The sequence below is a fragment of the Azospirillum brasilense genome (assembly GCF_005222205.1).
Taxonomy (GTDB): Bacteria; Pseudomonadota; Alphaproteobacteria; order Azospirillales; family Azospirillaceae; genus Azospirillum; species Azospirillum brasilense_G.
Genome location: NZ_CP032346.1, coordinates 1,417,501 through 1,474,168, shown reverse-complemented (window position 1 = coordinate 1,474,168; position 56,668 = coordinate 1,417,501). Strand labels below are relative to the sequence as shown.

52 protein-coding genes and 2 rRNA genes (2 of these 54 running past the window's edge) are annotated in these 56,668 nt (G+C 70.0%); 34 read left to right on the top strand and 20 right to left on the bottom strand.

Translation table 11 applies throughout. From position 1 onward, the window contains the following. The 17 genes from D3869_RS20730 to D3869_RS20660 all read left to right on the top strand — a co-directional run. Positions 1-678, top strand: partial view of an HlyD family type I secretion periplasmic adaptor subunit gene (locus D3869_RS20730; protein ID WP_137141708.1) — the 3' portion only. 687 nt of this gene lie to the left of the window's left edge; 678 of the gene's 1,365 nt are visible here — the last part of the coding sequence; its start codon lies off the left edge, out of view; the stop codon is at positions 676-678. A gap of 181 nt (positions 679-859) precedes the next feature. Continuing rightward, positions 860-3,946 carry an ABC transporter substrate-binding protein gene (locus tag D3869_RS20725; RefSeq protein ID WP_137141707.1) on the top strand — a complete coding sequence of 1,029 codons (3,087 nt, stop codon included), beginning with the start codon at positions 860-862 and terminating at the stop codon, positions 3,944-3,946. After that, positions 3,943-4,338, top strand: a complete 396-nt coding sequence (locus D3869_RS20720) for a hypothetical protein (RefSeq protein WP_137141706.1) — start codon at positions 3,943-3,945, stop codon at positions 4,336-4,338. The genes D3869_RS20725 and D3869_RS20720 overlap by 4 nt, the downstream gene beginning before the upstream one ends. A gap of 16 nt (positions 4,339-4,354) precedes the next feature. After that, entirely contained in the window at positions 4,355-4,804 is a 450-nt protein-coding gene (locus D3869_RS33175; RefSeq protein WP_175426538.1) for a hypothetical protein, read from the top strand. Beyond that, positions 4,801-5,526, top strand: coding sequence for a hypothetical protein (locus D3869_RS20715; protein WP_175426537.1), 726 nt, complete (start codon positions 4,801-4,803; stop codon positions 5,524-5,526). The genes D3869_RS33175 and D3869_RS20715 overlap by 4 nt, the downstream gene beginning before the upstream one ends. Next, positions 5,514-8,804, top strand: a complete 3,291-nt coding sequence (locus D3869_RS20710; protein WP_247895814.1) for a type VI secretion system protein — start codon at positions 5,514-5,516, stop codon at positions 8,802-8,804. Before D3869_RS20715 ends, D3869_RS20710 begins: the two co-directional genes overlap by 13 nt. Positions 8,805-9,184: 380 nt before the next feature. Next, positions 9,185-9,700: a YcjF family protein gene (locus tag D3869_RS20705; protein ID WP_137141704.1), complete on the top strand. Its 516-nt coding sequence runs from the start codon at positions 9,185-9,187 to the stop codon at positions 9,698-9,700. Between the two features lie 42 nt (positions 9,701-9,742). Beyond that, on the top strand, positions 9,743-9,913 hold the full coding sequence (locus tag D3869_RS33170) for a hypothetical protein (protein ID WP_172428501.1): 171 nt from the start codon (positions 9,743-9,745) through the stop codon (positions 9,911-9,913). Beyond that, positions 9,910-10,671, top strand: coding sequence for a substrate-binding periplasmic protein (locus D3869_RS20700; protein WP_137141703.1), 762 nt, complete (start codon positions 9,910-9,912; stop codon positions 10,669-10,671). The genes D3869_RS33170 and D3869_RS20700 overlap by 4 nt, the downstream gene beginning before the upstream one ends. Before the next feature lie 9 nt (positions 10,672-10,680). Then, positions 10,681-12,402 (top strand): ATP-binding cassette domain-containing protein, encoded by a 1,722-nt coding sequence (locus D3869_RS20695; RefSeq protein WP_137141702.1) that lies wholly within the window; start codon positions 10,681-10,683, stop codon positions 12,400-12,402. 1 nt (position 12,403) lies between these two features. Continuing rightward, complete coding sequence (locus D3869_RS20690) at positions 12,404-13,732, top strand: prohibitin family protein (RefSeq protein ID WP_137141701.1); 1,329 nt, start codon at positions 12,404-12,406, stop codon at positions 13,730-13,732. Between the two features lie 7 nt (positions 13,733-13,739). Next, positions 13,740-15,404, top strand: coding sequence for an ATP-binding cassette domain-containing protein (locus tag D3869_RS20685; protein WP_137141700.1), 1,665 nt, complete (start codon positions 13,740-13,742; stop codon positions 15,402-15,404). A gap of 82 nt (positions 15,405-15,486) precedes the next feature. Then, positions 15,487-16,653, top strand: a complete 1,167-nt coding sequence (locus tag D3869_RS20680; protein ID WP_137141699.1) for an SDR family oxidoreductase — start codon at positions 15,487-15,489, stop codon at positions 16,651-16,653. Positions 16,654-16,671: 18 nt separating this feature from the next. Beyond that, positions 16,672-17,091, top strand: coding sequence for an SET domain-containing protein (locus D3869_RS20675; RefSeq protein ID WP_137141698.1), 420 nt, complete (start codon positions 16,672-16,674; stop codon positions 17,089-17,091). Further along, positions 17,088-17,885, top strand: coding sequence for a hypothetical protein (locus D3869_RS20670; protein WP_137141697.1), 798 nt, complete (start codon positions 17,088-17,090; stop codon positions 17,883-17,885). The genes D3869_RS20675 and D3869_RS20670 overlap by 4 nt, the downstream gene beginning before the upstream one ends. Further along, complete coding sequence (locus D3869_RS20665; protein ID WP_247895813.1) at positions 17,882-19,066, top strand: porin; 1,185 nt, start codon at positions 17,882-17,884, stop codon at positions 19,064-19,066. The genes D3869_RS20670 and D3869_RS20665 overlap by 4 nt, the downstream gene beginning before the upstream one ends. Positions 19,067-19,204: 138 nt before the next feature. After that, positions 19,205-19,627: a VOC family protein gene (locus D3869_RS20660; RefSeq protein ID WP_137141696.1), complete on the top strand. Its 423-nt coding sequence runs from the start codon at positions 19,205-19,207 to the stop codon at positions 19,625-19,627. 16 nt (positions 19,628-19,643) lie between these two features. Here the strand turns inward: D3869_RS20660 and mnhG are convergent, their stop codons facing one another. From mnhG to D3869_RS20615, 9 genes are all read right to left on the bottom strand, one after another. After that, a complete protein-coding gene (gene mnhG, locus D3869_RS20655) occupies positions 19,644-20,045 on the bottom strand; it encodes a monovalent cation/H(+) antiporter subunit G (RefSeq protein WP_137141695.1) in 402 nt (133 codons plus the stop codon). Next, positions 20,042-20,323, bottom strand: coding sequence for a K+/H+ antiporter subunit F (locus D3869_RS20650; protein ID WP_137141694.1), 282 nt, complete (start codon positions 20,321-20,323; stop codon positions 20,042-20,044). The genes mnhG and D3869_RS20650 overlap by 4 nt, the downstream gene beginning before the upstream one ends. Further along, positions 20,320-20,808, bottom strand: a complete 489-nt coding sequence (locus D3869_RS20645) for a Na+/H+ antiporter subunit E (protein ID WP_137141693.1) — start codon at positions 20,806-20,808, stop codon at positions 20,320-20,322. Before D3869_RS20645 ends, D3869_RS20650 begins: the two co-directional genes overlap by 4 nt. Continuing rightward, entirely contained in the window at positions 20,805-22,424 is a 1,620-nt protein-coding gene (locus D3869_RS20640) for a monovalent cation/H+ antiporter subunit D (RefSeq protein WP_137141692.1), read from the bottom strand. Before D3869_RS20640 ends, D3869_RS20645 begins: the two co-directional genes overlap by 4 nt. Positions 22,425-22,447: 23 nt before the next feature. Next, entirely contained in the window at positions 22,448-22,792 is a 345-nt protein-coding gene (locus tag D3869_RS20635) for a Na+/H+ antiporter subunit C (RefSeq protein ID WP_014197933.1), read from the bottom strand. Continuing rightward, a complete protein-coding gene (locus D3869_RS20630) occupies positions 22,792-25,782 on the bottom strand; it encodes a monovalent cation/H+ antiporter subunit A (RefSeq protein ID WP_137142029.1) in 2,991 nt (996 codons plus the stop codon). The genes D3869_RS20635 and D3869_RS20630 overlap by 1 nt, the downstream gene beginning before the upstream one ends. A gap of 115 nt (positions 25,783-25,897) precedes the next feature. Then, entirely contained in the window at positions 25,898-26,386 is a 489-nt protein-coding gene (locus D3869_RS20625; RefSeq protein ID WP_137141691.1) for a PTS sugar transporter subunit IIA, read from the bottom strand. A 509-nt stretch (positions 26,387-26,895) separates the two neighbouring features. After that, complete coding sequence (locus tag D3869_RS20620) at positions 26,896-27,840, bottom strand: D-2-hydroxyacid dehydrogenase family protein (protein ID WP_137141690.1); 945 nt, start codon at positions 27,838-27,840, stop codon at positions 26,896-26,898. After that, positions 27,840-28,823, bottom strand: a complete 984-nt coding sequence (locus tag D3869_RS20615) for a phosphoribosylaminoimidazolesuccinocarboxamide synthase (protein WP_137141689.1) — start codon at positions 28,821-28,823, stop codon at positions 27,840-27,842. The genes D3869_RS20620 and D3869_RS20615 overlap by 1 nt, the downstream gene beginning before the upstream one ends. Before the next feature lie 96 nt (positions 28,824-28,919). Between D3869_RS20615 and D3869_RS20610 the strand changes: the two genes are divergently transcribed. After that, entirely contained in the window at positions 28,920-29,633 is a 714-nt protein-coding gene (locus D3869_RS20610; protein ID WP_137141688.1) for a 4'-phosphopantetheinyl transferase family protein, read from the top strand. On the opposite strand, the gene D3869_RS20605 is transcribed toward D3869_RS20610, so the two are convergent. Continuing rightward, a complete protein-coding gene (locus D3869_RS20605) occupies positions 29,623-31,341 on the bottom strand; it encodes an FHA domain-containing protein (RefSeq protein ID WP_247895812.1) in 1,719 nt (572 codons plus the stop codon). The genes D3869_RS20610 and D3869_RS20605 overlap by 11 nt on opposite strands. A 321-nt stretch (positions 31,342-31,662) precedes the next feature. Here D3869_RS20605 and dacB point away from each other — a divergent pair, with 321 nt between their 5' ends. The 4 genes from dacB (at position 31,663) to D3869_RS20585 (ending at position 35,840) form a co-directional block, all read left to right on the top strand. Next, on the top strand, positions 31,663-33,114 hold the full coding sequence (gene dacB / locus D3869_RS20600; protein WP_137141686.1) for a D-alanyl-D-alanine carboxypeptidase/D-alanyl-D-alanine endopeptidase: 1,452 nt from the start codon (positions 31,663-31,665) through the stop codon (positions 33,112-33,114). A gap of 236 nt (positions 33,115-33,350) precedes the next feature. Further along, the gene (locus D3869_RS20595) at positions 33,351-33,983 is read left to right on the top strand and encodes a chemotaxis protein (RefSeq protein WP_137141685.1); all 633 of its coding nucleotides are present in this window, start codon (positions 33,351-33,353) and stop codon (positions 33,981-33,983) included. Between the two features lie 5 nt (positions 33,984-33,988). Beyond that, positions 33,989-34,711 carry a class I SAM-dependent methyltransferase gene (locus D3869_RS20590; RefSeq protein WP_137141684.1) on the top strand — a complete coding sequence of 241 codons (723 nt, stop codon included), beginning with the start codon at positions 33,989-33,991 and terminating at the stop codon, positions 34,709-34,711. A gap of 94 nt (positions 34,712-34,805) precedes the next feature. Next, a complete protein-coding gene (locus tag D3869_RS20585; protein ID WP_137141683.1) occupies positions 34,806-35,840 on the top strand; it encodes an endonuclease/exonuclease/phosphatase family protein in 1,035 nt (344 codons plus the stop codon). On the opposite strand, the gene D3869_RS20580 is transcribed toward D3869_RS20585, so the two are convergent. From D3869_RS20580 to panD, 3 genes are all read right to left on the bottom strand, one after another. Next, positions 35,795-36,385: a hypothetical protein gene (locus D3869_RS20580; protein WP_137141682.1), complete on the bottom strand. Its 591-nt coding sequence runs from the start codon at positions 36,383-36,385 to the stop codon at positions 35,795-35,797. The genes D3869_RS20585 and D3869_RS20580 overlap by 46 nt on opposite strands. Positions 36,386-36,455: 70 nt before the next feature. Beyond that, positions 36,456-36,698 (bottom strand): hypothetical protein, encoded by a 243-nt coding sequence (locus tag D3869_RS33165; RefSeq protein WP_175426536.1) that lies wholly within the window; start codon positions 36,696-36,698, stop codon positions 36,456-36,458. A 182-nt stretch (positions 36,699-36,880) separates the two neighbouring features. Further along, complete coding sequence (gene panD, locus D3869_RS20570) at positions 36,881-37,315, bottom strand: aspartate 1-decarboxylase (RefSeq protein ID WP_137141681.1); 435 nt, start codon at positions 37,313-37,315, stop codon at positions 36,881-36,883. Positions 37,316-37,587: 272 nt separating this feature from the next. On the opposite strand from panD, the gene D3869_RS20565 reads away from it, so the two are divergent. The 8 genes from D3869_RS20565 (at position 37,588) to D3869_RS20530 (ending at position 47,777) form a co-directional block, all read left to right on the top strand. Beyond that, the gene (locus tag D3869_RS20565) at positions 37,588-38,124 is read left to right on the top strand and encodes a chemotaxis protein CheW (protein ID WP_137141680.1); all 537 of its coding nucleotides are present in this window, start codon (positions 37,588-37,590) and stop codon (positions 38,122-38,124) included. Continuing rightward, a complete protein-coding gene (locus tag D3869_RS20560; RefSeq protein WP_137141679.1) occupies positions 38,121-39,590 on the top strand; it encodes a CheR family methyltransferase in 1,470 nt (489 codons plus the stop codon). Before D3869_RS20565 ends, D3869_RS20560 begins: the two co-directional genes overlap by 4 nt. Then, a complete protein-coding gene (locus D3869_RS20555) occupies positions 39,590-40,228 on the top strand; it encodes a chemotaxis protein CheW (protein ID WP_137141678.1) in 639 nt (212 codons plus the stop codon). The genes D3869_RS20560 and D3869_RS20555 overlap by 1 nt, the downstream gene beginning before the upstream one ends. Further along, a complete protein-coding gene (locus tag D3869_RS20550) occupies positions 40,225-41,901 on the top strand; it encodes a methyl-accepting chemotaxis protein (protein ID WP_137141677.1) in 1,677 nt (558 codons plus the stop codon). Before D3869_RS20555 ends, D3869_RS20550 begins: the two co-directional genes overlap by 4 nt. Positions 41,902-41,962: 61 nt before the next feature. Further along, positions 41,963-44,209: a hybrid sensor histidine kinase/response regulator gene (locus D3869_RS20545; RefSeq protein WP_137141676.1), complete on the top strand. Its 2,247-nt coding sequence runs from the start codon at positions 41,963-41,965 to the stop codon at positions 44,207-44,209. After that, positions 44,206-45,318 carry a chemotaxis protein CheB gene (locus tag D3869_RS20540; RefSeq protein WP_137141675.1) on the top strand — a complete coding sequence of 371 codons (1,113 nt, stop codon included), beginning with the start codon at positions 44,206-44,208 and terminating at the stop codon, positions 45,316-45,318. The genes D3869_RS20545 and D3869_RS20540 overlap by 4 nt, the downstream gene beginning before the upstream one ends. Continuing rightward, positions 45,315-46,115, top strand: coding sequence for a response regulator (locus D3869_RS20535; RefSeq protein WP_137141674.1), 801 nt, complete (start codon positions 45,315-45,317; stop codon positions 46,113-46,115). The genes D3869_RS20540 and D3869_RS20535 overlap by 4 nt, the downstream gene beginning before the upstream one ends. Positions 46,116-46,235: 120 nt before the next feature. After that, the gene (locus D3869_RS20530; protein ID WP_247895811.1) at positions 46,236-47,777 is read left to right on the top strand and encodes a hybrid sensor histidine kinase/response regulator; all 1,542 of its coding nucleotides are present in this window, start codon (positions 46,236-46,238) and stop codon (positions 47,775-47,777) included. Positions 47,778-47,925: 148 nt separating this feature from the next. Here the strand turns inward: D3869_RS20530 and D3869_RS20525 are convergent, their stop codons facing one another. Further along, positions 47,926-48,765: a hypothetical protein gene (locus tag D3869_RS20525; protein WP_137141672.1), complete on the bottom strand. Its 840-nt coding sequence runs from the start codon at positions 48,763-48,765 to the stop codon at positions 47,926-47,928. Between the two features lie 299 nt (positions 48,766-49,064). Here D3869_RS20525 and D3869_RS20520 point away from each other — a divergent pair, with 299 nt between their 5' ends. Together D3869_RS20520 and D3869_RS20515 are read left to right on the top strand one after the other, a co-directional pair. Beyond that, on the top strand, positions 49,065-49,850 hold the full coding sequence (locus D3869_RS20520; RefSeq protein ID WP_137141671.1) for a class II aldolase/adducin family protein: 786 nt from the start codon (positions 49,065-49,067) through the stop codon (positions 49,848-49,850). A gap of 42 nt (positions 49,851-49,892) precedes the next feature. Next, positions 49,893-50,081, top strand: coding sequence for a 4-oxalocrotonate tautomerase (locus tag D3869_RS20515; protein ID WP_014197963.1), 189 nt, complete (start codon positions 49,893-49,895; stop codon positions 50,079-50,081). Between the two features lie 99 nt (positions 50,082-50,180). Here D3869_RS20515 and D3869_RS20510 read toward each other — a convergent pair whose 3' ends face one another. Beyond that, entirely contained in the window at positions 50,181-50,453 is a 273-nt protein-coding gene (locus D3869_RS20510) for a hypothetical protein (protein ID WP_247895810.1), read from the bottom strand. Between the two features lie 177 nt (positions 50,454-50,630). Between D3869_RS20510 and D3869_RS20505 the strand changes: the two genes are divergently transcribed. Together D3869_RS20505 and D3869_RS20500 are read left to right on the top strand one after the other, a co-directional pair. After that, the gene (locus tag D3869_RS20505; protein ID WP_137141669.1) at positions 50,631-50,867 is read left to right on the top strand and encodes a hypothetical protein; all 237 of its coding nucleotides are present in this window, start codon (positions 50,631-50,633) and stop codon (positions 50,865-50,867) included. Positions 50,868-50,970: 103 nt separating this feature from the next. Next, positions 50,971-52,047: an IS5 family transposase gene (locus tag D3869_RS20500; protein ID WP_137141668.1), complete on the top strand. Its 1,077-nt coding sequence runs from the start codon at positions 50,971-50,973 to the stop codon at positions 52,045-52,047. A gap of 707 nt (positions 52,048-52,754) precedes the next feature. On the opposite strand, the gene tnpC is transcribed toward D3869_RS20500, so the two are convergent. From tnpC to D3869_RS20475, 5 genes are all read right to left on the bottom strand, one after another. Next, a complete protein-coding gene (gene tnpC / locus D3869_RS20495; protein ID WP_137141667.1) occupies positions 52,755-54,362 on the bottom strand; it encodes an IS66 family transposase in 1,608 nt (535 codons plus the stop codon). Between the two features lie 79 nt (positions 54,363-54,441). Continuing rightward, positions 54,442-54,789 carry an IS66 family insertion sequence element accessory protein TnpB gene (gene tnpB / locus D3869_RS20490; protein ID WP_137138615.1) on the bottom strand — a complete coding sequence of 116 codons (348 nt, stop codon included), beginning with the start codon at positions 54,787-54,789 and terminating at the stop codon, positions 54,442-54,444. Beyond that, positions 54,786-55,196 (bottom strand): IS66-like element accessory protein TnpA, encoded by a 411-nt coding sequence (gene tnpA, locus D3869_RS20485; protein ID WP_137141666.1) that lies wholly within the window; start codon positions 55,194-55,196, stop codon positions 54,786-54,788. Before tnpA ends, tnpB begins: the two co-directional genes overlap by 4 nt. A gap of 260 nt (positions 55,197-55,456) precedes the next feature. After that, positions 55,457-55,572: ribosomal RNA gene (gene rrf, locus D3869_RS20480) — 5S ribosomal RNA — on the bottom strand. Between the two features lie 128 nt (positions 55,573-55,700). Further along, positions 55,701-56,668, bottom strand: a 23S ribosomal RNA gene (locus D3869_RS20475) (it continues 1,779 nt past the right edge of the window).

Genomic DNA, 56,668 nt, shown 5'->3' with positions numbered 1-56,668 from the left:
CACCTGGAGCTGCTGCGCGACGACGCCCGCGTCAGCAGCGCCATCGCCGAGGACCGCGCCACCCTGGCCCAGGCCGAGGCGGCGCTGGCCGAGGCACGCAGCAAGCTGGTGTGGATCAGCCGCAAATACGAAGAAGAGAGCCGCAACGCCCTCGACGAGGCCCGCCGCAACCACGACGAGCTGTCGCAGCGCCTGACCCGTTACCAGGACAGCCTGGACCGCAGCAGCCTGCGGGCACCCATGGATGGCATCGTCAAGACGCTGGCCGTCTCCACCAAGGGCGCCGTGGTCAAGGCCGGCGAGACGGTGGTGGAGCTGGTGCCGCGCGACGGCAAGCTGGTGGTGGATGCCCGCCTGCCGGTGCAGGACATCGGCTATGTCCGCCCCGACCAGCCGGTGGTGGTGACGCTGGCCGGCGGCGACGCCTCGCGCTTCGGCCACATCGAGGGGCGGGTGCGGACGATCAGCCCCGACACGCTGCTCGATGCCAACAAGCAGTCCTACTACAAGGTCCGCGTCGAGCTGCCGGTGACCCGTTTCGACTACGGCGGCAAGACCTACGAGCTGTTCCCCGGCGTGCGCGTGACCTGCAGCATCCTGACCGGGCGGCGCACCATCCTCGACTATGTGTTCTCGCCGGTCCTCAACGGCCTCCAGCACGCGATGCAGGAGCAATGAGGATGCGCGCGCCGATCGCTGTTTCCCCTCTCCCCCCTGGGGAGAGGGTCAGGGTGAGGGGGTTGCGCGTGTGCCGGATGCACCGCCACGCGCAACCCCCTCACCGGCCCTCCGGGCCACCCTCTCCCCAGGGGGGAGAGGGTTATTTCCACCCCGACACGGACCGCCCGAGGCCCACCCCATGCTGAGCTCGCTCCAGCCCCGCTCCCGGCCGCCGCTGCGCTGGTCGCACCTGACCAAGAAGGCGCGCTTCGCGCTGATCCTGGCGGCGGCGATGCTCGTCACCGTGCTGGTCTCCCTGGTCGTCCGCGCCGGCTTCCTCGGCGACAGCGCGCGCGAGCCGCTGACCGTCGCCGTCGTCGGGCCGCTCAGCGGGCCGGACGCGGCGCTGGGGCTGGCCCTGCGCAAGGGGGCGGCGCTGCGCGCCGACACCATCAACGCGGCGGGCGGCATCGCCGGACGCCCCGTGGTGATCAAGCCCTTCGATGACGAGGGCGACAAGGGCAAGTCGCTGGAGATCGCCCGGCGTGTCTCCAACGATCCCTCCGTCCTCGCGGTGATCGGCCACACGCCGGACGCCGCCGACAGCGCGACGGCGATCTACGCCCAGCGCCAGATCCCGCTGATCGCCCCGCGCCCGCTGATCCGCCCGGCCGACGCCGCGCCGAGCCCCTGGCTGTTCAGCATCACGCTGGACCGCACGCACGAGACGCGCTTCCTCGCCAACTACGTGCGCAACGTGGTGGGCGAGCCGACCGTCGCCATCGTCCGCGAGGACAGCGAGCAGGCGGCATCGCAGGCCGGGCAGTTCGACGCGATTCTCCAGCGCTTCGGCACTAAGCTGGTCGGCCAGTGGACCTTCGCGCCGGGCCGCGGCGGTGCCGGCGCCCTGCCGGCGCTGGCCCAGGCGGTGAAGGAGAAGATGCCGACCGGCGCCGTCGTCGTCATCGGATCGGCGGTGGACAGCGCGCGGGTGGTGGTGGCGCTGCGCGACGCCGGGGTGCGCAACCTGATCGCCGGCAGTTCGGAGATGGCCTCGTCGGCCTTCCGCACCGAGATCGTCGCCCAGGCCCAGGCCAACCCCAAGGCGCTGACCCCGGAAGCCTACGGCCACGGCCTGCTGGTGTCCTCGCCCGTGCTGTTCGACACGGCCAACGAGCGGGCGCAGCGCTTCTACGGTCAGTATGTGAAGCGCTTCAACGCGGTGCCCGACTGGGCGGCGGCGCTGGGCGCCGACGGCGTGGACCTGATCGCCGGCGCCATCGCGAAGACCAACGTTGCCACCGGCAAGCCGGACGGCGAAGCGCTCCGCCGCGCCATCGCCGACCACGACCGCGCCGAGACCGCCTTCCAGGGCACGGTCGGCACCTGGACCTTCGACAGTCGCGGCCAAGCCACACTGCCGGTGATGATGGCCTCCTACAACGGCCTGAACCCGGTGGCGGCGCTGACCCAGCTCCAGCCGATCCGCGAGGCCGGCGTCTCCAACTTCCTGGAGGAAGTCACCAAGGGCCGGGCGCTCTACGTCAACGACCGCTTCATGTACAAGACGGACGTCATCTACACCGGCGTCCAGCTCCACGAGATCCGCGACCTGAACCCGGACGCCAACGAGGCGACGCTGAACCTGACGATCTGGTTCCGCTACCGCGGCGCCTTCAACCCGGCGGACGTCGTCTTCACCAACGCGGTCAAGCCGGTCGAACTGGGCAAGCCCTACCGCGAGGAGCGCGGCGAGGTCACCACCTACGTCGCCTACCGGATCGAGGGGCGCTTCGCCCTGAACGTCTTCGACCAGCGCCCGCCTTACGGCAGCCAGACGGTCGGCGTCAGCTTCCGCCACCGGACGCAGAACCGCAACACGGTGATGTTCGTCACCGACGTTCTCGGCATGTCGCTGGTCGACACCAACGACTTCGTGGAGAAGCTGAAGGCGATGGCCGCGGCGGAGACCGCGTCGGCCGCCGATCCCGGCCTCGCCGACCGCTTCCGCCGCGCGCTGGAGGGCGAGAGCGAAAGCTCCACCCTGCTCGACCAGCTCCGCGCCAAGCGGGTGCTGGCCCCGTCGCCCGGCTGGCGCCTGTCGCGCGCCTGGATCTCGCAGGACGTCGCCTCGGTCGGCAGCGAGGGTGACCCGAACTATGTCGGCTTCGGGCGCCCGCAGCCGGACTTCTCGCGCGTCGACTTCGGCGTGGTCGCCACCCCGGACGCCCCGGCGGCGCGCGACTTCATCCACCGCGACTTCTTCGTCTACATCGCCATCTTCAGCGCCGTGCTGGCGGTCTTCGCCGCCTTCATGGACCGCCGCGACCGCGGCCAGTTCTGGAAGATCCAGACGCTGTTCATGCGCATCCTGTCCTGGCCGCTGCTGCTGATGTCCGTCGGCAACATCGTGCTGGACCAGGCGGTGGCGACGCTGCCGCCAAGCGGGATCGCCATGGTGGTGAACGGCGTCAACGTGCTGTGGTGGATCGTCCCGGCCATCCTGGTCGACCGCACGCTGGAGCGCTTCGTCTGGACCCCGCTGGAGATCCGCACCCAGCGCAAGATCCCCGGCATCGTCCGCCGCTTCTCCACCCTGATCGTCTTCGGCTTCGCCGGCTGCGGCATCATCGCCTTCGTGCTGAAGCAGCCGATCACCAGCCTGCTCGCCGCCTCCGGCCTCGTCGGCATGGTCATCGGCCTCGCCATCCAGGCCAACATCGCCAACGTCTTCTCCGGCATCGTCCTGAACATCGAGCGGCCGTTCCAGATCGGCGACAGCATCCAGATCACCGATCTGGTGCGCGGCGTCGTGGTGGACATGACATGGCGCACGGTGCGCATCCGCAACGTCGCCGGCTTCATCGTCGCCATGCCCAACGCCAAGGTGTCGGAGGCGACCGTCGTCAATTTCAGCGCGGTCGACCGGGTGTCGATGAAGCTGGAATATTACGCCGACGCCCGTCACGACCCCGGCCAGATGGGCGGCCTGCTGACCACCGCCCTGCAGAACGCCGACAAGGTGCTGCCCAGCGCCACCGGCGGCCCGCCCTTCGTCCGCTACGACGGCATCCGCGGCGTCAACGGCCAATGGCTGTGCAAGTACAACCTGTTCTTCTGGGTCGAGGACTACGACGCCAGCTTCGTCGTGCCGGAACTGGTCTGGCGGTCCGTCTACCGCACGCTGGCCGAGGCCGGCATCGAGCCGACCCCGCCCGACCTGATGGAGGCCGCCGGCCCCGCAGCGGTCGCCACCAACGCCCAGCGCAGAGCGATTCCGGCATGAGCAAGAACACCCCGATGATGCGAACCCTGATCGCCGCGACGGCGCTGCTGCCGGTCCTGCTCGCCGGGACGGGCTGCGCGCCGCTTGGCAGCGACCGCCCCGGCGCGATCCTGGAGAAGGTGGCCGACGGCGACTATGACGTCGGCATCCGCTACCCCGCCAAGCGCGCCCGCTACGTGATGATCGTGGAAGAGGATGAGGACGGCTTCGTCGTGACCAACCGCCCCGCCGGTGCCCGCGAGGTGGACACCGCCCCGGCTCCGGTGGTGGCGCAGCCGCAGCGCAACGACCGCGTGCTCGCCCCCTGCGCCGAGGCGACCGGCAACTGGTACCGCCATACCCCGGCGGGCTATGTCTGCGTCGGCCAGTCGGCGCCCGGCGGCGGTGGCTGATATGAAGCGCCTCGCCATGATCCTCGCTCTCACGATTGCCGGCTGTGCCGCGGGCGTCCCCGCGCCCGGTGCGGGGCGCGCCGACGCCCCCGTGCTGCGCATCGTCGCCGAGCCCGACGCCAACGGGCGCCGCCCGGTCGCGGTCGACGTGGTGCGGGTGGCCGACCCGGTGCTGGCCGGACGGCTGGCCGGGCTCGACGCCGCGGGCTGGTTCCGCGACCGCGAGGCGCTGAGCGCCGAGGCTGGCAACCGCATCGCCATCGCCTCCTGGGAGATGGTGCCGGGGCAGAGCGTGCTCCTGCACAGCCTGCCCCCCTTCGCCACTACCCCAACCCGAACCCTCGTCTACGCGCTGTACGGTGCGCCCGGCGCCCACCGGCAGACGCTGGACGGCGCCGGCGCCCTGGACGTGCGGCTGGGACGGGAGAGTTTCACCGTGGCCCCGTTGACGGAGGGAACGCCGTGACCGCCCAACCCGCCCTGGCGCAAGCCAACCCGGCGAAGGCGCCCCCCGTGGGGACCAAACCCGCCGGCACGCTGGCCCTGTTCCGCGCGTTCCAGGAGGATCTGCTCGCCGGCTGCGCCGACGCGCAGGCCCCGGCGGGGGCGGTGGCCGACCGCCTGACCGCCACGCTCCACGGGATGAGCGCCGCCGCCGTCTCGCAGGGGCCGGGCGCGCACGGCACGGTGGTCAAGGCGGTCTTCGCCATGGCCATGCTGGCCGACCGCGCGCTGGCCCAGACGCGGCCCGCCGACGCTGTTGTCTCCAGCCGCCTGTTCGGCGCGAACGCCACGCTGCAGACCCTGTTCGTGCAGGCTGACGACCTGATCCGCCAGGGCGCCAAGGCCGACCGCGCGCTGGCCGCCGTCTATCTCGCGGCGCTGGCGCTGGGCTTTCCCGACGACGCCCAGGCGACCGCCCGCCGCCCCGCCCTGCACCGCATCGTCGTCGGCGAGCGCGCCGCGGCCAGCCACCCGAGCCCACGCGCCTGCGAACCGCCGGACGGCGCCGTGCCCGGCTACCTCGCGCCGTCCGGGCGACGCTGGTGGTGGGCGGTCGGCGGGACCGCCGTGCTGTTCCTCGTAATCTCGCATCTGCTGTGGGCCGGCGCCGTCGGCGGCATCCAACGCGATCTGAGCGGCGCCCGCGCCGCGGTCGAGGACATGGGGCTGTCATGGTCCTACTGATGCTCACGCTGGAGCTGGTGCTTTCCACCATCGGCTCCGCCATCGTCTATCTGCTGTCCTTCGCCGTCACGCTGGCGCCCTACGCGCTGCTGGCGCTGCCGCTCTACATTTTCTACCGCCTCGGCCGGATGGTCTGGCCGAAGCTGCGCGGCTGGCGGCGCAAGCCCGCCGCCAAGGCTGCCGCCGGCCGGAAGGCGCCCGCGCGCCGGGCCGCCCCGCCGGCGCCGCTGCGCGTCCGCGCCGAGGCGCCACCGCCGAAGAAGGCCGCCGCCGACACGCCGCCCAACGCCCGCGTCTACGGCGAGGGGCTGGACATCCTGACGCGGCAGATGCGCGGTCCCCTGCGCCGGGGCGACATCCCTTGGTTCCTCGCCTTCGGCGTCGGCGGTCCGGCTCTGCTCGCCACCGACCCGACCCATGTCCGCTGGCCCGAGGACGGCAACGGCGAGAACGGCTGCTGGTGGTTCTGCGAAGGGGCGGCGATCCTGCACGCCGGCGCCGATTCCGCCGACGGTTCCCGACTGGGGGCGTCCTGGCCGGCGCTGGTCGCGGCGATGCGCAAGCGGCCGATGCGCCGCCCGCTGGACGGCGTCCTGCTGATGGTCGGCGCCGACGAGCTGCGCGCCGCCGCCGAACGCCCCGGTCCGCGCGACGCGCTCGCCAAGCGGGGCGCCGCCCTGCGGGAGCGCCTGCGGACCCTGCGCGACGACCTCGGCGTCGTCGGCCCAGTGCATGTGGTCGTGGTCCGCGCCGAGGCGCTGGACGGCTTCACCGACCTCTGCGCCGCCATGCCGTCGGCCCTGCTGGACGGCGTGCTGGGGTGGACCAACCCGCAGGACTGGGCCAAGCCCTTCGAGCCGCGCCGCATTGACGAGGCGTTCGAGGCCATCGCCGCCGACATCGCCGTTCTGGAGGCCGACGCCTTCGCGGCCGGCACCGCCGGGGTGCGGCTGCCGCTGCTGCCGGCAGCCCTGGACACGCTGCGCCATCCGCTGGCGCTGTTCCTCGACGGCGCCCTCGGAGGAGATGGGAGAGGCGACGACCAGGTGGAGCCCTTCCCACTGCGCGGCATCGCCCTGACCGGTGCCTACGCCCCGGCCACCGGCGGGCGCCGTCCGGTCTTCGCGCGCAACCTGCTGCCGGGCCGCGCCTTCGCCGAGGCCGGCTACGGGCGGCCGTCCGACGCCGCCTACCAGCAGGCCCACAAGCGCCGCCGGATGGCCCAGGCCGCGCTCGCCGCCTCGGTCGCCGGCCTGTCGGTCGCCGCGTGGCAGGGCGTCTCCAGCGTGTCCGCCGGCAGCCCGCCGGTCGCCGCCGCCACCGCCGACCTGCGCCGGGCGCTGCTGGCGCGCGACGCCGCCACCGACGGCCCCCTGGTCGGTCGGGTGATCGCCGCCACGGCGGTGATGGAGCGCAGTCCCCTCGCCACGCCGCTGCTGCCGACCTCGCTGTTCAGCACCTTCGACGAGGACAAGAAGCGGCTCGCCTCCGTCACGCTGCGCCGTTCGGTGCTGCGGCCGATCCGCGACGCCCTGCTGCCCAGCGCCACCATGGCCGACCTGCCGCCGGTCGCCAACCCGCAGCGGGTGGAGGATCTGCCCGCCTTCCGCCGGCTCGCCGAGCAGCTCGACCGCATCGGCGGGCGGCGCGACGCGCTGGAGCGCTACGGCCGCTTCCGCCGCAACAGCGGCTTCGACGAGCTGAACGCGCTGGCCGAAAGCGTCTACGGCGCCGTTCCCCGGTCGCCGATGACGGCGACGGACGGCTACATCACGCGCATCGCCGCGGGCGCCGACCTGCCCAACCTGGACGCCCGGACCATCGCCGCGGCGGTGCGCGCGGAATCGGTGCAGCTCGCCGCCCCGCTGGCCGAGGAGCTGTACGGCCGCAACCCGCTGCGCCAGCGCGCCGAGGCCCTGGCCGAACGGCTGCGCGGCCTGCCGGAGACGCCGACCGCCGAGGATGTCGACGACGTCCGCCGCCTGACCGGCGCCGTCGCCGAAGCCGTCGTCTGGCCGATCGCCGGCGCCTTGCAGGACCCCGCCCGCGGTCTGCCCGACGCGATCCGGGTGATGCTTCAGAAGGCGGCCATCGCCGATCTGCCGGGCCGCGACACCACCGACCGCATCACCGAGGCCCTATCCACCGCCGCGACCGGCGCCCGTGCCGCCGTCCTGGCGCTCGACGCGCCGCAGACCGGAACCCTGTTCGCGGTGGGTGACGGCGGAATCCTGGTCCTGAACCCGGCGGTGACCGCGCTGCCGGACGCCCTGGCCGCCGCCCTGCCCGCGCCCGCTCCGGACGCTCCGCCCGCCGAAGCCGTCAAGCCAGCCGAAGCCAAGCCCGCGGCATCCAAGCCCGTGGAACCGAAGCCCGCGGAACCAAAGCTCCTTTCGCCCGAAGCGGAGCCGGCCAAGCCGGTCGCTGCGGCCCCTCCTCCGCCTCCGCGGCCGGCCCCGTCGCCGGAACCCGCGGCGCCGCCGCCCGCCGTCGTGGAGCTACCTGCCGTCGTGGCGCACCTGCCGCTCCCGCCCAGGATGCCGGTGGAAACCCCGATCCCGGACGGCGACGTCGCCCTGTCGAAGCTGTCCACCGCCTTCGCCCAGACCCTCGCCGGGCGCTTCCCCTTCGTCGGCCCCGAACAGGCGCGTGGCGCGCCGGACGCCGATCCGCAGGACGTCCGCCGCTTCTACCGGCAGCTCGACGACCACCGGGCGGCGGTGATGCGGACCGCGACCCCGGAGATCGCCGCCTTCATGGAGCGGATGGAGGCCGCCCGCCCCCTGCTGGAGGCCGTCGCGCGCCCGGCGCCGATCAGCGTCCGCCTCACCTACGGCGCCAACCGCGCGCAGGAGGTCGGGGCGGAGCACATCATCGACTGGTCGGTGCGCTCCGGCGCCAGCGCGGTGGGGGCTTCGGCCAACGGCGGGACGCTCGCCTGGACGCCGGGCCAGCCGGTCCTGCTGACCGCCCGCTGGGCCGCCGGGTCGCCCTTCCGTCCGAAGGGTGCGCCGGCGGGCGGAACCGCCGCGGCGACCGGCGACACCATCACCCTGGCCGAGCGCGGGCCGTGGGCGCTGCTCCGCCTGCTGAAAGGCCACACCCCGTCATCGTCGCGGGACGGCCTGCTGCTGCGCATCGCCCTGCCCACGCAGACCATCGGGGGACAGCCGGTGCGCGACACCGTCCTGGTGCTGGGCGCGGCGGTCGGCGCCGGGACGCGCAACGAACTGCCAGCGCGCGCCCTCGACCTGCCGACACGCTTCCCGCAAAGGTAGCGGAGGCCAATACACAAAGAAAAGCTCATGATGAACTTTGTTACAATTCGCAGAAAGATGATGAATCTTCCAACAAAAACCCCGACGGTGGTCATAGGCATTTAATGCGTTGTTAAGCACTGAAAATGTATCAAGTCGTTGGGACATATTGGATCGTTGGGCAGTCAATCTCCGCCCTACGGCAGTTCCGAGGACTTCGTCTTATTTACCAGCGACAATAGGGGCATTCTTTTACCGATCGCTATAGCAGCGGTTGATTGGCGATGTTTTGTTTCTTTCGGAATGCCAAGCTTGCGACGCATAACATCCTAAAACGTGCGTTTCAAAACACCGTTTCCACCTGAAATCAACCTCACCTGACCCTCGAAAGGTTTCGGATCATGGTAGACCGTAAGAAGCGCGCCCAGGAACTGATCAAGTATCACAGCTACGCCTCGGGCGCCTTCGGACTCATCCCCGTTCCCGGCGCGGACGTCGCCGCGGTCAGCGTGGCCCAGCTCAACCTGATCCATAAGCTCGCCAAGCTCTATGAGATCGAGTTCGCGCAGGAGCGCACCCGCGCGATCATCGGCGCGCTGATGGGCGGCGTCATGCCCGGCGCGCTCAGCTCCAGCGTGCTCGGCTCCGCCGTGAAGGCCGTTCCGTTCATCGGCACCGCCCTCGGCGTCGCCGTCATGCCGGCGCTGTCGCTGGCCGCCACCCAGGCGCTCGGCCGCGTGTTCGCGCAGCACTTCGAGACCGGCGGCACGCTGCTGGACTTCGACGTCGAGACGATGCGCGAGCATTTCCGCAAGGAGTTCGAGGCCGCCCGCAATGAGGCCGCCAAGGACGAGGCCGGCGAGGCCCCCGCCGCCGCGCCGCAGATGGAAGAGCAGCCGGTCCAGAAGGCCGGCTAAGGGCACGATGCCGGGGCGCCGGGCAAAGAAGGAAGCATCGCCGTGTTCGAGCTGATCTACATCGGTCTCTGCCTGCTGGTCGGGTTTCTGGGGATCGGCCGCCGCGGCGGCTTCCTGCTTTACGCCTTCCTGGCGGTGGTCCTGACGCCGCCCGGCGCCCTTCTCGTGATGATCCTGCTGACCACCCGCAGCAAGAAGCGTGCGAAGGCATGACGGCGGCGACGGCGTCCATCCTCCGCCCGGCCTTGCGGCTCCTTCTGCCGGTCCTGCTGGCGCTGTTCGCCGCAGTCCTTCCGGCGCGCGCCGAATACTGGACCATCGCGTCGGAAGACCATTTCCCGCCCTACAACTACTCCTTCAACGGCACCCGCACGGGGATCGACACCGAGATCGTCGTCGCCCTGCTGAAGGAGCTGAACATCACCCCGGTCCACCGGCCGCTGTCCTGGACCGAGGTCGTCCGGTCGATGGACGAGAACACCGCCGACGTCGGCTTCCAGTTCATCGCCTCGCCCGCCCGTTTCGCGCAGTACAACATGATCGGCCCGTTCCGCACCGGCACGACCGTCTTCATGGTGCGCAAGGACTCCCCCATCGCCTTCGAGCGGCTGGAGGACCTGACCCCCTACCGCATCGGCGTGGTCGACGGCTTCGCCTACGCGCCGGACTTCGACGCCGCGACCTATCTGGAAAAGATCCCGTCGAGCAGCAACGTGGTCAATTTCCGCCGCCTGATCCTGGGCCGGGTGGACGTGATCGTCGGCGACCTGCATGTGCTGAACCACATGGCCAAGCAGGACGGGCGCCTCAAGGACGTGCGCGTCCTGCCCAAGCCGCTCGGCCTGATCCCCCGCTACATCGCCATGCCCAAGGCGCGCAAGGAGAAGGCGGAGCGGCTGCAGGCCGCCTTCGTCAAGCTGCGCGACAACGGCACGATCACCCGCATCCTCGACTCCTGGCTGGCGGAGTGAGGCGGAGCGATGAGCAAAAGCAAGACAAGCAAGCGCGTCGCGCCCAGCCGGCCCGTCTCGGCCCTGCTGCCCCTGATCGGGCTGGCCGACCGTGAGATCCTGACCCGGCTGGTGGTGACCGGCTGCGTTGCCGCCACCGCCAACCTCATCAGCCTGATGAGCCTCAGCGCGGAGCTGAACGGCTGGATGCGCGGCGAGGTGCTGGACACGCCCTTCCTGATCTTCTGCCTGTCGCTGCTGGTCTCCTACGCCTTCAGCAAGCGCTTCGTCGGGCTGGTGCTGACCACCGGCTTCAGCGCGCTGGCCGGGGTGCGGCGGCGCTTCCTGCAGACCGTAACGCTGGGCAACCACGCCGACATCCTCGACATGCAGGCCCGCCGCTCCTTCGACCTCGGCAACCACCATCTGGAGCGCATCGCGGCGCTGCTGCCCAACCTGTCGATCGCCGCCAACATGATGCTGGTGGCGGTCGTGGCCTACCTCTACCTGTGGACGCTGACCACGGTGGGCGCCACGTTGCTTCTGGTGGCCGGCGCGATGATCGGCGGCTGGTATGTGCGCGAGGCGCAGCGGACCCGCGCCCTATTGGGCCAAGCCAAGGAGTCCGAGGTGCGGATGCTCCAGGGCTTCTCCGAGCTGGTGGGCGGCAACGCCGAGATCAAGCTGGGCAAGGCGCGGCGCGACGAGCTGTGCCAGGCGGTCGAGGCCGATGTCGCCCGCTGGGAGGACCTGAAGCGGCGCCACGGACGCAACCTGGGCGAGCTGTTCTCCTGGATCGCCACCATCGTCATCGGCTTCTCCGCGGTCTTCGTCTTCATCTTCCCGCGCATGGGCGCGCTGTCGGCGGCGGAGCTGCCGCTGGTGACCTCGGTCATCCTGTTCCTCGCTCGGCCGCTGTCGAAGTTCCTCAACGCCGTGCCCGACTACATCGCGGCGGAGGATGCGGCGAACCAGCTCACCACCCTGCTCGCCGCCATGCCGGCGGCGGAGTACGCGCCGTCGAAGCTGGCCCGCGCGCCGCGCCGCTTCGCCAGCATCGAGCTGCGCGACGTGCGCTTCGCCTACCGCGCCGGGCTGCGGCCCGAGCCCTTCGTGATCGGCCCCATCGACATGACCATCCCGGCGGGCAGCGTCGTCGGCATCGTCGGCGCCAACGGGTCGGGCAAGTCCACCCTGCTGCGCGTCATCCCGCTGCTGTTCCGCCCGGACGAGGGGCAGGTGCTGCTCGACGGGCAGGCGGTGGAGGGCGATCGGCTGGAGTCCTACCGCGACCTGTTCTGCGCGGTGTTCCAGGACCACCACCTGTTCACCCGCCTGCCGCAGGGGCCGACCTTCGACGCGGAGCTGTTCCGCGAGATGCTGGCCTACCTGAAGATCGACCATCTGGTTCCGGAGACCGGCGACGGCCTGCTGAACCGCGATCTCTCCAAAGGCCAGCGCCGCCGCGTCGCCCTGGCCGTCGCGGTCGCGGAGGGGCGTCCGATCATCATCCTCGACGAATGGACCTCCGACCAGGACGCCGAGTTCCGCACCCGCTTCACCAACGAGATCATCGGCAAGCTGCGGGCGCTCGGCCGCACCGTGATCTTCGTGTCGCACGACGGCAACGCCGCGTCGGTCTGCGACGTGACCATCCACATGACCAACGGCCAGATGACCAACAGCCAAATGACCGGTGAGCGGACGGACGCGTCCCGCCCCGCCACGGCTTTGCTCCAGGAGACCGCGTGACATGGCTGACCAGGCCTTCACCTACGACGACGCCGACGCGACGCCGCAGCCGAAGTCGCGCCTGCGCGCGCTGCTCGGCAACTGGTACGAGGAGCACCGCCGGTCGCTGCTGTGCACGCTGCTGGTCGGCATCCTGATCTTCCTCTACTTCGCGCCGTCGATCGTCGTCTTCATCCCCGCCGGCCATGGCGGCGTGCTGTGGAAGCGCTTCCATCAGGGCACCCAGATGGGTCCGGCCCTGGCCGAGGGCGTGCACGTCATCTTCCCCTGGGACAAGATCGAGGTCTACGACCTGCGCCTGCAGGAGGACACCCGCTCCTACTCGGCGATCGCCAACGACGGCCTGAACGTCAGCATCGAGATCACGGTGCGCTACCGCCCCTACGCGGAGATGCTGGCCGCCCTGCACAAGAACGTCGGGCCGAACTACCTGGAAGTGCTGCTGGTGCCGGAGGTCGGGTCGGTCTCGCGCGAGATCGTGTCGCGCTTCAAGGCCGACGAACTCTACGCACACCGCCGCCTGCGCGTTCAGACCGAAACCTTCGAGCAGGTCGCCGACCGCGTGATGTACGCCCAGATCATCGGGGCCGCGGACACGCCGAAGCCCGACGGGCGGACCAAGACCGGTTACCTGCTGATCCAGGACATCCTGATCCGCAACGTCTCGCTGCCCGAAGCGATCATGGTGTCGATCGAGCGCAAGATCCAGCAGGACCAGGCCGCCCAGGAATACCAGTTCCGCCTGCAGCGCGAGCTGTTCGAGAGCCAGCGCAAGCAGTTGGAAGGCCAGGGCATCCGCGCCTTCCAGGAGACGGTCCAGGCCAACCTGACCGAGAACTACCTGCGCTGGCGCGGCATCGAAGCGACGCTGGAGCTGGCCCATTCGCCCAACGCCAAGATCGTCGTCATCGGCAACGCCGCCAGCGGCGGGCTGCCGCTGATCCTCGACGCCGCCTCGGGTCAGGGCGCCACCCTCCCGATGCCGGGCGCCCCCGCCCCCGGCGCGCCGCAGGCGGGGGCCGCGACGGTCACGATGCCGAGCGGCCTGCCGGTGCCGCCCGCCGCGCAGCTTCCCTCGCTGAGCGGCGAGGGCACGCCCGGACAGGTGCCGGTGGCCCAGATGCCCAGCCTGAGCCATGCCGGCGCCGAAGCCGCGCCGGCCGCGGCGGGCCACGCGCCGGCGGCGCCGGTCCCCGGCGTCAAGCCCCAGCCGGCGGGCGCCGCCCCGGGGACCGCCGGCGGACCGGCCAAGGACGGCAAGGCCGCCTCGGCCCCCATCCTGTCGACCATGTCGCCGTCCCGCCTGCTCGACCTCATCCAGTCCAAGTGAGCCGGCGATGGATCTCTGGCGCATCCTGAGACGCGACGCCCTGCGCAACATGCAGCCGCTGATGCTGCTGGCGGTGCTGGCGGCGGCCCTCAACCTCGCCCTGCTGACCTCGCTGAACAGCGCGCTGGTCATCATGGACGATCCGGAGGGGTTGCAGCGGCTGCTGTTCATCTTCCTGCTGTCCGCCTTTCTGTGGCGGTTTTCGCAGGGCTGGATGATGAACGCGGCGTCCAAGCGCATGCAGGCGGCGCTGGCCATCCTGCGCGTCGACCTGCTGCGCCGGGCGGTGGCCGCCGACCTGCCGGACGCCACGGCGGTCGGCTCCACCCGCCTCGCCCAGGTCGCCGGGCCGGAGTTGCAGCTTCTCGCCCAGGCGGTGCCGACACTGGTCATCAGCTTCCAGTCGGTCGCGGCCATCGTGCTGTGCCTGCTCTATCTCGCCACCCTGTCGAACGCCGCGGTGCTGATCGTGCTGGGCTTCCTGACGGTCGGCGGCGTCCTGATCGGCCGCTCCGTGCTGCGGCTGGAACGGCTGTCGGAGACGATCCACGAGGCCGAGGGCGCGCTGTCCGAACGGTCGGACCACATCCTGCAGACTCTGCGCGAGTGCAAGCTGAACCGCCGCCGCGCCGCCAACGCGCTGTCCGACGCCACCGCCTGCGCCGAGGCGCTGCGCAAGGAGCGCCACCGCTTCGGCGCCGAGTACAGCCACTATTTCACGCTGAGCGAACTGACCTACTACGCCGCGCTGGCCGGGATCGTCTTCCTGCTGCCGGCTGTGAGCAGCACCGACATCGCGACCGTGGTCCTGGCCGGGCACGCCGCCGCCTTCATCGCCTATCCGGTCATCACCATCGTCGCCTCCTACCCCTCCTACATCAGCGCGGAGACCGCCGCCCGCTCCTATCTGGCGGTGGAGGCGGAGCTGAAGGCACCTCCCCGCCCCGCCCAGCGCCGGCCCAAGGACACGCCGCCGACCGGCTTCGCCGACTTCGCCACCCTCGCGCTCGACGGCGCGTCCTACCGCCACCCCGGGCGCGACGGCACCGGCTCCTTCACCGTCGGCCCCATCGACCTGACGGTGGAACGCGGCAGCGTCGTCTTCATCACCGGCCACAACGGCGCCGGCAAGAGCACGCTCATCCACATGCTGCTCGGCCTCTACCCGGCGCAGCGCGGCAGCCTGACGGTGGACGGCGCGGTGGTGACGGCGGACACGCTGGCGTCCTACCGCGACCTGTTCTCCGTCGTCTTCTCCGACAACCACGTCACCCGTCAGCTCTACGGCGCGGTGTCGCCGGAGGATGGCTTCGCCGACGAGCTGCTCGACCTGCTGGAAATGTCCGACAAGGTGGCGGTCGAGGACCGCGCCTTCACGACGGTGGACCTGTCCCAGGGGCAGAAGAAGCGCCTCGCGCTGGCCGCCGCCCTGCTGGAGCGCAAGCCCGTGCTGGTGCTCGACGAATGGGCGGCCGACCAGTCCCCCTATTTCCGGCGGAAATTCTACCGCGAGATCATTCCCTGGATGAAGGCGCGCGGCATCACCGTGATCGCCGTGACCCACGACGACGCGTACTTCGACGCCGCCGACGTGCAGATCCAGGTCGAGCAGGGCGGTATCCGCCGGCTCGACACCCCGACCCTTCCGGCCCCCGACCTGCTGCCCGCCTGATCCAGACCAGTGGATCGGGGCCGGCGGACCGGAGCCACCAACCGAACCCTCCCCTCCCCCAGACGCGAGACCGAGGCACACCATGATCCTTCTCACCGGCGGCACCGGCTTTCTCGGTGGTTCCTTCTACCTCGACGCCGTCAAGAACGGGACCGCGGCGGACTGCCTGCTGCTGATCCGCGGCGCCGACGAGGCCGCCTGCCGCGCCCGTCTCGCCAGCAATCTCGCCCGCTGCGTCGACCGCGCCACCGCCCAGGCCTACGCCGATCTTTGCCAGATCCTTCCGGGCGACCTGCAGTCGCTGGCGACCAGCGCCGACCCGCGGCTGGACGCGGTGACCCACATCGTCCACGTCGCCGCCGACACCTCCTTCGACAGCCGCCATTCGGTCTGGCAGATCAACGTCGACGGCACGCTGGCGCTGGCCGCCCGCGCCCGCCGCATGAAGCACCTGCAGCGCTTTCTGCACATCGGCACCGCCTTCTGCTGCGGCGAGACGCCGTGGCTGGAGATGGTCGAGGAAGCCCCGGCCCCCGGCCACGACACGCCGCACATCGTCGAATACACCCGCAGCAAGGCGGCGGCGGAACGCGCCCTGGCCGCCGGCTTCCCCGACCTTCCGATCGTCGTCTGCCGTCCGTCCATCGTCGTCGGCCACACCGCGATGGGCGTGCGCCCGAGCGCCAGCATCTTCTGGTTCTTCCGGCTGGTCGACCGCACCGGCGTGCTGCCCTGCTCGCCGGACGGCTTCATCGACATCGTTCCGGTGGACTGGGCCTCGGCCCGGCTGCACGACCTGCTGCGCAAGCCCGACCTGAAGCACAACCTCTACCACATCTCCGCCGGCCTCGGCAGCCGGACCCTGTGGAGCGACTTCCAGGCCGCCTTCGCCGCGCACGGCCATGAGGGCACCCGCCCTTACAGCTTCTTCGACCCGAAGGGTCCGGAAGGCTGGAAGCCCTTCGACCGCGCCTTCCGGCTGGCCTTCCCGCAGCGCGACATCCTGCACCGGACCATGATGGCCGGCGGGCGCAAGTACCACCGCTTCACCGCGCAGGACATCGCCTTCGACAACAGCCGCCTGCTGGCCGAGGGCTTCACCCCGCCGCCGCGTTTCGCCGACTACATCGGCGTCTGCCTGAAGAATCCCGGCACGACCATCGCCGAGCAGTTCGTCGACGACGCCGCCAGCTTCGAGTTCGACGAGTCGCTGACTCCCGCCGAAGCGCCGGCCACCGCCGCCGCCTAAGCCCCGGAGAAGGACGCCATGCCGCTCCTCATCGCCACCCGCCTCGCCTCCAGCCCGATCCACGGGCTGGGGCTCTTCGCCGAGGAGGCGGTCGCCGCCGGCACGCCGGTGTGGGCGTTCGACGCCCGCATCGACCGCCTGCTGGCGCCCGACGACGCCGTGCTGGCCGAGTTTCCGCAGGTCGCCCGGCTGGTCGACTTCCACGGCTGCGTGATCGAGGGGGTCGGCGTCCTTCTGCCGGGGGACGACGCCCGGTTCCTCAACCACGCCGACGGTCCGTCCATCGGGCGGGCCGATCCCGGCGACTGGCGGCGCTTCGTCGCCCGCCGCGACATCGCCGCCGGGGAGGAGATCACCTGCAACTATGAGGACATCTGCGCCGACGTGCGCGAGGCCGGGGCGGCGCTCTACCTGACCGGTGCCGGGGCTGGGGGATGACCACGCCCGCGGCGCGTCCTCCTCTGCGGACCAGCTTCGTCGAGCCGGCGGCCCTGACGCCGGAGCGGCGGGCGGCGATGTTCGCCCTGCTCAGCGTCTGGTTCGAAGGCTACGGCGAGGACTACTTCAACGAGGAGCTGGAAGACCTCGACCACTGCGTGCTCCAGGAGGACGCCGGGACCGGGGAACTGGTCGGCTTCGCCACCGTCTACCGCCAGACGATGGAGATCGGCGGCACCGCCGTCGGCGCCTTCCACACCGCCCACTGCATCCTGGAGCGCCGCTTCTGGGGGTCGAACGAGCTGGTGCGCTCGATGGTCGCCGAGATGGTCGCCCGCGCCCGCGCCGACCGGTCGGGACGGCTGTGGTACTGGAGCTACAGCGCGGTCGGCTACCGCTCCTACCGCTACATGCCGATGCTGTTCGTCCGCCACACGCCGCATCCGGACCAGCCCCCCGACGCCCTTGACCGGGCGTTCCGCGACCACATCGGGCGGGAGTGCTTCGCCCACTACTACGACGCCGACACCGGCACCGTGGACTGGCAGTGGCAGGGCTACGGCCTGACCGAGGAGGCCCGCGCCATCAGCGAGGCCAAGCTGGACAGCCCGGCGGTCGCCCAGTTCCGCCGCATCAACCCGCGCTGGGCCGACAGCGTGGAAGTCCTCTGCCTCGCCCGGCTGCAGGACGACAACCTCACCGCCTTCGGCCGCCGCTGGTTCCCTAACAACCCTCTCCCCAGAGGGGAGAGGGGACGACTGACACCATTTCCGCAAGCCTCGACCCTGGAATGACCACGCCCATGAACGCCTTCTCCCTTCGCGCCGCCGCTCTCGCCGGCACCGCCTTCGCGGCCCTGACGGCGGCTCCGGCCCTGGCCGAGCCGAGCTTCGACCTGATCCTCGGCGGCGACGCCTATTTCCAGGGCGCCTACATCCGCCAGCAGCAGGACGACGGCCTGCGCTCGCGCGAGTTCGCCAACCGCTACCGTCTGGTCGTCACCCCGACGGCCACCGCCGACAACGGCCTGACCTACGGCGCGCGGCTGCGCATCGTGGCGGGCAACGGCGATCCCACCGTTTCGACCCGCAACATCGAGAACGACCGCGCCTTCCTCTTCGCCAACGGCGCCTTCGGCACGATCCAGGCCGGCGTCATCAACGGCCTGTCGGACGAATACGGGATGATCGGCCCGAACGTCGAGGGCGTGGCCGGCAGCCCGGACAGCAACGGCATCCTGTTCCTGAACGGCTCCTCGACCTTCGGCGCCCTGCCGCTGGCCGCCACCAGCCTGCGCACGCTGATCGCCTACGACACCGGGACCAAGTTCGTCTACATCACGCCGAGCTTCGGCGGCCTGTCGGCGGCGGTGTCCTACATGCCGCGCAGCGGCGACTCCAACACGTCGGTCAACCGCCGCACCACGGACGTGCTGGGCGACCTGCTGTCCTTCCGCGACGTGGTCGAGGCCGGCGCCGCCTTCCAGACCGCCGTCGGCGACTTCAGCATCGAAGGCAGCGCCTTCTACGCGACCGGCAAGGCGGTGCGCCAGACCGACGGCGTCGTCAGCCAGTCCTTCGAGGACCTGAACTCCGTCCATGTCGGGGCCAACGTCGGCTACGGGCCGGTGAAGGTCGGAGCCAGCTACGCCTACAGCGGCGACAGCGGCTACGCCGAGGGCCTCGCCCAGACGCGGGCGCAGCAGAACTGGATCTTCGGCGCGCAGTACGGTGCCGGGCCGCTGCTGTTCGCCGCCAACTACCTGCGGGCGCTGGGCAACGACAGCGCGACCATGTCCACGCCGAGCAAGGCGGACATCTGGCAGGGCGGCGTCACCTGGACCGTCGCCCCCGGCTTCACCGCCGGGCTGGAGTACGACTACGTGCAGTCCACCTTGCAGGCGGGCCGTCCCGACGGCGGCGACCTGAAGGACCGCGCGCACATCCTGATGCTCGACACCCGTCTGGCCTTCTGAGCACACGGCGGCCCCGGTTCGCGTTCCGGACCGGGGCCGCAGCGTTTTCGCGCACTCGACCCGCGCTTAAACCGTTTGTTGGCACCACGGACCGCGGTCTACCCTGGCCACCCGAACCAACGTCAAAAGGGTGCGCCGGTGTTCGCGTTCCATCTCGCCTTTCCCATCCGGGACATCGAGGAAACCCGCCGTTTCTACGTCGATGTCCTGGGCTGCCGCGAAGGGCGCTCCACCGAGCGGTGGATCGATTTCGACTTCTTCGGCAACCAGATCTCCGCCCACCGCTCGTCCGAGCCGCGCTCGACCGAGACCAGCATGGTCGACGGCAAGGCGGTGCCGCTGCATCATTTCGGGGCGGTGCTGCCGCGCCCGGTCTGGGACGCGCTGCGGGAACGGCTGGAGGCCGCCGGCGCGACCTTCCTCCTGGAGCCGCAGATCCGCTACCCCGGCAAGCCGTCGGAACAGGGGACCTTCTTCATTCTCGACCCCTCCGGCAACGGGCTGGAGTTCAAGAGCTTCACCGACGACTCCGGCATGTTCGCCCAGGTCGAGGCGACCTGACGTACTGAAGGAAAGTCTACACCGGCGGGGCGGCGTCGGGGGCCGGGGGCGCGGCGGTCTGGACCGGTGGGGCCGGCGGCGCCGCCGGCACGTCGTCGCTGCCCTCGCTGCGGTCGCGGTAGAGGGCGGCGCGGGCGAGCAGCATCAGCGTGATCGGCGTCGTCACGATCATGAAGACGGCGATCAGGAGTTCATGCAGCGCCGGCCGCGACTGCAGCACGGTGAAGCAGAGCATCGAGGCCAGCAGCACGGAGCCGATGCCCATGGTGGTGCCCAGCGTCGGGGCGTGGACGCGCTCGTAGAAGCTGCGCAGCCGCACGAACCCGATGGACCCGATCAGCGCCAGCGAGGCGCCGAGCAGGAGGAGCAACGCCACCGGGATTGCCGCCCAGACCGGCAGGTCGGCCAGATGCGTCATTCGATCACCTCTCCACGCATGAGGAACTTCGCCAAGGCCGCCGTCGCGACGAAGCCGAGCAGCGCGATGATCAGCGCCGCCTCGAAATAGAGCGTGCTGCCGGTGCGGATGCCGAAGGTCAGCAGCAGCATGGTGGCGTTGACGTACAGTGTGTCGAGCCCGAGCACGCGGTCCTGCGCCCGCGGCCCGCGCAGCACGCGATAGGTCGCGCAGGCCATCGCGATGACCAGCAGGATCTGCGCCAGGAAGATCGACCAGAGCAGCAGCGTGGCGGTCATTCGAAGATCTCCATCAGGCGCCTCTCGTACCGTCCCTTGATGGTGTCGATCCAGGTGCTCTCATCGACCAGATCGAGGATGTGGAGAAGGATCGTGTTGTTCGCGGAATTGTACTCCACCCAGATCGTCCCCGGCGTCGCCGTGATGATGCAGGCCAGCGTCGCCAGACCGTAGGGAGCCCGCATGTCGAGCGGGATGTGGAGGAAACCGGACACCCGCTCCGTCTTGCGCGGGTTGAGGATGATCTTGACGACCGCGAGGTTGGAGCGCGCGATGTCGCCCATCACCAGCACGGCCAGCGCGATGACGGCGCGCGGCCGCTTCAGCCGGCCGCCCGGCGGGTCGAGCGCCGCGAATCCCCAGACCGTGACGGTCGCCAGGATGGCGCCCATCAGGATGGAGCCCAGCGCCACGCTCTCGGTCAGCAGCAGCCACATCGCCACGAGCGCGGCGGTCAGCAGCGGGTAGGGCAGCCAGCGCTTCATGGCGCGGCCCCCTTGCCGGTTCCCGGCGCCGCGGTCGTCATCACCCCCTGGACGTAGCGTTCCGGCCCGTGAAGCGAGCGGGCGGTGTCCTCCATGTAGCGCATCACCGGACCGGCCTGGACGGTCAGCGCCACGCAGAGCGCCAGAAGCATCATCACCGGCCCGAGTTCGACGAGGCGCACGCGCGGCAGATCGCCCGCGGGCGACGCCCAGAAGACGTCGATGCCGGTGCGGCTCATCGCGACGACCGTCGCCAGACCGGACAGGATCAGCGCCGCCATCAGCGCCCAGGTGGTGAAGGGAAGCCCCTCCGCCCCCTGCGCCAGCATCGGCGCCAGGATGGCGAACTTGGCGAGGAAGCCGGACAGCGGCGGCAGGCCGGCGAGCAGAAGCGCGCAGGCCATGAAGGCGATGCCGAGGATCGCCATGATCGCCGGAATCGACACGCCGATGGCGTCGTCGTCATCCGATTCCTCGTCCTCGCCCTCGCCGAAGGCCTCGCGCGTCACCGCCAGCACGTCGGCGCCGACCATGCGACCGCGCTCGACCAGCTCGATCAGCAGGAACAGCCCGGCGATCGCCAGGACGGAGCTGGTCATGTAGAACAGCGCGCCGCCGGTCACCGCCACCTGCCCGGCGCCGACGGCGGCCAGCAGCGTTCCGGACGACACCAGCACGCTGCCGCCGGCCAGCCGCGCCAAATTCTGCGTCGCCAGCACCGCGATGGAGCCGAAGGCGATGGTCAGGACCCCGCCGATCAGCAGCCAGTGCCCGCCGAACCCCGCCGAGGTGCCGGCGCTGTCGCCGAAGACCAGCAGCCAGATCCGGATGATGGCGTAGATGCCGACCTTGCTGAGGATCGAGATGATCGCGGCGGACGGCGCGCCCACCGTGGTGTAGGTGTTCGGCAGCCAGAAGCCCAGCGGCCACATGCCCGCCTTGATCAGGAAGGCGACGCCGAGGATCGCCGCCCCGGCCTCCAGCAGCCCGCGGTCCTCCGGAGCGATCCCGGCGATGCGCACGGCCAGCTCGGCCATGTTCAGCGTGCCGGACACGCCGTAGATCATGCTCACCCCGATCAGGAAGAGCAGCGAGGCCGCCAGGTTGATGGCGATGTAATGCAGCCCGGCGCGCACGCGGGCGAGGCCGGAGCCGTGCAGCGCCAGCCCGTAGGAGGCGGCCAGCATGATCTCGAAGAAGACGAAGAGGTTGAACAGGTCGCCGGTCAGGAAGGCGCCGTTCAGACCCATCAGCTGGAACTGGAACAGCGAATGGAAATGCGCCCCCGCCTTCTGCCAGCGCGCCAGCGCGAAGACCAGGGCGGACAGACCCAGGATGCCGGTCAGCACCAGCATCATCGCCGACAGCCGGTCGAGCACCAGGACGATGCCGAACAGCGACGGCCAGTCGCCGAGCCGGTAGACGCGCACGGTGGCGTCCGCCCCGGTGGCGGTGTGGTCCGTCAGATAGAGCAGCAGAACCGCCAGCGCCAGCAGCGCCGACGCCGACGCCACGCCGAGCGTGGCCTTCAGCGCCCGCCGCCGCTCGTCGATCAGCATCAGCAGCGCGCCGACCAGCAGCGGGATGATGATCGGCGCGATCACCAGATGATTCATCCAAGCGCTCATTGGCCACCCGTTCACCGGGACTTCTCCTTGCCGTCCACATGGTCGGTTCCCGTCAGGCCTCGCGCGGCGAGGAGCAGGACGAGGAACAGCGCCGTCGTCGCGAAGCTGATGACGATGGCCGTGAGGACCAGGGCCTGCGGCACCGGGTCGGCGTGGGTGGCGAGGCTGCCGGCCATGCCGCGCTCCAGCACCGGGGCCGCCCCCGTGCGCAGGCCGCCGGTCGAGAAAATGAAGAGGTTGACGGCGTAGGAGAGCAGCGACAGGCCGATGATGACCTGGAAGGTGCGGGGACGCAGCAGCAGCCAGACTCCGGAGCCCGTCAGCACCCCGATCCCGAGGGCGAGGATAAGTTCCATCAATCGTCTCCGGTTGCGGCGGTCGGGGCGCCGGTCGGGGCAGTGGTGGGGGCACCGCTCAGGATCGGGCCGGGCACCGCGGGGGCGCTCGCCGCCGGGACGCGCGGTGCTGCGGCGCGATGGCCGCGGACCGACTGGCGGGCCAGCGCGATCAGGGTGAGCATGGTGGCACCGATGACCAGCGCGAACACGCCGATGTCGAACAGCAGCGCGCTGGCCGTCGGGATCTTCCCGATGAGCGGCAGGTCCGCGTAGGCGAAGTAGGTGGTCAGGAAGGGCCGGCCGAACAGCAGGGCGCCCAGGCCCGTACCGGCGGCCAGCAGCAGCCCGAGCCCCATCCAGCGCAGCGGCAGCACGCGCAGCCGCGCCTCGATCCACTGCGTGCCGCCCAGCATGTATTGCAGGATCATGGCGATCGAGCCCATCAGCCCCGCGGCGAAGCCGCCGCCGGGCAGATCGTGGCCGCGCAGCAGAAGGAATAGCGCGACCATGCCGACCACCGGGAACAGCAGCCGCGCGATCACCGACGGGATCAGAAGCCAATCGGCCACCGTGTCGCCCTCCCGCCGCTCGGGCCGGGCGATGTCGTAGGCGCTCTGGTCGCGCTGCTGCTCCGGCACGTCCACGCTGTCGGGGGCCGGGCGGAAGCGGCGCAGCAGCGCGTAGGCGGTCAGCGCCACCACGCCCAGCACGGCGATCTCCCCCAGCGTGTCGAAGCCGCGGAAGTCGACCAGGATGACGTTGACGACGTTGGTGCCGCCGCCCTCGGTGTAGGCGCGCTCCAGGAAATGCTGCGCCAGGATCTCCGGCGGGAAGCGGGTCATCACGCCGAAGGCCAGCCCCGCCATGCCGAGCCCGGCGGTGATGGCGATGGCGAGGTCGCGCAGGCGGCGCCCCGTCCGCATCACCTCCGACGTGCCGGTGCTGGGCAGCCGCTTGGGCAGCCAGCGCAGGCCGAGCAGCAGCAGGATCGTGGTGACGATCTCGACCAGCAGCTGGGTCAGCGCGAGGTCGGGGGCGGAAAACCAGACGAAGGTGACGCAGGTGACCAGCCCGGTGCCGCCGAGCAGGATCAGCGCGGCGAGGCGGTGGAACTTGGCCTGCCACGCCGCGCCCAGGGCGCAGGCCGCGCCGATCACCCAGATCAGGGCGAGCACGGGGTCGATGCCCTGCGGCACCAGATTGCCGGGGCCGAGCCCGCGCCGGTAGACCGCCCAGCCCGCGGCCAGGATGGCGACGCAGACGACCAGCCGGAGCTGGGGCTGCAGGCGCCGCGTCCCCAGCAGACCTTCCAGCGTCCGGGCGAGCCGCCAGGACAGGAAGACCATGCTCCGCTCGAAGATCCGGCGGCCTTCCAGGCGGCTGATGAAGGGCGGACCCTCGATGTTGTTGCGGAACAGCGGCTGCAGCAGGAAGTAGAGCGTCACCCCGGCCGCCAGGGCGAGCAGGCTCATCACCAGCGGCGTGTTGAAGCCGTGCCAGACCGCCAGGCTGTATTCCGGCGTCGCGGCGCCAAGCGCGGCGTGGGCCGCCATGTTCAGGTACGGCCCCACGGTGGCCGCGGGCAGCAGCCCGATGATGATGCAGGCCAGCGCCAGGATCTCGACGGGAAGGCGCATCCAGGCCGGCGGCTCGTGCGGCAGGTGCGGCAGATCGACCGGGTCGGGGCCGAAGAAGGCGCCGTGGATGAAGCGCAGCGAATAGGCCACGGCGAAGGCGCTCGCCACCATGGCGGCGAAGGGCAGAATGTCGAGCAGGAAGGTCACGGACCCCTGGGCCGTCAGCGTCTCGGCGAAGAACATCTCCTTCGAGATGAAGCCGTTCAGCAGCGGCACCCCGGCCATAGCGGCGGCGGCCACCATCGCCAGCCGCGTCGTGAAGGGCATGAAGCGGTTCAGGCCGGACAGGCGCCGGAGGTCGCGGGTGCCCGTCTCATGGTCGATGATCCCGGCGGCCATGAACAGCGACGCCTTGAAGGCGGCGTGGTTGATGATGTGGAAGATCGCCGCGACCATGGCGAGCTCGCTGTTGAGCCCGAGCAGCAGCGTGATCAGCCCGAGATGGCTGATGGTCGAATAGGCCAGAAGTCCTTTCAGATCGTTCTGGAAGATCGCCACATAGGCGCCGATCAGCAGGGTGGCCAGACCGGCGCTGCCGACGATCCAGAACCACGCCTCGGTCCCCGCCAGCACCGGCCACAGCCGTGCCATCAGGAAGACGCCGGCCTTCACCAGGGTCGCCGAATGCAGATAGGCCGAGACGGGGGTGGGCGCCGCCATGGCGTGCGGCAGCCAGAAATGGAACGGGAACTGCGCGCTCTTGGTCAGGGCGCCCATCAGGATGAGGACCAGCGCCGGCAGGTAGAGCGCGTGCTCGCGGATCTTGTCGCCCGAGGCCAGGACGACGTCGAGGTTGTAGCTGCCGACGATGTGGCCGAGCAGCAGCACCCCCGCGAACAGGCACAGCCCACCCGTCGCCGTGATGGTCAGCGCCATGCGCGCGCCGTCGCGCGCCGCCGCCGTGTGGTGCCAGTAGCCGATCAGCAGGAAGGAGAAGAGGCTCGTCAGCTCCCAGAAGAAGGCGATCTGGATCAGGTTGCCGGAGAGCACCACCCCCGTCATCGACCCCATGAAGGCCAGCAGGAACGCGAAGAAGCGCGGGACCGGATCGTCCGCCGACATGTAATAGCGCGCGTACAGCACGACGAGCGCGCCGACCCCGAACACCAGCCCGGCGAACAGCCACGCGAAGCCGTCCATCCGCAGCGTGAGGTCGAGGCCGAGCGACGGCATCCAGGCCATCGAATGGCGGATCACCCCGCCCGCCGCCACCGTCGGATAGGCCGCCCACACCAACCCCAGCCCGATGATCGCGATCGCACCGGCCAGCCACGCCGCGGTGTTGCGCGCGTGCGTCGGCAGCACCCCGGCGACGATCGCACCGACGAACGGAAGGCCGGTGGCGGCCAGGAGCAGCAGGGCTTCGGACATGGTCTGTGACAATGGGGTCTCGGGCAATCGGAGGGGCCAAAATGCTGAGAACTGTCGGCTTTACGAATATAGGGAGGATGGAGGTCCCTCGCCGCGCCGGCCAGAAATCGCTCGGTCAGAAATCGTCGTCGTCAGGCTCCCGCTCGGCGTTGGGGGGAAGCGCCTGCCGGACGAGCTGCACCACGGCGTCGGGCGTCTCCGCCTGACGCAGCCTGCGCAGGGATTGCGGATCGCGCAGGGCCTGGCAGATCTCGCCCATGACGGGCAGCAGGCCCTTGCGGGTCGCAGTCGGCCAGAGGACGAGGAAGAACAGGTCCACCGGCTCGTCGTCGCGAGCCTCGAAATCGATGGGTTTGCGGAGCCGCGCGAACAGCACCAGCGGGCTCTCGGTCCCGCGCAGTTCCGTGTGGGGAAGCGCCACGCCCTTGCCCAGCGCCGTGGAGCCGATGTGCTCCCGCGCCTGCAGGGCCTTGAGAATGTCCTCCTTGGGGGCACCGATCCGGCTGGCCGCCTCTGTGGCGAGAAGATCGAGCAGGGTTTCCTTGTTGGCCGGCCCGGCATCGAGAATGACGTTGTGTGCGGACAAGAGGTCCGAGATGTTCATTCCTGTCTCCATGGGTGGCAAACCTTCCGTCTCCTGTCCCGACCGTCCGCGGTCCGTGCCGGGATGGCCGTGAACCAACAGACTTCCAATCAAATTTGGCCAATCAATCTTGGCCAATCAAATTCAGCACGCCTTGTCCACGACGCCATTCATCGCCGGGACTGGTGGCCGCCCCACCCCACGGACACGCAGCCCCGGTAGGGCCCGCGCCTCGCAACACACCTCGTCCCTCTTCTGCCCTTGCCGCAGGCTCCACACCCATTTTGGGAATGGAATCGCGCCCCGCAAGTGAGGGGGTCGCCATCCATCTACGTCTTGGCCGCGGCTGTAATCCCACAATCCGTGCTGCGGGAGCGAAAAACGAACGGGCGGGGCGGGATGGCGCCGCCTGGACGGCCAATCCGGGAAAGACACGGAAGCCTAAAAATTATCAAGGGCTTGCGCCCATGCGGGAGGCCCCGCCCACTCCCCGCGCCATGGGGAGAGGGCGGGGCGGTGCCGTCCCGTCCTTAAGCGAGCATCCGCACCGGCTCGCCGGCGTGCCAGGCGAGGATGTCGTCCAGCGCGTCGCGGTAGAAGACGTCGTAGTTCTCGCGGGTGACATAGCCCAGATGCGGCGTCAGCACCGTGTTCGGCGCCTCCAGCCAGGGGCTGTCCACCGGCAGCGGCTCCACCGGGAAGACGTCCAGACCGGCGCCCGCGATGCGGTGCTCGTGCAGGGCCGCCAGCAGGGCGTCCCCATCGACCAGACCGGCGCGCGACGTGTTCACGAAGAAGGCGGAGGGCTTCATCGCGTCGATGTCCTCCGCCCCGACCACGCCGCGCGTCCGCTCGCCCAGCACCAGATGGACGCTGACGATGTCGGAGGTGGCGAACAGGTCGCGCTTGTCCAGCCGGACGACACCGGCCGCGGCGGCCCGCTCGTCGGTCAGGTTGGGGCTCCAGGCCGCGACCTCCATCCCAAAGGCCTGGCCGACCCGCGCCACCTGGGTGCCCAGCTTGCCCAGCCCGACGAGGCCGAGGCGCTTGCCGGCCAGCCCCTGCGTCAGGCCGGCCTGCCAGCGTCCGGCGCGCAGGCCGCGCTCCTCCTGCGGGATGCGCTTGACCAGCGCCAGGATCAGGCCCCAGGTCAGCTCCGCCGTGGGGGTGCCGACCATGCCGGTCCCGCAGACCGTGATGCCGCGGGCCTTGCAGGCCTCCAGGTCGATGGCGTTGTTGCGCCCGCCGGTGGTGACGAGAAGCCGCAGGTTCGGCAGCGCCTCGATCAGCGACGCGGGAAACGGCGTGCGCTCCCGCATGATCACCAGGACGCTGTAGGGGGCGAGCGTGCCCGCCACCTCCTCCGCCGGGATCGGCCGTTCGAAGACGGTCAGCGCGCTGCCGTTGGGCAGGCGATGCCATTCCGCCAGATCGCGAGCGACGTTCTGGTAATCGTCGAGGATGGCGATCTTCATCACGGCTTCGCGAAGTACGGCGCCAGGTTGGCCCGGATGCGCTCCACCGCCGGCGTGACTTCCGTGGGAACCTGGAAGGTCTGGCCGGTGATGGTCTCGAACGCCTCGATGTAGATGCGGGCGGCCTCAAGCACGACCTCCGCCGGGATTTCCGGGATGGCGTCCTTGTAGGGGTCGCAGCGCTGGGTCACCCAGCTCCGCACGAAATCCTTGTCGAAGCTCTCCGGACGCTGCCCGGCCTCGTACCGCTCCGGATAGCTGGCGGCGAACCAGTAGCGGCTGCTGTCCGGCGTGTGGATCTCGTCGGCCAGGATGATGTTGCCGGCCTCGTCGAAGCCGAACTCGTACTTGGTGTCGACCAGGATCAGGCCGCGCGCCGCCGCGATCTCGCGCCCGCGGGCGAACAGGGCCAGCGCCTTCTCCGTCACCTCGTCCCACTGGGCCTGGGTCAGCAGCCCGCGCTCGACGATCTGGGCGGCGGTCAGCTCCTCGTCATGGCCGGCGTCGAAGGCCTTGGTGGTCGGGGTGATGATGGTGTCCGGCAGCTTCTGGTTCTCGCGCAGCCCGTCGGGGAAGACGTGGCCGTACATCTCCCGACGGCCCTTCTTGTACATCGTCCACAGCGAGGTGCCGGTGGTGCCGGCCAGATAGTCGCGGACCACGATCTCCACCGGCATGATGGTCAGCCGCTTGGCGACCACGACGTTGGGGTCCGGGTATTCCAGGACGTGGTTCGGGCAGAGGTCCTTCGTCGCCTCGAACCAGTAGCGGGCGATCTGGGTCAGCACCTGCCCCTTGAAGGGGATGGCGGTCAGGATGATGTCGAAGGCCGACAGCCGGTCGGTGGCGATGATGACGCGCCGCCCGTCGGGAAGGTCGTAATTCTCGCGCACCTTGCCCCGGTAGTGGTTGGGCAGCTCGGGAATGGCGGCGTCCTTGACGACGTTGGACAGATGCGGAGCAAGCTGAGCGGTATCGACCATGGTTCCAGATCCGGCAAAAGGGAGGCGCATGATAGCGCAATCGCCGCGCGGGGCCAGCGCGGTTATAGTCCCGAATCCGGGGAATGGGGACATCCGATGCGGGAAACGGGAGAAATTCAACTCTGTTATGCCGACCTGCGCGGGCTGGCGCACCGGCTGGAGGCGTTCCGCGCCCTGCTCTCCCCCGACGAGACGGCGCGGGCCGCCCGCTTCGCGACGGAGGAACTGCGCGCCCGCTGCGCGCTGCGGCGCGGGCTGCTCCGCCATCTGCTCGGGCGGGTGATGGGCCGCGACCCGGCGACTCTGGCCTTCGCCTACGGGCCGATGGGCAAGCCCTCCCTGCCCGGCGGCCCGGCCTTCAACCTCGCCGACTGCAAGGATCACGTGCTGATCGCCATCGCACCCCATGAAACGGTGGAACTGGGCGTGGACATCGAACGGCTGCGCCGCCTGCCGGACGCCGCCGGAATCGCCGAGCGCTTCTTCGCGCCGCAGGAGCGCGACGCCTTCGCCGCCCTGCCCGACGCGCTGCGCGACGAGGCGTTCCTGAATGGCTGGACCCGCAAGGAGGCCTTCATCAAGGCGACCGGCCAGGGGCTGTCGACTCCGCTCGACCGCTTCGCGGTGGAGCTGGTGCCGGGCCGCCCCGCCCGCCTGCTGAGCCTGGACGGCGCGCTGGAGGCCGGGACCGCTGCGGACTGGTCGCTGTTCGACCTGCGCCCGGCGCCGGGTCTGGTCGGCGCGCTGGCGGTGCGCGGCGACGGCTGGCGCCCTGTGTTCCGCCCGCTGGACGCGGCGTTCAGCGCTTGACGATTTCCCAGGCGATGCGCGCCGGCTCCTCGCCCAGCTCCGCGGAGCCGATGACGATCTCGCCGCGCGGCGGCAGCGGCAGCGGTTCGCCGGGCTTCAGCCGCCGCGGCTCCGCCACGCCCGGAACGGCGATCTGGGTGCCGTTGCGGCTGAGATCCTCCACCACGAAGACGCCGTCCTGGCGCGACACCGCGGCGTGCCGACGCGAGGCCGAGGCGATGTCCAGGACGAACTGGCATTGCGACGACCGCCCGATGACGATCTGCGTCCCGTCCTCCGGGATCGCCCGGGTCTGGCCGCGCCAGAACAGGACCAGCCGCTCCGCCGCCTTGGACATGTCGATCAGGACCGTCTCCTCGGTCGCCCGCGTCACGACCTCCCCGGCGGGAGCGGCCAGCAAGGGAATGCCGAGCGACCGTTCGGCGTCCGGAATCGCCGCGATCTTGGCGATCAGCCCCTCGGCCAGCGCGCGTGGGATGCCGGCGGCGCGCAGGCGGCGGCCCAGGCCGCTGCGCACGTCGTCCGTGCTGACGCCGGGGGCGACCAGCTCGCGGGCCGAGGTGATGCTCTCGAACTCGCTGGCGACCTGCCGGATCAGGACGCTGAGCTTGTTGCGCCCGAAGGGGCTGGTGGCGAGGTCCAGCAGATAGCCGATGCGCTGGGCCGGCGCCGGCAGGCGGGTGGCCAGACGCTGCACCGCCGTGTCGAAGGATGCGTCCTGCCCGCCGTGGCTCCACACCGTCTTGGCGCGCCGGGTCAGCGCCTCCGCCATGCCGGCGCCGCCCAGGAAGCCGTCGAAGTGGGTCAGCCGGTCGACGATGATGCCGAAGGCCTTGCCCTCCGCGGCGGTGCCGGTGCGGGTCAGCGGGGTCAGGCCGGCCAGACCGCCCTGGATGCGGCGCAGCAGCGCCTTGCGCGTCTCGTCGAAGCCGCCGCCGCCCAGCGCGTTTGACAGGGCGAGAAGCTCGTCGGTGTGGGGCAGACGGTCGTCGAGGTCGCCATGCACCGCCGCGATCAGGCTCTGCAGCGCCGCCCCCAGGTCGGGCGCGTAGCCGATCAGCGCGCGCACCGGCTCCCGCCCGTCGACCGTCTCCGCCAGCATCTGGTCGAGCAGGCGGCGGTTCGCCTCCTCCTCCCCGTCCTCGCGGTTGAAGCGCAGCAGCGCCTTGACCTTGCCGGGCCAGTCGCGGCAGGGCTCCAGCACCGCGGCGAAGGCGTGGGTGACCAGCCGGTCGCGCTCCTCCGGCGGGCGCTCCGCCGCCGCCGCCAGCAGGCCGCCCACCCCGCCGCGGGCCAGCGCCGCGTCGAAGGGCGCCAGCGTGTCCGACGCCTGCGCCATCTCCTTCAGCCGGGTGAACATCCGCGTGAGCTGGTCGTGCCGGTCGAACGGCTTCACGCCCAGCAAGGGCGCCTGAAGGGTGGCGAGCCGGCTGATCGCCGGGTTGAACAGCAGCGCCTCCCGCTCGAAATAGCGCAGCGGGTAGTAGCGGTGGAGCTGCTCGGCCGGGATCACCGCCTGATCGTCCCAATAGCCGCGCAGCAGGCGCAGCAGCAGCATCCGGCTCTCGAAGGAAAAGAGCTGGAGCGCGTCGCTGCACAGGCTGGCGGACCCGACGTCGGTCTCGTCGATGGTGGAGATGGTGGTGGGCTTGCCGCCGCCGGAGCTGGACTTCTGGAAGATGACCTCTTCCTTGCCCGCCTGATTCACCTTCAAAATCCGGACAACCGGAAATTTCGCAAGACGAAGCAAATACGCCGCGCGTTCCCGGGCTGCGGCCTCGTCGGGAAAGACCCCGTCGATGTTGGGTTTTCCGCCCTGGTCGACGACCACTTCGAACGTGAGGCTGCGGCGCCGTGACATCATGGGCTTTTCAGCTCTTTCCCCAGAGGCGTGGCGTCTTTTGAGGACTTCATCGTACGGTAAGCGGACTTTCCGCGCAGCAAGATTCCTGGCCCGCTCCCGTCCTGATTGGGGCCCGGCCAACGATTGGCGCGGATGCGGGCGGCGCGTTGCGCTAGACTGGGCGTCATGCGGCTACCGACCTTCTCCATCCTGCTCCTGCTGTCCTGCGTCACCGCGGTGTCGGCCTGCGCGTCCCCCTATGGCGCCACCGGTCCGGACGACCGCGAGGCGATCGCCCGCAACGGCTTTTCCGCCGATGACGTCGGCTATGTGCTGTTCGATCCGGACAGCGGCGCCGTCCTGGCGGAGCGGCAGCCGGCCAAGCCCTTCGCCCCGGCCTCGGTCGCCAAGCTGCCGGCGATGGCCGCCGCCCTGGCGGTGCTGGGGCCGGACCACCGCTTCGAAACCACGCTGCACATAACGGGGCGGCTGGGAAACGGCGTGCTCGACGGCGACCTGATCCTGAAAGGCGGCGGTGACCCGTCGCTGTCCAGCGAAGGGCTGACGGAGCTGCTGCGCGATCTCGGCGCGCTGGGCGTCACGCGGGTGACCGGGCGCTTCCTCTACGACACCTCCGCCCTGCCCGAGATGGCGGAGATCGACTCCGGGCAGCCCTGGACCGCCGGCTACAACACCGGCGTCGGGGCGCTGTCGCTGAACTTCAACCGCTTCCGCTTCGACTGGGCGCGCCCCGCCGCCGCCGGGCAGCCGGTGCGGGTGAGCGCCTGGTCGGTGTCCGACACCGGGCGCGTGCCGCTGGACAGCGTGACGGTGCAGTTGGGCGCCGGGGCCGGGGCGGCCTTCACCCCGCTCGCCGCTGCCGTCGGAGATCCGGAGGGGGAGCGCTGGCGATTCGCCCCGCAGCCGGGCATGGCGGCCAGCCTGTGGCTTCCGGTCACCCGGCCCGGCCTGGCGGCGTCCCACGTCTTCCGCCGGCTGGCCGCGGAGGCGGGGATCGCCCTGCCCGCCCCGACCCCCGGCGCGGTGCCGCCGACCGCCACGCTCGCCGCCCTGCACCGCAGCGAGCCGCTGGAGGTCCTGGCCCGGCAGGTCCTGCGCTACTCCAACAACCTGTCGGCGGAGCTGATCGGGCTGGCCGCCGCCCGGCAACTGGACCCGGCGGTGCAGACGCTGCCGCAATCGGCGGCGGTGCTGACCGCGCCGGCCATGCTGGCGTCCCCGCGCACCGACTGGACGGGGATGCGGCTGCTCAACCATTCGGGGCTCAGCGCCGCGTCGCGGATCACCCCGGCCCAGACCATGGCGCTGATCCAGGGCGCCGGCCCGGCGGTTCTGGCCCTTCTGCCCGGCGAGGACGAGGGCAAGGCCCTGCCCCCCGGCGTGCGCGCCAAGTCGGGGACGCTGGCCTACGCCAAGGCGCTGGCCGGAACGCTGACGACGGCGAAGGGGCGGACGCTCGGCTTCGCCTTCTTCGTCACCGACGAGGCGCAGCGCGCCGCCATGGACCGGACGATGGACCGCCGCATCGCCGAGATTCCCCCGGAGGCCCGCGCCTGGCTGGCCCGCTCCCGCAAGCTCCAAGCCGACCTGCTGGCGTTGTGGATCGCCGGCCTGTGAGGGTCTTCCCCCCTCTCCCGCCCCGGGAGAGGGTGCCCGCGACAGCGGGCGGGTGAGGGTCGTGCGAGGATTGAAGCATGATCCTTGGTGGCACCCTCACCCTTCCCACGCCTGCGGCGTGAGCCCCTTCCCTCTCCCGGGGCGGGAGAGGGGGCAATCGCGCCCGCAACCGCGACGCTTGGCGAAGGGCGACGGTCGGTTGTACACTGCGACCGAATGTCCCACCGAGGTTCTGGATGCCGATCACCCCGCGCGCGCGCCGACACCAGCAGGGTTCCGACACACCGGACATCGCGGCCAACCGCTACCATGACCGGCGGTTGGGTGCGGAGGTGGTCAACATCGTGGTCGGCGGCTGCGTGGTCAGCGACGACCCGAACGTCGTCATCACCACCACGCTGGGCTCCTGCATCGCCGCCTGCCTGTTCGATCCGGTCGCGGCGATCGGCGGGATGAACCACTTCCTGCTGCCCGACCACAACGGCGACCGGCTGTCCATCTCCTCCCGCTATGGCAGTGCCGCCATGGAGCAGCTCATCAACCGGCTGCTGGCGGCGACCGGGCGGCGCGACCGGCTGCGCGCCAAGATCTTCGGCGGGGCCAGCGTGAACGGCGCGCCGCGCAGCTCCGGCATCGGCCAGCGCAACGTCGAGTTCGTCATGGAGTATCTGGCCGCCGAAGGCATCCCGACGATGAGCTGGGACGTCGGCGGCACGGCGGCCCGCGCGGTGCGCTTCTACCCCACCTCCGGCCGCACCCAGCGCCGCCTGATCGCGGAGGAAACGGTGCGCGACATCGCGCGGTCCGAGACCTCCTTCATGGACCGGCTGCGCAAGACCGGGATCGATGGCGACGTGGAACTGTTCTGATCCCCATGCTCCATGGATTGTCCCGCCTGCTGCCCGCCATCGCGGACCAGAATCTCGACGAGGCCGCCGTCTACCGGCGGGAGTCGCTGTACGAGCGCCCGCGCTACGAGGGCGCCCGCGGCCTGATCCCCGCCGCCGGCCCTTTGCTCTGCCCGCTCTGCGGGCGGGAGGCGGCGCGCTTCCTCCCCTTCGGGCTGGGCGGGCGGCGCAACGCCCGCTGCCCGGACTGCGGGTCGCTGGAGCGGCACCGCTTCCTGTGGAGCTTCCTGGCGGAGCGGACGGACGTGCTGCGCCGCTCGCTGCGCATCCTGCACACCGCCCCCGAGACCTGCCTGGAACCGCTGCTGCGGGCGCGGCACGGCCGACGCTACGTCACGCTGGACCGCTTCAACCCGGCCGCCGACGTGCAGGCCGACCTGACCGACCTGCCCTTCCCGGACGGCCGTTTCGACCTCGTCCTGTCCAGCCACGTGCTGGAGCATGTCCCCGACGACCGTGCCGCGCTGCGCGAGATCGCCCGCGTCCTGAAACCCTCGGGCCGCGCCGTCCTGCTGTTCCCCTACGACCCCAAGGGGCCGACGCGGGAGGACCCGGCGATGGACACCCCCGCCAAGCGGCTGGCCGCCTTCGGCCATCCCTATCACTACCGGATTTATGGTACGGATACCCCCAGCGCATGGCCGAGTCCGGGCTGGACGCCACGCTCGTCGCCTCCACGGCGATGCTGAGCGCGCACCGGCGGCGGCGGCGGCGCATCAACCGCAACCACCTGTTCCTGGCGCGCCCGCGCGCCGCGGCGGGCCGGACGTCCGGGGAGGGGTCATGAGCCGCAGCACCCGCAGCGACATCCGCATCGCCACCTTCAACCTGGAGAGCCTGGACGACGCCGGCGACCTCTCCTTCGAGGAGCGCGCCGCCGTGCTGCGCCCGCAGCTGGAGCGGCTGGACGCCGACATCCTGTGCCTTCAGGAGGTCAACGGCCAGCGCGACGCGAAGGGGCAGCCGCGGACCCTGCGCGCTCTGAACCGGCTGCTGGAGGGCGGCCCCTACGCTGATTTCCACCGGACCTCCGGCGGCGAGGGGACCAAGCTGGCCGACCGCCACAACCTCGTGCTGGTGAGCCGCTGGCCGATCCTGGCGGCGCGGCAGTACCGGCACGATCTGGTGCCCTCCCCCCAGGTCCGAATGGTCACCGCCGACCCGGCCCAGCCCGGCGGCGACGCCGTGACCTGGGACCGCCCGGTGCTCCATGGCGAGATCGGGCTGCCCGGTGGGCGGCGGCTGCACGTCTTCAACCTGCATCTGCGCGCGCCCATCGCCGCGCCGGTGCCGGGGCAGAAGAAGAACGCCTCCACCTGGAAGAGCGTCGGCGGCTGGGCAGAGGGCTTCTATCTGGCCTCGATCAAGCGGGCCGGGCAGGCGCTGGAGGCCCGGCTGGCGGTCGAGCGGGTGTTCGACGCCGACCCGCAGGCGCTGATCCTGGTCGCCGGCGACCTCAACGCCGAGATCGAGCAGACCCCCGTCCGCATCATCCGCGCCGACCTGGACGAGACCGGCAACGGCCATCTCGCCGGGCGGTCGCTGGTGCCGCTGGAACGCTCGGTCCCCGAGGAGCGGCGCTTCACCGTTCTGCACGGCGGCGACGCGGTGATGCTCGACCATCTGCTGGTGTCGCGCGCCCTGCTGGGCTGGTTCCGCTCCGCCGAAATCCACAACGAGGCGCTGGGCGACGAGCTGGTCGCCCACGCCACGGTCAGCCATTCCCCGGAAAGCTACCACGCGCCGCTGGTCGCCCGCTTTGAGCTGCCGGATCAGACGGTGACGGAGACGATGGCGCCCGGCGAACCGGCGCCGTAGGACCCAACAGCCGGGGAAGCGGCCGCGGGAGCGGTGCGGGCCAACCCGGCGCCCGTCGCGGGCGTGGTTTCGGTGGGCGTGGTTTCGGTGGACGGGGTGCCGCTCGGCATCGAGGTGCCGAATCCCGGAGCGGCGCTCCGTCCGGCGCCACCCGGCGCGGCGGTGCCGCCAGACGCCGCAGCCTCCTTGCCCGTGCCGCCGTCTGCCGCGGCGTCGGTCGGAGCCCCCAGGCGGCTGGCGGTGCGGCGGTATTCCTCCACAACCTGTTGCGCCGGGATCTGGTTCTGGGTCTCGCCCGAGGAGCGGTCGCGGAAATAGATGACGGCCAGCCGCGCGCCCTGGTCGTAGCGCAGGACCGGACTGATGTAGCCGCCCGCCACCACGACGGGATCGGACGGGGACGCCGCCGAGGCGGATTGGTCCGCAACGCTGGAAGCGGTTTGGGAAGTCGGTGCCGCGGCATCGGCCACGGACGGCGGCGTCGGAACCGTCGATGCCGGAGTCGGCCGGTTCGCCTGGATGCCGGAAACGCTTCGGATGTCCAAGGCTGGCCGCCTTTCCCCTGCGGGCCCGGGCCCGGACCAGCCGGGCGGGCCCCGATTGGACGACGCGCGATCAGACCGTGATGTTGAGGTTCTGTCCGCGGGTCGGGGTGGTGTTGCCGCCCGACGCCAGGGCCTGCTGGCTCTGCTGCGCCTGCTGATCCTGGGCCTGGATCTGCTGACGGCGATCCTCTTCGGCCTGCTGGGCCTGCTGGTTCGCGTCGGTTCCCCGTGTCTGCTGAAGGGCCGCCGGCCCGCTGCTTAACGGTGTCGTGAAGGCCTGCTGTTGATAGCCCCCTATGCCGCTGACGCCCATGACACGCACTCCTCGCTGTCCGCACTCCCACACCGGTAGAGTAGGCAAAAATTGCCGCGCGTTCAAGTGGGACTCGGGGCCTATTCCTCGCAAGTCGCGCGCAAGTCGCCGCAGCGCTCGCTTTGCGCGTGGACTCGCCCGGAACCGCGTCCTTTATTTGCGGGGATTCGAAAGCCGGCGGGTCAGGCCGGTTCCGGTTCCAGGAAGGCGCCCTCGCGAATCGCGAAGTCGAAGCGCCCGCCGTCCAGCGCCGTCACGTCGTAGGTCAGCGACCGGTCGACGCTGTTGTCGGCGTTGAAGGTCAGCACGCGCGGCCGCAGCGTCGCCAGCTCTGTCGGCTGGCAATACCAGGACGCGGCGATGATGACCTCGTCGCCCGGCTGGCAGCTCCGCGCCGCCGAACCGTTCAGCACGCAGCAGCGCGAGCCGCGCTCGCCGTAAATCACGTAGGTGCTGATCCGCGCGCCGGAGTTCTTGTTCCAGATCTCCACGAATTCCAGCGGGTAGATCCCGACCGCCTCGCAATGCTCCGGATCGAGCGTGATCGACCCCTGATAATTCAGGTTGGCGTCGGTGACGCGCAGGCAGTGCAATTTCGCTCGGACAACCTTGATCATGATCCCCTCTGGTCGATGCGGCCGGTCGGCAGTTGGGAGGATGTTTGTAACCGCAATTGCGAAAACAGCAAGCCTTCCGGCGCGCGCCGTATGACCGGCGTCATACCGCCACCTTGGGCTGAGGCTTTTGCCTTTGGTGGTATTTCCATCCCGGGTGCGATGCGGCATGTTCTGCGCCGGTTTCAAGCCCCCCGGCGCCGCCCAACAATAGGGTCGGGGTCCGGCTGCGCTCCCCGGACCCGGCAACTGACAAAGGAAGGTGTGCGCCCGCGATGGCTGCGACGGCATCCGCGACACGGTACGTGATCTTCTCCGTCTCCGGCAGGATTCTGGCCCTGCCGGCGGACTCCGTGCGCCGGTTCCTGCCGCTGCCCCGGCTCGACCGTCCGCCCGCGGCGCCCGCCGTGGTCGCCGGGCTGTTCCGCCACCAGGGCCGCGCCATCCCGGTCCTGCGGCTCGATCTTCTCTTCGGCTTCGAGGCCGCGACGCCGGAGCTGTATGCGCCGCTGTTCCTGACCGACTGGCGCGGCCGTCCGCTGGCCCTGCTGGCCGAACGGGTGTTCAACATCCTGCCCGTCCCCGACGCGGAGCGGACGGCGGCCGACCCCGGCCTGACCTTCAACGGCTGCGCCGTGGCGACCATCCCCCACGGCGGCCCCCATGATGGCGGGACGGCCACGGTGATCGACCCGTCCCGCCTGCTGACCGAGGCCGAGGACCGGCTGCTCGCCGCCTTCCAGGCCATGGCCGACGAGCGTCTGGCATGGCTGGGCGCCCCTGATTCCGAAACCGGCGAGGAGGCCCGATGAACCGCATCGAGGCCATTCTGCGCGACCCGGTCTTTCCCCGGATCAAGGCCGCCGTCATCGGCGCGACCGGGCTCGCCTACTACGCCGACAAGGACGCCGCCCTGGCGGAGCGCATCAACCGCCGCCTGTCGGACAAGCCGACCCTGGGCCTCGCCGCCTATCTGGCGCAGCTCGCCGGGGAGGGGCCGACCGGGCCGGAGTATCAGGCGCTCATCAACGAGCTGACGGTCGGCGAGACCTTCTTCTTCCGCTACGCCGAACAGTTCGAGGCGCTGTGCGCCGTCGCCATCCCCGAATGCCTGCGCCGCAACCGGGAAAGCCGCCTGCTGCGCATCTGGAGCGCCGGCTGCTCGATCGGGCCGGAGGCCTACACGCTGGAAATCCTGCTGAAGCGGCATTTCGCCGAAAAGCTGCGCGACTGGCAGGTCAGCATCGTCGGCACCGACCTGAACGCCAGCTTCGTCGAGACGGCGCGGCGCGGCGTCTACGGGAACTGGGCGGTGCGCGGGCTCGACCCCGCGGTCCTGGCGGAATGCTTCGACCGGCAGGGCGACCTGTGGGCGGTGAAGCCGCGCTTCCGCGAATGGACGAACTTCTCCGTCTTCAACCTCGTGGACGGGCCGCTGCCCAACTACCCGCGGGGCCTGGGCGCTCTGGACGTCGTGCTGTGCCGCAACGTCATGATCTATTTCGACGAGCCGACGCGCACCCGCCTGCTGGAAAACCTCCACGACGTGCTGGTGCCCAACGGCTGGCTGGTGGTCGGCCATGCCGAGACGGGGCAGCAGGTCAACAGCCTGTTCACCCCCGTGCCGGTGCCGGGCGCCACCATCTACCGCAAGCCGCGCCCCGGTTGCGCGCCTTCGGCAGCCTTGCCGGCGGCTCCGGCGGCGCTCCCCGTCTTCACGCCGTCCAGCCCGGCCGAGCTGAAGCCCGCCGAGCCAAGGCAAGCCGAACCGAAACCCGCGGAACTCACGCCAGCGAAGAAGCGCAGCGCGGCGACGCCCTCCGCGGCGCGGCTGCGCGCGCCTTCGGCAAAATCGACGCCCGCCCCCCTTCCCACCCCGCAGCCGACGGCACCCTCCCCGGCCCGAGCCCCCGCCGTGGCCGAGGGCGACCGGGCGGCGGCGCTGGACGCCTGCATCGCCCTGGCCGAGCGCAACCGCCTCGACCCGGTGGTCCATTTCCGGTTGGGCCTGCTGGAGGAGGAGCTGGGAGTCGGCGACCCGATCGCCGCCTTCAAGCGGGCGCTGTATCTGGATTCCGACTTCGCGCTGGCCGACTACCACCTGGCGCTGGCCTATTGGCGGCGCGGCAAGCTGGCTCCCGCGCAGCGCCATTTCCGCAACGCCCGCGCCACCGTCGCCGCCCACGACGCGACGGAGCTGGTGGCCGAGGGCGGCGGCCTGACGGTGGCCGAGCTGCGCAGCATGATCGATCTCTGGTTCTCGGGTGAGGAGCCGTGATGGACAACCGGACCGGAGCCGAAGCGGCGGCCAAGGCGATGACCCAGCAAGCCGGCGGCATCGACTGGGCCGCCGTCCGCGCGCGCCTGGCCCGCCAGAACCGGGATCTGGAGCAGGCCGCAGCGCCGGGCGGCGCCTGGGCCGACGCGCTGCTGCTGCGCCGCGCCGAGGATCTGGCGCGCGTCCCCTCCGCCGACGAGGCCGACGCCGCGGCGGAGGCCGAGGCGCCGGTCGCCCTGCTGGTCGGGCGCGGGGCGGACGGAGCCTACGGGATGGACCTGCGCCACCTGTCCCGCATCGTTCCGCTGCCGCGGGTGGCGCGCGTGCCCCACGCACCGCCGGAACTGCTGGGGCTGATCGCCATCGACGGGCGGGTGATGCGCCTGTTCGACGTGGACCGGCTGTGCGGGCGCAACGCCGTTCCCGCGGGCGGCGGCTTCGCCGTCGTGCTGCGCGGCGGGGAGCGGCCGGTGGCGCTGCGCCTGCGCACCGTGGACACGGTGACGGAGCTGGACGGTACCGTCGCGAAGGCGCCGCCGGAAGCCGGGTCCTTCGTCACCGCCATCACCCCGGGCCGCGTCGCCGTGCTGGATGTGCCGGCGATCCTGGAGACGCTGAGGAGCATGAAAGAAGAATGAAATTGAAGGTCAAGCACAAGCTGATGCTCAGCTTCGGGGTCGTCTGCCTGCTGACCGGGCTGCTGGCGGCGTTCCAGATGATGCGCTTCGCGGACGGCATGAAGGTCATGATGGGCATCGCGACCTACGACATCCAGGTGTCGGAGGCGGTGCGCGAGATCGAGGTGACCGAAAGCAACCTGCGCAGCCTGCGCGAGGCGGCGACCCACGCCGCGGCGCTGGCCCAGATCCAGGGCGGCCTGCCGGACATCACCCAGTTGCGCCAGCGCTACCGCGACGGTTCGATGGTGATGTTCGATCAAGTCGCCAAGCTGAAGCGGATCGCCGCCGAGCGGGCCGACGAGGGCACCACCGAGGACCGCCGCCGCATCTGGGGCGAGCTGGTCGCCCAGATCAACAGCTTCGACCAGTATTCGCACCGCATGCTTGATGAGGCCAACACGCTGATGGAGCGGGTGGCCGCGGGAACCGAGCCGGAGGCGCTGGCGCGGCTGACGCGGGTGGAGGAGATGCGGGTGGCCATGGCGGGCCAGCTGTCCAACCTGCACGGCGACATCAGCCGCCTGTCGGAGGCCGGGCGCCAGAACATCCGCGCCCTCTACGACGACGCGGTGCGTTCCTCGATCCTGGCGCTGATCATCGTGGTGGCCCTGGCCGTCGCCATCGCCATCCTGATCGGCAGCTCGGTCACCAAGCGGCTCGGCACCGCCATCGGCTACGTCACCCAGGTGGGCAAGGGCGACCTGACCAAGACGGTGGTCGTGCCCGGCGACGACGAGCTGGCCGAACTGGGCACCCATCTGAACGAGATGACCGGCAACCTGCGCAGCATGGCCAGGACCACCCGGGCCACGGCGGAGAGCATGCACGCCGCGACCGCGCAGATCCGCGCCTCGACCCAGCAGCAGGCGGCCAGCGTCGCCCAGCAGCTCGCCGCGGTGGAGGAGACCACCGCGACGCTCAGCGAGATCACCGAGTCCGGCGCGCAGATCAACCGCCGCGCCCAGGACGTGGCGCAGAACGCCCAGGTCGCCGCCTCCAACTCCGAGACCGGCCTGAAGGCGGTGGAGGACACCAACCAAGCGATGGACGCCATCCGCGAGCAGGCGGAAGCCGTCGCCGAGAACATCGTCATCCTGTCGGAGCGCACCCAGGCGATCGGCGAGATCATCCTGACGGTCAACGACATCGCCGAGCGCTGCCACCTGCTGGCCCTCAACGCCGCCATCGAAGCGGCCGCCGCCGGCGAGCACGGCCGGACCTTCGCCGTCGTGGCGAGCGAGATCAAGAGCCTCGCCGACCAGTCGAAGGAGGCCACCGCCCAGGTCCGTTCCAACCTCAGCGAGATCCAGCACGGCATCAATGCCTCGGTCATGCTGACGGAGGAGGCCGTGAAGCGCGTCGGCGCCGGCAAGCGCCAGACCGACGCCACCCAGTCGACCATCCGCGACCTCGCCGAGAGCGTGCAGGAGAGCGTGCTCGCCTTCCAGCAGATCGTCGCCGGCACCAACCAGCAGCAGATCGGCCTGGAGCAGGTGATCCAGGCGCTCCAGAACATCCGCGAGGCGAGCAGCCAGACCGCCGCCGGCACCCGCCAGCTCGAAGGCGCCGCCACCAACCTCAACGATCTCGGCCAGGGTCTGGTCGAGGCCGTGCGGAACTACCGCGTGTGACCATGGCGACGGCACGCGGCGGCGAGGGCACGGACAAGGACGGACGGAAGGCGCCGGCGGCATGAACGACATCCGCGCGCGCCTGCTCGCCGCCTTCGACCTGGAGCACAAGGAGCATCTCGCGGCCATCCGCGAGGCCCTGCGCGCCGTGGAGAAGGACCCGGCGCACCACCCCGATCTGGTGGAGATCCACCGCCGCGCCCACAGCCTGAAGGGCGCCGCCCGCGCCGTGGACCTGCCGGAGGTCGAGCGGCTGTCACACTGGCTGGAGGCCGCCTTCATCGCCATCCAGCGCGGCGCCGTGCCCTTCGACGCGGCGGCCCGCGACGTGGTGCGCCGCGCGCTCGACGCCATCGAGGACGTGGTGGCCTGGGCGACCCGCGGCGGCGGCGAGGTGGACATTGCCGAGGTGCTGGCCGCGCTGACCCGCATGGGCGGCGAAGGCGGCGGGCCGGAACCGGTCCAGCGCCGCCCGGCCGCGGCGGAGGCGGGAACGGCTCCTCCGACCGCCGCGCCGCGCCCGGTCCGCTCCGTCGACGCCGGCGAAGGCGCGGCCCTCGTCCGCATCCGCAGCGCCGGGCTGGAACGGCTGTTCACCGCCGCCGCCGGCCTCCTGCCGGAGATCGAGAACCAGTCCGCCCTGGTCGCCGAGCTGCGGGAGCTGCGCGGCGAATGGCGCGCGCTGGAGCGGAGCTGGCACGCCATGCGGCCCCGGCTGCTCCGCGCCCCCCACGACGTTTCGGGGTCCGGCGGCGCCAGTTCCTTCACGGGCGACGAGACGGCCTTGCGCCTGTCCTCCTTCGAGCGGCGCTTCCGCGCGCTCGGCGCCTCGCTGGACGCGGCGCACCGCGCCCATGACCGCCATCTCTGGTCGCTGCGCCGCTGGGGCAGCGGCTTCCAGGACGAGGTGCGGCAGCTGCGCATGCTGCCGGCGGAGTCGCAGTTCAGCAACCTCGGCCGGATGATCCGCGACATCAGCCGCGCCCAGGGCAAGGAGGTCGAGGCGGACATCCGCGGGCTGGAGACCCAGGCCGACCGGGTGGTCCTGCAACGGCTGAAGGACCCGGTGCTGCACATCGCGCGCAACGCCGTCAGCCACGGCGTCGAGACCCCGCAGGAGCGGGTGGCCGCGGGCAAGCGCGCCGCCGCCACCGTCCGCTTCGAAGCCTCGGTGGTCGGGCGCCGCCTCGTCCTGCGCGTCGAGGACGACGGGCGCGGTCCGAACCGCGAAGCCATCGCCCGCCACGCCGTGGAGCGCGGCCTGCTAGGCGCCGACGAGGCGGAGGCGGCTCCGGAGGAACGGCTGCTCGACCTGATCTTCGAGCCGGGCTTCTCCACCGCCCCCACCGCGAACGAATACGCCGGACGCGGCATGGGTCTCGCCATCGTGCGGCGGGAGGTGAGCCGGCTCCAGGGTTCGGTGACGCTGGCCGCGCGCGAGGGCGGCGGAACCGTCGTCACGGTGGAGGTTCCGCTCAGCCTGCTCAGCCAGCGGCTGGTCTTCGTGGCGGTCCAGGACGACATCCTGGCGATCCCCAGCAACGACGTGGCGCGCGTGCTGCGCGTCCCGGCGGACTCGCTGTTCACCGACCTCGCCGCCCCGACCATCCGGCTGGAGGAGGAGGACGTTCCGGTGACGCCGCTGGCCGCCTTGCTCGGCTACGACGGCGCCATGCCGCAGGGCAGCGGAGCGCCGCTGGCGCTGGTCGTCCTGCGCGCCGCCGGGCGGCGGGTCGCGCTGGTCGTGGACGCGCTGATGGCCACCCGCGACTCCGTCGTCACCCCGGCGGAGGAGGTGGGACTCGACGCCGTCCGCTTCCTCGGCACCGTGCTGATGGACGACGGATCGCCGGCCCTGGTGCTGAATCCCGCCGCCCTGTCGCCGCGCCCCGGCATGGCCCTGCCGCCGCTGGTCCGCCCGGTGGACGAGTCGGCACGGCGGCGTCCGCACATTCTGGTGGTGGACGATTCAATCACCACGCGAACCCTGGAAAAGAGCATCCTGGAGGCCCATGGTTACCGGGTCACGCTGTGCGTGGATGGGCGCGAGGCGGTCGAAACGCTCGGCGAGCTGGAGGATGTGAACCTGATCATCAGCGACGTGGAGATGCCGAGGATGGACGGGTTCGCCCTGCTCCAGGCCGTCAAGGGCAACCCCATGACCTCCGACCTGCCGGTGATCCTGGTCACCTCGCGCGCCAGCGACGAGGATCGCGAACGCGGGCTGGACCTCGGCGCCGACGCCTACATCGTCAAGACCCGCTTCGACCAGAACGAGCTTCTGGCCGGCATCCGGCGGCTGCTGTGACCGGCGCCCGCAAGATCCGCGTGCTGGTGGTCGAGGACTCGCCGGTCGTCCAGCAGCTCCTCGCCCACGTCATCGGCGAGGACCCGCGGCTTGAGCTGGCCGGCATCGCCGCGTCGGGCGAACAGGCGCTGCGCATGGTCGACTCGCTGCGGCCGGACGTGGTGTCGCTGGACATCCGCCTGCCGGGGATCGACGGCTTCGCGGTGACGCAGCGGCTGATGCGCGACCATCCCGTGCCGATCGTTGTGGTCGCCTCCGACGTGCGCGACCTGGACATCCCGATGCGGGCGCTCCAGGCCGGGGCGCTCGCGGTTGTCGAGAAGCCGGGCAGCATGGCCCGCGCCGACTATCAGACCGTCGCCCGCCATCTCTGCACCCAGCTCACCATCATGAGCCAGGTGAAGGTGATCCGGCAGCGCGGGCGTCCGCGCAACGGCGACGAGGAGCCGGGCGGCACCGCCGGCCGCGGCAAGGGCGGCGGCGCTGCGAAGTCCCCGCCCCTGCCGCCGCCTCTGCCGCCGTCCGTGGCGAAGCGGCAGTTCCGCGCGCTGGGGATCACCGCCTCGACGGGCGGTCCGGCGGCGCTGGTCAAGCTGCTGCGCGGGCTGCCGACCAACTTCCCCCTGCCCGTCTTCGTCGTGCAGCACATCGGCGCTCCCTTCGTGGCCGGCTTCGCCTCCTGGCTGGGGTCGGTCACGCCGCTGCCGGTGGCGCTGGCCTCCGACGGGCCGCACCGGCCCGGCCACGTCTATGTCGCCCCCGGCGAGCTTCATCTGACCGCCGAGCCCGGCGGGATGCGGCTGGTCAACGGTGATCCGGTCTGCGGCCAGAGGCCGTCCGGGGACGTGCTGTTCTCCTCCCTGGCCTCGGCCTTCGGCGCGGCCGCCATCGGCGTGCTGCTGACCGGCATGGGGGAGGACGGCGCGCGCGGCCTCACCGACATGCACCGGGCGGGCGCCTACACCATCGCGGAGCATGCCTCCACCGCGGTCATCCACAGCATGCCGGGAACCGCGGTCCGGCTGGGAGGCGTTACCGAGGAGCTGCCCATCGACAAGGTGGCGGCCCGTTTGCTGGAACTGGTTTCGACGGGAGTTGAGCCCTCATGAGTGGACCCAGGGCGCTGATCGTCATCGCTTCGCAGACACAGGGGCTTCTCCTGAAGCTGATGCTGGAGGAGCAGGGCATCGAGGCGAGCTGCGTCGAAACGGTGGAACCCGCGGTCGCGGAACTGGCGCGCCGTCCCTTCGACCTGCTGATGGTGGAGGCCGACGGCGAGGCCGCCCGCACCCTGACGGAGCTGCGGCGGCGCTGCCCGGCTCCCGCCCTGCTGCTGGGTTCGGCGGAACGGGTGGCGGAGTCCGGCGTTCCCGCCGACGTGCAATGGGTGGATTCCGCCGATTCCCAGGGCGTCGTGCAGCAGGCCATGGCGCTGCTCGACCGGCGCAACGCGCCGCCGACCGTGTCCGACATCCTGCAGAGGGCGCGCATCCTGGTGGTGGACGACAGCGCGACCTACCGGGAGTTCCTGCGCGCCGAGCTGGAGGAGGACGGCTGCCACGTCGTCGCCGCGCGCAACGCCGACGAGGCGGTGGCGGCGCTGGAGGACGGCGGGCTGGATTGCGTGATCCTCGACCTCGTGATGCCCGGCACCAGCGGCACGCAGCTTTGCGAGCGGTTCGACCGCTTCCGCCGCCGGCGCGGCCTGTTCTTCCAGATCGTCATCCTGACCAGCCAGGAGGGCGACGACCGGCTGACCGCCAGCCTGACCGCCGGCGCCGACGACTTCGTCGGCAAGTCGCAACCGATGGACATCCTGAAGATCCGCCTGATGGCGCTGCTCCGCCGGAAATACATGGTGGAGGACCACCTTGCCCGCCTGTCCCCGCCAATGCCTTCCGCATAGAAGGCATATAGGGCTTTCAGGCGCTTTCATCCCCAACGCACCAAAGGTTAAGGTGCTTCACCTTCAGCTCCAGCGGTTAGAGAGACCGACGTGACGCCTCGGCACAGGAACAGGACCAGCATGGACGCCGCGCCCGCGGAGACGGAGTGCGTGGAGAACGCGCTGCGCGTCTGCCACGCCGCCGCGCTGCCGGCCTTCGTGCTGACCGGGCCGCCGCACGCCGCCACGCTCTTCGCCAACGACGCGCTCTGCGCCCTTCTCGGAAAGGAACCGGCCGCGGGCGGGCAGCCGGCCCCGATCTGGTTCGGAGCGGTCTGGCCGGCGGTGCTGGGCGCCGTCGACCCGCTGTTCTCCGGCGACACCGGGGAGCCGGTGGGCATCGAGCTGCTGCCCGTGGGCGACGCCGATCCCGCGGCCTTCCGGGGCGTGCCCCTGACCCAGGACGGGCAGACGGTCGGCGTGCTGGCCCTGGCCGCCCAGGCGTCCCCCGACGACCGGGTCGTCGCCCGCATGGAGCGGGCGATGCGCGCCGAGATCGAACGGACCACCGCCGCGCGGTCGCGCTTCCTGGCTTCGGCCAGCCACGACCTGCGCCAGCCTTTCCAGGCGATGCGCCTGTTCCTCGACGCGCTGTGCAGCCAGATCAGCGACGAGAAGGCGCTGAGCACGGCCGAGATGCTGGGCAACGCCATGACGGCGGGTGAGCGGCTGCTGAACGCGCTGCTCGACATCTCCACGCTGGACGCCGGCACGGTGACTCCGGACCCGCAGCCGGTCGCCCTGGACGAGCTTCTGAACCAGCTCGTCCAGGAGTTCCGTCCGCAGAGCGAGGAGAAGGGGCTGCGGCTGCGCGCCCGCCTGTGCCCCGGCACGGTGGAGACCGACCCGGTGCTGTTCGGGCGGGTGATGCGCAACCTGCTGACCAACGCCATCCGCTACACCCGGCACGGCGGCCTTCTTCTGGCCATGCGGCGGCGCGGCAACCGCTGGCGCATCGATGTGTGGGACACCGGCTTCGGCATTCCCGAGGAGCAGCTGACCGCCATCTTCGACGAATTCCACCAGCTCCAGAATCCCAACCGCGACCCCAACCGCGGTCTGGGGCTGGGCCTCGCCATCGTGCGCCGGCTGGCGGAGCTTCTCGGTCTTCAGGTCGAGGTGCGGTCGCGCATCGGGCGCGGCACGGTCTTCTCCGTATCGCTGGAGGCGGCAAGCCCACTGGCCGAACCGCCTTGCGGCCAACCCGCGCCCCCGCCGTCCGCCGCCACAGCCCCGCCGCTGACCGGGATGACCGTGCTGGCCGTGGACGACGAGGCCATGGTCCTGACCGGCCTTCAGATGATCCTGGAAAGCTGGGGCTGCACGGTCGCCGCCGCGAGCGACATGCGGGAGGTTTTCGCGGTGCTGGACGGGTTGCCGGAACCGCCCTCGGTGATCCTGACCGACCTGCGGCTGCCCGGAAAGGTGTCCGGCTTCGACGTGATCGATCGGGTCCGCCGCCTGTACGGGCAGGAGATTCCCGCCGTGGTGCTCAGCGGCGAGACGGCCCAGAGCGCCTTGCTGGAAGGGCAGCGCCGCGGCTGCTCCTTCCTGCACAAGCCCCTCCACCCCGGCGATCTGCGGCAGGTCCTCGAACGTCTGCGCGGCGACGACGGAACTTAAAGCGGATTGCAATCCGCTTTGGACCGCGACGGCGGCCCCGGCCGCACATGCGGCCGAAGCCCGCCGGCAAGTGAGGCGATGTGAGTCTAAAGCGAACGGAAGTTCGCTTTAGCCGAAGGCCCGAGCCCCGGACGAGGGGGGAGCGCCATCAGGGCGCCTGGTGATGCTCCAGCCAACGGTCGCTGCATTTGTTCTGTCCGTTGAAGCAGGATTGGTTGATGTCGTCGCGCATGACCCTGTAGGCGACGCGCTGGTCCTCCCCGACGCTGTTCATCACCGTCGGCTCCCAAATGGCCAGCTTGTCCGCGATCAGGTTGAGAACCTCATGCCGGGGATGGACCCAGGCCCCGAAGCCGGGAAAGGAATCGAAGTTCCGGCGGCAGTTCTCCGTCTCCGCCTTCGTCAGGCGGATGTAGATGCGATAGACGGGGTGGGTCGCCCAGGCGTCGGCCCATTTCAGGATGGATTTCCGGGCCTTGAGCATCGCCGGGCCTTGCGGGGCGACGTGGTTGGCGACCTGCTGCCAGTTCGCGTGCGACGGCGCCGCGATGACCTGGATGAGCAGATCCTTGAGCTGGTTGGCGTAGGCCAGCGCCTTGGGCAGCGCTCCCTCCGCCTCCCATCCGCCGCTGTCCATGGGGTCATCCACCCGCATCACGTTCTCCGCGCCGGGAAAGACGTTGCCGAAGGCCCAGAGGATCCGCTCCATCAGCGCTTCGATCCGGGCTTGCGGGTCCGGGGTCGGCGCGATCACGCCGTTGTTCACCGCATAGGTGCCGACATTGATCAGGTAGCCGTCGCTGCTGGCATCCACGGCCTTGTTGCGGAGATCGAGCAGGACGTTCTGCGGGCAGATGTGGTGATCGGTGACCACGCTGAGATTCGCAAGCCCGTTGAGTTGGGCGGCGTCCTGGACGCTGTCCCGCCAATCGGCGAAATCGAGTGGTTTGGATCTGGTGTTCTTGATCGCGGCCCTGTCGAGTGGCATCGGGGTCTCCGTCATCCGTCCGGTATCCCCCAAGACGACGGAGCGGCGCCTGCCGTGAAGCCCTGCGCCGCGCCACCCAGGCCCAGCGGTCGCCGTGGCTGGAGGGCAGGACGGGATGGAGACCGGCGCGGTCATGGTAATCGCTGTGCACTCGGCGGCGGGAAGCCCCACAATCGAAGGGACCCCAACCAGGCCGGCCGGTGATTTCCGAAATCCGGAATAGTCCCAGCACCACGCTTGGACAACCGCGCCGCGCCGTGCGACGCTTCCCCGCTCATCGCACAGACCGGGAGCCGACCGTGACGGACACCAGCGGATCATTCGTCCATGCCGGACCACGCGTTGCCGGCGCCGGCATCAGCGATGCGGAATGGCGGGCGCGGGTCGATCTCGCCGCCGCCTACCGCCTGGTCGCCGAGCGCGGCTGGGACGACCTGATCTACACCCACATCTCGCTGGCCGTGCCGGGGGAGCCGGGGCGCTTCCTCATCAACCCCTTCGGCCTGACCTTCGACGAGGTGACCGCCTCCAACCTCGTGAAGATCGATATCCACGGCGCCATCATCGGCGACAGCCCTCACCCCGTGAACGCCACCGGCTTCGTCATCCATGGGGCCGTCCATGCGGCGCGCGAGGACGCGCGCTGCGTCATGCACCTCCACAACGAGGCGGCGGTGGCGGTGTCGATGCTGAAGGACGGGCTCCTCGCGCTGTCCCAGCACGCCCTGCGCTTTTACCGCGACCTCGCCTATCACCGGTACGAGGGGCTGGCCCTGACCGACAGCGAGAAGGTCCGCCTCGTCGCCAATCTCGGGTCCTGCCGGGCGATGCTGCTCCACAACCACGGCAGTCTGGTGACCGGACGGACGGTGGCGGAGGCCTTCTGCCTGATGGACATGCTGGACAAGGCGTGCCGGATGCAACTCGCCGCGCAGTCGGCCGGCGCGGAACTGGTGTCGCCGCCGCCGGAGCTGTGCGACAAGACCTACCGGCAGCTCACCGCCGATCCGGAGCCCGAAGGCGACCTGGAATGGCCGGCGCTGCTGCGACGCCTGGACCGGCGCTGCCCGGACTACAGGACCTGAGCTTTCCGGACCGCGGTCCGCAACAGAGGGGATGAAACGATTATGCCGCTGATCAACGTTCAGCTTTTTGAAGGCCGCACGCTGGAGCAGAAGCGCGCCTACGCCAAGGCGCTCACCGACGCCTCGGTCGCGGTGCTCGGCTGCAGCCCGGAAGCGGTCGATGTCATCTTCCACGACGTGAAGAAGAGCGATTGGGCCAGCGGCGGCAAGCTGTGGTCCGATCCCGAGTGACATCCGCCTCCCGGACGCCCATGGGACGCACTGCTGGGAAGCACTGCTCACCCCATGGGCATCCGGATAAAAAAACAGGCACGCCGGCCCTGGGCTTGTTCAGACCGCACCCACCGTCTTGCCCGTCAGACGATAGACCGCGGTGGCGACCGCCCGGTCCTCGCTGTCGCCGACCTCCATGCGCCGGTCGATGTAATTGCCAAGAAACTCGACCAGCGCGTCGCGGGTGACCGACTGCACCCACTGCCCATAGCGACCATAGGCTTGCAGCGTCCAGAATTCCGAGGCCATCAGCGCCGAGCGGACGGTCTTGGACGAACCGTCCCAATGCGACCACAGGAAATCGATGGCACTCTGAGCGACCGTAATCACCAAACCGGCATTGATTCCGCGTGACGCCATCGTAGTCTCCCTCTCAGCTTGCCGAGCGGACGCTCGTGAACGAACGTTCGTTCAGCAAAAGCAATGCCAGGGAGGCCAAAGCAAAAAGCCGTACCTCGTTCGGATGCGATTCGCCGGAAATCCAGACCAGACACGGGAGGAGTGGCCATGAACGCGCAGGAAGAACAACGGGCGCGCGACGCGCTGAAATGCATTGACCGCGATCTCGACGCGCTCGACATCCAGATCGCCGCTTTGCAGGCGCGGCAACGATCCGGGACCTCCCTCGACCAGTACATCCGCGTCCGCGACGCCCTGCTGACCGAAGCCCAGATCATCCTGACCCAACTCGACCACCGCCCTCGCAACCAGTCCCCTCCCCCGCCTGCGGCGGGGGAGGGTTAAAGCGAACTTCCGTTCGCTTTAGCAGGGTGCGGAAAAAGGGCTGTGCACGGGCGGTTGGTCGTGATTCTTTTCGGTTGAGAAGAACGCGACCGACGAGGGGACGATGCGGGGTTCGGACGAACGCAGCGAGGGTCTGTTCAGCTACGTGAGCTGCGAGGCGCGGGTTCCAGCCAACCACCCGCTGCGAGCGATCCGGGCCATCGTGGACGAGGCGCTGGAGGTGATGTCGCCGGCGTTCGAGGGGCTGTACTCCAAGATCGGGCGCCCCTCGATCCCGCCGGAGAAGCTGCTGCGGGCGCTGCTGCTCCAGGCCTTCTACTCGGTGCGCTCGGAACGCCAGTTGATGGAGCAGCTCGATTACAACCTGCTGTTCCGCTGGTTCGTCGGCCTGTCCATGGACGCCCCGGTGTGGGACGTCACCGTGTTCACCAAGAACCGCGAGCGTCTTCTGGCCGGCGATGTGGCGGCCAAGTTCCTGGCGACCGTGCTGGGTCAGCCGAAGGTCAAGGCGCTGCTGTCGGACGAGCATTTCTCGGTGGACGGCACGCTGATCGAAGCCTGGGCGTCGGTGAAGAGCTTCCGGCCCAAAGACGGCAGCGGCGAGCCGCCGGGGCCGGGGCGCAACGGCGAGCGCGACTTCCATGGCGAGAAGCGGTCCAACGAGACGCATGCCTCGACCAGCGATCCCGAGGCGCGGCTCTATCGCAAGGGCAACGGCCAGCCGGCGAAGCTGGCCTTCATGGGCCACGCGCTGATGGAGAACCGCCACGCCCTGGTGGTGGACGTGCGGCTCACCGCGGCCAGCGGCCTGGCCGAACGTGCGGCGGCGGTGGCCATGATCGAGGCCATCCCCGGCCGCCACCGCATCACGGTCGGCGCTGACAAGGCCTACGACAACAAGGATTTCGTGGCGGACATGCGCGACTTGGGCGTGGCTCCGCATGTTGCCCGAAATACCAGCAACCGCCGCTCGGCGATCGACGGCCGGACCACCCGCCATCCCGGCTACGCCGTCAGCCTGCGGGTCCGCAAGCGGATCGAAGAGGTCTTTGGCTGGATCAAGGGAGCCGGCTTGCGCAAGACGCGCCATTGCGGAGCAGCCCGTGTCGGTTGGATGTTCACCCTAACCGCCACCGCTTACAACCTGATCCGCCTGCCCAAGCTGCTGGCTGCGGCATAATCACGCCCGCAATCCGCCTGAACGGCGGTTCTGGGAGCCTCGGAGCGAGGAAAAACGCTCCGTCCCGACCAAATCGCCCGCTGAAACCCGCATTCTCAGCCTCAGCGGAGGAAAAAGGCCGGAATATGTTCGTTTTTCCGCACCCTGCTAAACAAATCGTTTCATAAGCGTTTTCTCGATCTCTGGGGCTATCTCGACACCATTCCCGCCAAGAAGGAAAATGGAAAGACAGGTTACAAGACAATCGGCGACATGACATTAGCCGAAGCCAGTGTATACTCCGCACTAATCGACCGAGATGTTCTCGAGAAAAAGGATCGGTTTATCGCGGAGTTGCGCAGGATGCTGGATGGCGGCGATAGTCCTGAAGATTACATACAAGACCCAATAGACATAGAACGAGCTAGGATATATTGGCGCAAAACCGTGGAAAATCTTATCAACGAGTACAGATAATCGAGCGCCTCATCGGTGCCCGGCGAGTCGTATCGCCAGCTTTGGGTTTGGGAAGTATATAAACGCTTTTTTATAGCGGCATGCTCTCCTCATCCAAGTCTCCCTGCACGCCTCCTTTCACTCGGTGCAACCCAAGGCAACTCTTCCAGGAGTGTCGCATCAACCATCTCCCGGCCGCTGGCGATCGCGGTCTCAGCCGCCGCGGTCATCAGTTTCCAAGTCTCACCGTAAGCATCCGGTGAGCGCCGCGGTCAGGCCGGCTTCCAGTTCCAGGGCAGCAGTTCGTGCAGGCGGGTTTGGGGGATGTCGTTGATGCGTGCCAGCACGTCGGCGAGCCACGCCTGGGGATCGATGTCGTTGAGCTTGGCCGTGGTGATCAGGCCGTACATGATGGCGGCCCGGTGGCCGCCGCGATCGGAGCCGCAGAACAGCCACGCCTTTCTGCCCAAGGCAATCCCGCGCAGGCCGCGTTCGGCGGCGTTGTTCGTCAGGCACAGCCGGCCATCGCCGAGGAAGCGGGTGAAGCCGTCCCAACGGGTCAGCATGTAGTCCATCGCCTTGGCCACGGGGGCATGGCGGGAGAGCCGGGCACGCTCCATCCGCATCCAGCCCTCCAGCGCGGCTACCAGGGCGATGCCGTGCTCCTGGCGGGCCGCCCGCCGCTCGGCCGCCGGCTTGCCGTTCAAGGCGCGCTCGAGATCGAAGAGGGCGTCGATGCGCCTCACGGCCTCCAGCGCCAGCGGTGAGATCGGCGGGGCGTCCTTGCCGCGTCTGGTGTTCGCGGCGATGTCGGCCAACTTGAAGAAGCCGCGCCGGGCATGCGCCCAGCACAGCGCGGCATGGATCGGCCCCGGCCGACGGTCGGGCTCGTACAGCCGGTTGTAGCCGGCGAACGCATCGGCCTGCAGCCAGCCGGTGAAGCCGGCCAAGTGCTGTTCGGGATGCTCGCCCTTACGGTCGCGCGAATAGTGAAACAGCGCCGCCGGTGGGGCTTGGCCGGCGAACGGCCGGTCATCGCGCACATACACCCACAGCCGCCCGGTGTCGGTCTTGCCCTTGGCCAGCACGGGCACCGGCGTGTCGTCTCCATGCAGCCGCCCGGCCGCCATCACATGCGCCGCGATCAGGTCGTGCAGCGGCTTCAGCACCGCGGCGGCGGTGCCCACCTGGTCGGCCAGGGTGGACAGGCTGAGCGGCACGCCCTCGCGCGCGAAGCGTTCGGCTTGCCGGTTCAGCGGCTGATGCTGGCCGAACTTCTCGCACAGAACGGTGGCCAGCAGGTTGGGGCCGGCCCAGCCCCGCGGGGTGGCGTGGAACGGCGCCGGCGGCTGGCTGATCGTCTCGCAGGCCCGGCAGGAGAACCGCTCCCGCACTGTCTGGATCACCTTCCACTGGCGCGGGATCACCTCCAGCGTCTCGGTGATCGTCTCGCCCAGCTTGCACAGCTTGTCCGAGCCGCAGCACGGGCAACTCGCCGGGGCCGGCACAACGACGCGCTCACGCGGCAGGTGGTCGGGAAAGGGCTGGCGCGATGGCCGTTTGCGGGTGAAGGCCGTCACCGCGGTGGTTTTGGCGGCGGCCTGCTCGGCCGCCAGTTCGTCCTCGCTGGCCGTTGCTTCCAGCTCTTCGAGCTGGAACTCCAACTGGTCCAGCAGGCGCGCCTTGCGCTCGGAGCGCGTGCCGTAGAGTTCGCGCCGGAGCTTCTCGATTTCCAGCTTCAGGCTGGCGATCAGCGCCTCGGTGTTCGACGCCATCGCCCTGGCCCGGGCCGCTTCGGCTTCCGCCGCGTCCGCCCGTGCCTCGGCCTGCGCCAAGGCGGCGCGCAAGCGGGCGATGTCGTCGGGCAGGGTGGCGGTCATGGAGCCAGTTTACCTGGGATCGCGCCGTCGAACCGCCGCAATCCCCCCTGAACCGGTCCGTCGATTCACCGTGTCGCAGTCACCCCGCGGTCTCGGGGCGCCAAGTCTTCTGCGGATTGCGCCAGTCGATGCCTTCGAGCAGATAGCCCATCTGCCCGACCGAGATCGATACCGCGCCGTCCGCCGGCGTGGGCCAGATGAAACGGCCCCGCTCCAGCCTCTTCATGAACAGGCAACTGCCCTGGCCGTCATGCCAGATGATCTTCACCAGATCGCCGCGGCGTCCGCGGAAGATGAAGAGATGGCCGCTGTGCGGGTCTTGGGCGAAGCGTTCCTGCACCAGCAACGCCAAGCTCGCCCAGCCCTTGCGCATGTCGGTGTGCCCGGTGGCCAGCCAGACCCGCACCCCGCTCGGCACCGGGATCATGCCAGGGCACCGATGACAGCCGCCGCCAAAGCCGGGTCGACCGGCCCTTCCAGACGCAGGCGTGCCCCGCTGGGCAAGATGACCTCGAGGACCGCCGGGCGCGTGGCCGGCGCGGCCGGAAGCGGCAATGGCCCAGGGGGCTCCACGACCGGCGGTTCGGTTAGGGTCGGCTCCGGCGTGATGGTCACCGCGACGAAGCTGGACGGTTCGGCCACGACGGCCCCCGTGGCCTTCATCAGCCCCCGCCAGCGGTACAGCAGGCTTTCGTGCACGCCCAGCCGGCGGGCCGCCTCCGTCACCACCACGCCGGGGCGGAACGCCTCCTCGACCATCCGTACCTTCTCCGCCGGCGTGTAGGTCCGCCGCCGCTCCGTTCCCGTCAGAACCTCGACCCGCTGGTAAGCCATGACGTTTGCAACTCGTTTGCGTCCGCGCGATGACGCGCCACACAAACCTCAGACGCTGACCCCTACTTTGCCAAGGCGGCGCTCACCGGAGGCGTACGGGGAGGGTTAGGGAGGGGGCTCATCTCCAGCGCCCAGGCACAACGAAAAGCCGGCGCCTCCCATTGGGAAAGCGCCGGCCTTGCCGTTCATGAAGCCGATTGTCAAGTTGGTGCGAAGCCTTCTGCGTCCACATCCGGTGTGGTGTGGCGTGTGCCGTGGTGACCTGGCGGCGACCTACTCTCCCACGTCTTAAGACGCAGTACCATCGGCGCTGAGGCGTTTCACGGCCGAGTTCGGAATGGGATCGGGTGTTGGGAGCCTCGCCATGACCACCAGGTCACCAAGGCACACGCGAACCATCCGGACTGGACGGCAGAGGTTTCGTTGAGCGAGGACGTTTTGCATTCTTGCGGTGTTGGCTCGTGCGCCCAGGGCTTGCCGCTGCGCGCGGGCCGCCGGCTGGGAAGGATCAAGCCGATCGAGCGATTAGTAAGGCTCAGCTTCAGGCGTTGCCGCCCGTCCACATGCCTCCTATCGACGTGATGGTCTGTCACGGCTCTCAAGGGAGTTCTGGTTTAGAGGTGGGTTTCCCGCTTAGATGCTTTCAGCGGTTATCCCGTCCATACTTAGCTACCCGGCCATGCCACTGGCGTGACAACCGGTGCACCAGAGGTATGTCCATCCCGGTCCTCTCGTACTAGGGACAGATCCTCGCAAAACTCCGACACCCACGGCAGATAGGGACCGAACTGTCTCACGACGTTCTAAACCCAGCTCACGTACCACTTTAATCGGCGAACAGCCGAACCCTTGGGACCTGCTCCAGCCCCAGGATGTGATGAGCCGACATCGAGGTGCCAAACGACTCCGTCGATATGGACTCTTGGGAGTCATCAGCCTGTTATCCCCGGCGTACCTTTTATCCGTTGAGCGATGGCCCGTCCACATGGAACCACCGGATCACTATGGCCGACTTTCGTCTCTGCTCGACTTGTCTGTCTTGCAGTCAGGCGGGCTTATGCCATTGCACTCGACGAGCGATTTCCGACCGCTCTGAGCCCACCATCGCGCGCCTCCGTTACACTTTGGGAGGCGACCGCCCCAGTCAAACTACCCGCCATGCAGGGTCCCGGCTCCGGATCGACGGAGCGCGGTTAGATGCCAGAGACCTCAAGGGTGGTATTTCAAGGATGGCTCCACCCGAGCTGGCGCCCGGGCTTCCTAGCCTCCCACCTATCCTACACATGAGATCCCTAGCACCACTGCAAAGCTGTAGTAAAGGTGCACGGGGTCTTTCCGTCTGACCGCGGGTACTCCGCATCTTCACGGAGAGTTCAATTTCGCTGAGTTGGTGTTGGAGACAGCGGGGAAGTCGTTACGCCATTCGTGCAGGTCGGAACTTACCCGACAAGGAATTTCGCTACCTTAGGACC

Coding starts and splice junctions, on each gene's coding strand:
- D3869_RS20725 (WP_137141707.1), top strand. CDS start 860: ATGCTGAGCTCGCTCCAGCCCCGCTCCCGGCCGCCGCTGCGCTGGTCG.
- D3869_RS20720 (WP_137141706.1), top strand. CDS start 3,943: ATGAGCAAGAACACCCCGATGATGCGAACCCTGATCGCCGCGACGGCG.
- D3869_RS33175 (WP_175426538.1), top strand. CDS start 4,355: ATGATCCTCGCTCTCACGATTGCCGGCTGTGCCGCGGGCGTCCCCGCG.
- D3869_RS20710 (WP_247895814.1), top strand. CDS start 5,514: ATGGTCCTACTGATGCTCACGCTGGAGCTGGTGCTTTCCACCATCGGC.
- D3869_RS20705 (WP_137141704.1), top strand. CDS start 9,185: ATGGTAGACCGTAAGAAGCGCGCCCAGGAACTGATCAAGTATCACAGC.
- D3869_RS20700 (WP_137141703.1), top strand. CDS start 9,910: ATGACGGCGGCGACGGCGTCCATCCTCCGCCCGGCCTTGCGGCTCCTT.
- D3869_RS20695 (WP_137141702.1), top strand. CDS start 10,681: ATGAGCAAAAGCAAGACAAGCAAGCGCGTCGCGCCCAGCCGGCCCGTC.
- D3869_RS20690 (WP_137141701.1), top strand. CDS start 12,404: ATGGCTGACCAGGCCTTCACCTACGACGACGCCGACGCGACGCCGCAG.
- D3869_RS20685 (WP_137141700.1), top strand. CDS start 13,740: ATGGATCTCTGGCGCATCCTGAGACGCGACGCCCTGCGCAACATGCAG.
- D3869_RS20680 (WP_137141699.1), top strand. CDS start 15,487: ATGATCCTTCTCACCGGCGGCACCGGCTTTCTCGGTGGTTCCTTCTAC.
- D3869_RS20675 (WP_137141698.1), top strand. CDS start 16,672: ATGCCGCTCCTCATCGCCACCCGCCTCGCCTCCAGCCCGATCCACGGG.
- D3869_RS20670 (WP_137141697.1), top strand. CDS start 17,088: ATGACCACGCCCGCGGCGCGTCCTCCTCTGCGGACCAGCTTCGTCGAG.
- D3869_RS20665 (WP_247895813.1), top strand. CDS start 17,882: ATGACCACGCCCATGAACGCCTTCTCCCTTCGCGCCGCCGCTCTCGCC.
- mnhG (WP_137141695.1), bottom strand. CDS start 20,045: ATGACGCATCTGGCCGACCTGCCGGTCTGGGCGGCAATCCCGGTGGCG.
- D3869_RS20650 (WP_137141694.1), bottom strand. CDS start 20,323: ATGACCGCCACGCTGCTGCTCTGGTCGATCTTCCTGGCGCAGATCCTG.
- D3869_RS20645 (WP_137141693.1), bottom strand. CDS start 20,808: ATGAAGCGCTGGCTGCCCTACCCGCTGCTGACCGCCGCGCTCGTGGCG.
- D3869_RS20640 (WP_137141692.1), bottom strand. CDS start 22,424: ATGAATCATCTGGTGATCGCGCCGATCATCATCCCGCTGCTGGTCGGC.
- D3869_RS20635 (WP_014197933.1), bottom strand. CDS start 22,792: ATGGAACTTATCCTCGCCCTCGGGATCGGGGTGCTGACGGGCTCCGGA.
- D3869_RS20630 (WP_137142029.1), bottom strand. CDS start 25,782: ATGTCCGAAGCCCTGCTGCTCCTGGCCGCCACCGGCCTTCCGTTCGTC.
- D3869_RS20625 (WP_137141691.1), bottom strand. CDS start 26,386: ATGAACATCTCGGACCTCTTGTCCGCACACAACGTCATTCTCGATGCC.
- D3869_RS20620 (WP_137141690.1), bottom strand. CDS start 27,840: ATGAAGATCGCCATCCTCGACGATTACCAGAACGTCGCTCGCGATCTG.
- D3869_RS20615 (WP_137141689.1), bottom strand. CDS start 28,823: ATGGTCGATACCGCTCAGCTTGCTCCGCATCTGTCCAACGTCGTCAAG.
- D3869_RS20610 (WP_137141688.1), top strand. CDS start 28,920: ATGCGGGAAACGGGAGAAATTCAACTCTGTTATGCCGACCTGCGCGGG.
- dacB (WP_137141686.1), top strand. CDS start 31,663: ATGCGGCTACCGACCTTCTCCATCCTGCTCCTGCTGTCCTGCGTCACC.
- D3869_RS20595 (WP_137141685.1), top strand. CDS start 33,351: ATGCCGATCACCCCGCGCGCGCGCCGACACCAGCAGGGTTCCGACACA.
- D3869_RS20590 (WP_137141684.1), top strand. CDS start 33,989: ATGCTCCATGGATTGTCCCGCCTGCTGCCCGCCATCGCGGACCAGAAT.
- D3869_RS20585 (WP_137141683.1), top strand. CDS start 34,806: ATGAGCCGCAGCACCCGCAGCGACATCCGCATCGCCACCTTCAACCTG.
- D3869_RS33165 (WP_175426536.1), bottom strand. CDS start 36,698: ATGGGCGTCAGCGGCATAGGGGGCTATCAACAGCAGGCCTTCACGACA.
- panD (WP_137141681.1), bottom strand. CDS start 37,315: ATGATCAAGGTTGTCCGAGCGAAATTGCACTGCCTGCGCGTCACCGAC.
- D3869_RS20565 (WP_137141680.1), top strand. CDS start 37,588: ATGGCTGCGACGGCATCCGCGACACGGTACGTGATCTTCTCCGTCTCC.
- D3869_RS20560 (WP_137141679.1), top strand. CDS start 38,121: ATGAACCGCATCGAGGCCATTCTGCGCGACCCGGTCTTTCCCCGGATC.
- D3869_RS20555 (WP_137141678.1), top strand. CDS start 39,590: ATGGACAACCGGACCGGAGCCGAAGCGGCGGCCAAGGCGATGACCCAG.
- D3869_RS20550 (WP_137141677.1), top strand. CDS start 40,225: ATGAAATTGAAGGTCAAGCACAAGCTGATGCTCAGCTTCGGGGTCGTC.
- D3869_RS20545 (WP_137141676.1), top strand. CDS start 41,963: ATGAACGACATCCGCGCGCGCCTGCTCGCCGCCTTCGACCTGGAGCAC.
- D3869_RS20535 (WP_137141674.1), top strand. CDS start 45,315: ATGAGTGGACCCAGGGCGCTGATCGTCATCGCTTCGCAGACACAGGGG.
- D3869_RS20530 (WP_247895811.1), top strand. CDS start 46,236: ATGGACGCCGCGCCCGCGGAGACGGAGTGCGTGGAGAACGCGCTGCGC.
- D3869_RS20525 (WP_137141672.1), bottom strand. CDS start 48,765: ATGCCACTCGACAGGGCCGCGATCAAGAACACCAGATCCAAACCACTC.
- D3869_RS20515 (WP_014197963.1), top strand. CDS start 49,893: ATGCCGCTGATCAACGTTCAGCTTTTTGAAGGCCGCACGCTGGAGCAG.
- D3869_RS20505 (WP_137141669.1), top strand. CDS start 50,631: ATGAACGCGCAGGAAGAACAACGGGCGCGCGACGCGCTGAAATGCATT.
- D3869_RS20500 (WP_137141668.1), top strand. CDS start 50,971: ATGCGGGGTTCGGACGAACGCAGCGAGGGTCTGTTCAGCTACGTGAGC.
- tnpC (WP_137141667.1), bottom strand. CDS start 54,362: ATGACCGCCACCCTGCCCGACGACATCGCCCGCTTGCGCGCCGCCTTG.
- tnpB (WP_137138615.1), bottom strand. CDS start 54,789: ATGATCCCGGTGCCGAGCGGGGTGCGGGTCTGGCTGGCCACCGGGCAC.
- tnpA (WP_137141666.1), bottom strand. CDS start 55,196: ATGGCTTACCAGCGGGTCGAGGTTCTGACGGGAACGGAGCGGCGGCGG.